Origin of the sequence: Pseudomonas sp. Au-Pse12 (assembly GCF_021341665.1) — a bacterium.
Classification (GTDB): domain Bacteria; phylum Pseudomonadota; class Gammaproteobacteria; order Pseudomonadales; family Pseudomonadaceae; genus Aquipseudomonas.
Map to the genome: position 1 here is coordinate 166697 of NZ_JAJTTH010000009.1, position 55155 is coordinate 221851.

Annotated in this window: 53 protein-coding genes and 1 pseudogene (2 of these 54 only partly in view); 34 read left to right on the top strand and 20 right to left on the bottom strand. The window is 65.8% G+C overall.

All coding sequences use genetic code 11. The annotated features are described in order from the left end of the window. A protein-coding gene (locus LXM55_RS24115) for a sigma-54 interaction domain-containing protein (protein ID WP_233322669.1) crosses the window boundary here: on the top strand, positions 1–244 show its end. 1085 nt of this gene lie to the left of the window's left edge; 244 of the gene's 1329 nt are visible here — the last part of the coding sequence; its start codon lies off the left edge, out of view; the stop codon is at positions 242–244. Between the two features lie 50 nt (positions 245–294). Here the strand turns inward: LXM55_RS24115 and LXM55_RS24120 are convergent, their stop codons facing one another. The 4 genes from LXM55_RS24120 to LXM55_RS24135 form a co-directional block, all read right to left on the bottom strand. Next, positions 295–1197 (bottom strand): tyrosine-protein phosphatase, encoded by a 903-nt coding sequence (locus LXM55_RS24120; RefSeq protein WP_233322670.1) that lies wholly within the window; start codon positions 1195–1197, stop codon positions 295–297. 20 nt (positions 1198–1217) lie between these two features. Then, positions 1218–2600 carry a DUF1329 domain-containing protein gene (locus tag LXM55_RS24125; protein ID WP_233322671.1) on the bottom strand — a complete coding sequence of 461 codons (1383 nt, stop codon included), beginning with the start codon at positions 2598–2600 and terminating at the stop codon, positions 1218–1220. 29 nt (positions 2601–2629) lie between these two features. Next, positions 2630–4183, bottom strand: coding sequence for a DUF1302 domain-containing protein (locus tag LXM55_RS24130; RefSeq protein WP_233322672.1), 1554 nt, complete (start codon positions 4181–4183; stop codon positions 2630–2632). 212 nt (positions 4184–4395) lie between these two features. After that, positions 4396–4923 (bottom strand): GNAT family N-acetyltransferase, encoded by a 528-nt coding sequence (locus LXM55_RS24135; RefSeq protein ID WP_233322673.1) that lies wholly within the window; start codon positions 4921–4923, stop codon positions 4396–4398. 186 nt (positions 4924–5109) lie between these two features. Between LXM55_RS24135 and LXM55_RS24140 the strand changes: the two genes are divergently transcribed. Continuing rightward, a complete protein-coding gene (locus tag LXM55_RS24140; protein ID WP_233322674.1) occupies positions 5110–6603 on the top strand; it encodes a helix-turn-helix transcriptional regulator in 1494 nt (497 codons plus the stop codon). 143 nt (positions 6604–6746) lie between these two features. Further along, the gene (locus tag LXM55_RS24145) at positions 6747–7034 is read left to right on the top strand and encodes a DUF1652 domain-containing protein (protein WP_233322675.1); all 288 of its coding nucleotides are present in this window, start codon (positions 6747–6749) and stop codon (positions 7032–7034) included. A gap of 158 nt (positions 7035–7192) precedes the next feature. On the opposite strand, the gene LXM55_RS24150 is transcribed toward LXM55_RS24145, so the two are convergent. Next, positions 7193–8587, bottom strand: coding sequence for a sensor histidine kinase (locus LXM55_RS24150; RefSeq protein ID WP_233322676.1), 1395 nt, complete (start codon positions 8585–8587; stop codon positions 7193–7195). Further along, on the bottom strand, positions 8565–9248 hold the full coding sequence (locus LXM55_RS24155) for a response regulator transcription factor (protein ID WP_011060869.1): 684 nt from the start codon (positions 9246–9248) through the stop codon (positions 8565–8567). The genes LXM55_RS24150 and LXM55_RS24155 overlap by 23 nt, the downstream gene beginning before the upstream one ends. A gap of 168 nt (positions 9249–9416) precedes the next feature. Between LXM55_RS24155 and LXM55_RS24160 the strand changes: the two genes are divergently transcribed. From LXM55_RS24160 to hcnC, 5 genes are all read left to right on the top strand, one after another. After that, a complete protein-coding gene (locus tag LXM55_RS24160) occupies positions 9417–9758 on the top strand; it encodes a hypothetical protein (RefSeq protein WP_233322677.1) in 342 nt (113 codons plus the stop codon). Between the two features lie 35 nt (positions 9759–9793). Next, complete coding sequence (locus LXM55_RS24165) at positions 9794–10192, top strand: hypothetical protein (RefSeq protein WP_233322678.1); 399 nt, start codon at positions 9794–9796, stop codon at positions 10190–10192. Positions 10193–10622: 430 nt separating this feature from the next. After that, entirely contained in the window at positions 10623–10940 is a 318-nt protein-coding gene (hcnA, locus tag LXM55_RS24170; RefSeq protein WP_233322679.1) for a cyanide-forming glycine dehydrogenase subunit HcnA, read from the top strand. Continuing rightward, positions 10937–12346 carry a cyanide-forming glycine dehydrogenase subunit HcnB gene (hcnB, locus tag LXM55_RS24175; protein ID WP_233322680.1) on the top strand — a complete coding sequence of 470 codons (1410 nt, stop codon included), beginning with the start codon at positions 10937–10939 and terminating at the stop codon, positions 12344–12346. Before hcnA ends, hcnB begins: the two co-directional genes overlap by 4 nt. Continuing rightward, positions 12339–13592: a cyanide-forming glycine dehydrogenase subunit HcnC gene (gene hcnC, locus LXM55_RS24180; protein WP_233322681.1), complete on the top strand. Its 1254-nt coding sequence runs from the start codon at positions 12339–12341 to the stop codon at positions 13590–13592. The genes hcnB and hcnC overlap by 8 nt, the downstream gene beginning before the upstream one ends. A gap of 91 nt (positions 13593–13683) precedes the next feature. Here the strand turns inward: hcnC and LXM55_RS24185 are convergent, their stop codons facing one another. Both LXM55_RS24185 and LXM55_RS24190 read right to left on the bottom strand, forming a co-directional pair. After that, positions 13684–14295, bottom strand: coding sequence for a glutathione S-transferase (locus tag LXM55_RS24185; protein ID WP_233322682.1), 612 nt, complete (start codon positions 14293–14295; stop codon positions 13684–13686). A 333-nt stretch (positions 14296–14628) separates the two neighbouring features. Further along, entirely contained in the window at positions 14629–15852 is a 1224-nt protein-coding gene (locus tag LXM55_RS24190) for a multidrug effflux MFS transporter (RefSeq protein WP_233322683.1), read from the bottom strand. Positions 15853–15944: 92 nt separating this feature from the next. Here LXM55_RS24190 and pdxR point away from each other — a divergent pair, with 92 nt between their 5' ends. From pdxR to LXM55_RS24205, 3 genes are all read left to right on the top strand, one after another. Next, the gene (gene pdxR, locus LXM55_RS24195; protein ID WP_233322684.1) at positions 15945–17414 is read left to right on the top strand and encodes a MocR-like pyridoxine biosynthesis transcription factor PdxR; all 1470 of its coding nucleotides are present in this window, start codon (positions 15945–15947) and stop codon (positions 17412–17414) included. Positions 17415–17496: 82 nt separating this feature from the next. Next, positions 17497–18417 carry a DHH family phosphoesterase gene (locus tag LXM55_RS24200; RefSeq protein ID WP_233322685.1) on the top strand — a complete coding sequence of 307 codons (921 nt, stop codon included), beginning with the start codon at positions 17497–17499 and terminating at the stop codon, positions 18415–18417. Positions 18418–18578: 161 nt separating this feature from the next. Further along, positions 18579–19451: a patatin-like phospholipase family protein gene (locus LXM55_RS24205; protein WP_233322686.1), complete on the top strand. Its 873-nt coding sequence runs from the start codon at positions 18579–18581 to the stop codon at positions 19449–19451. On the opposite strand, the gene LXM55_RS24210 is transcribed toward LXM55_RS24205, so the two are convergent. Continuing rightward, entirely contained in the window at positions 19448–20368 is a 921-nt protein-coding gene (locus LXM55_RS24210) for a MurR/RpiR family transcriptional regulator (RefSeq protein WP_233322687.1), read from the bottom strand. The genes LXM55_RS24205 and LXM55_RS24210 overlap by 4 nt on opposite strands. Before the next feature lie 312 nt (positions 20369–20680). On the opposite strand from LXM55_RS24210, the gene LXM55_RS24215 reads away from it, so the two are divergent. The 14 genes from LXM55_RS24215 (at position 20681) to LXM55_RS24280 (ending at position 37194) form a co-directional block, all read left to right on the top strand. Continuing rightward, positions 20681–22618, top strand: coding sequence for a bifunctional 5-dehydro-2-deoxygluconokinase/5-dehydro-2-deoxyphosphogluconate aldolase (locus LXM55_RS24215; RefSeq protein WP_233322688.1), 1938 nt, complete (start codon positions 20681–20683; stop codon positions 22616–22618). A gap of 207 nt (positions 22619–22825) precedes the next feature. After that, complete coding sequence (gene iolE, locus LXM55_RS24220) at positions 22826–23734, top strand: myo-inosose-2 dehydratase (protein ID WP_060838896.1); 909 nt, start codon at positions 22826–22828, stop codon at positions 23732–23734. Next, positions 23731–24537: a 5-deoxy-glucuronate isomerase gene (iolB, locus tag LXM55_RS24225; RefSeq protein ID WP_233322689.1), complete on the top strand. Its 807-nt coding sequence runs from the start codon at positions 23731–23733 to the stop codon at positions 24535–24537. The genes iolE and iolB overlap by 4 nt, the downstream gene beginning before the upstream one ends. A 34-nt stretch (positions 24538–24571) precedes the next feature. Beyond that, positions 24572–26071 carry a CoA-acylating methylmalonate-semialdehyde dehydrogenase gene (locus LXM55_RS24230; RefSeq protein ID WP_233322690.1) on the top strand — a complete coding sequence of 500 codons (1500 nt, stop codon included), beginning with the start codon at positions 24572–24574 and terminating at the stop codon, positions 26069–26071. A gap of 36 nt (positions 26072–26107) precedes the next feature. Continuing rightward, positions 26108–26929, top strand: a complete 822-nt coding sequence (locus tag LXM55_RS24235) for a TIM barrel protein (RefSeq protein WP_233322691.1) — start codon at positions 26108–26110, stop codon at positions 26927–26929. Between the two features lie 48 nt (positions 26930–26977). Beyond that, a complete protein-coding gene (iolD, locus tag LXM55_RS24240) occupies positions 26978–28915 on the top strand; it encodes a 3D-(3,5/4)-trihydroxycyclohexane-1,2-dione acylhydrolase (decyclizing) (RefSeq protein ID WP_233322692.1) in 1938 nt (645 codons plus the stop codon). Positions 28916–28949: 34 nt separating this feature from the next. After that, positions 28950–29960, top strand: coding sequence for a Gfo/Idh/MocA family protein (locus LXM55_RS24245; RefSeq protein WP_233322693.1), 1011 nt, complete (start codon positions 28950–28952; stop codon positions 29958–29960). A 272-nt stretch (positions 29961–30232) separates the two neighbouring features. Further along, complete coding sequence (locus tag LXM55_RS24250) at positions 30233–30424, top strand: hypothetical protein (RefSeq protein WP_233322694.1); 192 nt, start codon at positions 30233–30235, stop codon at positions 30422–30424. A gap of 53 nt (positions 30425–30477) precedes the next feature. After that, complete coding sequence (locus LXM55_RS24255) at positions 30478–31404, top strand: sugar ABC transporter substrate-binding protein (RefSeq protein WP_233322695.1); 927 nt, start codon at positions 30478–30480, stop codon at positions 31402–31404. Positions 31405–31506: 102 nt separating this feature from the next. Continuing rightward, positions 31507–33072: a sugar ABC transporter ATP-binding protein gene (locus LXM55_RS24260; protein WP_233322696.1), complete on the top strand. Its 1566-nt coding sequence runs from the start codon at positions 31507–31509 to the stop codon at positions 33070–33072. A 69-nt stretch (positions 33073–33141) separates the two neighbouring features. Beyond that, on the top strand, positions 33142–34164 hold the full coding sequence (locus LXM55_RS24265; protein ID WP_060843343.1) for an ABC transporter permease: 1023 nt from the start codon (positions 33142–33144) through the stop codon (positions 34162–34164). A gap of 363 nt (positions 34165–34527) precedes the next feature. Next, a complete protein-coding gene (locus LXM55_RS24270) occupies positions 34528–34932 on the top strand; it encodes a TraR/DksA family transcriptional regulator (RefSeq protein ID WP_011060892.1) in 405 nt (134 codons plus the stop codon). 701 nt (positions 34933–35633) lie between these two features. Then, entirely contained in the window at positions 35634–36866 is a 1233-nt protein-coding gene (locus tag LXM55_RS24275; RefSeq protein ID WP_442799784.1) for a methyl-accepting chemotaxis protein, read from the top strand. 118 nt (positions 36867–36984) lie between these two features. After that, entirely contained in the window at positions 36985–37194 is a 210-nt protein-coding gene (locus LXM55_RS24280; RefSeq protein WP_233322698.1) for a hypothetical protein, read from the top strand. Between the two features lie 16 nt (positions 37195–37210). On the opposite strand, the gene LXM55_RS24285 is transcribed toward LXM55_RS24280, so the two are convergent. After that, positions 37211–37582 carry a hypothetical protein gene (locus LXM55_RS24285; protein ID WP_233322699.1) on the bottom strand — a complete coding sequence of 124 codons (372 nt, stop codon included), beginning with the start codon at positions 37580–37582 and terminating at the stop codon, positions 37211–37213. A 69-nt stretch (positions 37583–37651) separates the two neighbouring features. Beyond that, the gene (locus LXM55_RS24290; RefSeq protein WP_233322700.1) at positions 37652–37882 is read right to left on the bottom strand and encodes a hypothetical protein; all 231 of its coding nucleotides are present in this window, start codon (positions 37880–37882) and stop codon (positions 37652–37654) included. A 599-nt stretch (positions 37883–38481) separates the two neighbouring features. Here LXM55_RS24290 and LXM55_RS24295 point away from each other — a divergent pair. Together LXM55_RS24295 and LXM55_RS24300 are read left to right on the top strand one after the other, a co-directional pair. Continuing rightward, positions 38482–38952, top strand: coding sequence for a hypothetical protein (locus tag LXM55_RS24295; RefSeq protein WP_233322701.1), 471 nt, complete (start codon positions 38482–38484; stop codon positions 38950–38952). Next, positions 38952–39146, top strand: a complete 195-nt coding sequence (locus LXM55_RS24300) for a hypothetical protein (protein ID WP_233322702.1) — start codon at positions 38952–38954, stop codon at positions 39144–39146. Before LXM55_RS24295 ends, LXM55_RS24300 begins: the two co-directional genes overlap by 1 nt. A 104-nt stretch (positions 39147–39250) precedes the next feature. On the opposite strand, the gene LXM55_RS24305 is transcribed toward LXM55_RS24300, so the two are convergent. Beyond that, positions 39251–41386 carry a TonB-dependent receptor gene (locus LXM55_RS24305; RefSeq protein WP_233322703.1) on the bottom strand — a complete coding sequence of 712 codons (2136 nt, stop codon included), beginning with the start codon at positions 41384–41386 and terminating at the stop codon, positions 39251–39253. 87 nt (positions 41387–41473) lie between these two features. Next, the gene (locus LXM55_RS24310; RefSeq protein WP_233322704.1) at positions 41474–41860 is read right to left on the bottom strand and encodes a DUF2946 domain-containing protein; all 387 of its coding nucleotides are present in this window, start codon (positions 41858–41860) and stop codon (positions 41474–41476) included. A gap of 96 nt (positions 41861–41956) precedes the next feature. Between LXM55_RS24310 and LXM55_RS24315 the strand changes: the two genes are divergently transcribed. Beyond that, positions 41957–42394, top strand: a complete 438-nt coding sequence (locus tag LXM55_RS24315) for a DUF3995 domain-containing protein (RefSeq protein WP_233322705.1) — start codon at positions 41957–41959, stop codon at positions 42392–42394. A 92-nt stretch (positions 42395–42486) separates the two neighbouring features. Here the strand turns inward: LXM55_RS24315 and LXM55_RS24320 are convergent, their stop codons facing one another. Genes LXM55_RS24320 through LXM55_RS24345 form a run of 6 tightly spaced genes read right to left on the bottom strand, consistent with a single transcriptional unit; the run spans position 42487 to position 48559 of the window. Next, positions 42487–42855 (bottom strand): Na+/H+ antiporter subunit G, encoded by a 369-nt coding sequence (locus tag LXM55_RS24320; RefSeq protein ID WP_233322706.1) that lies wholly within the window; start codon positions 42853–42855, stop codon positions 42487–42489. Then, the gene (locus tag LXM55_RS24325; protein WP_016962858.1) at positions 42852–43130 is read right to left on the bottom strand and encodes a K+/H+ antiporter subunit F; all 279 of its coding nucleotides are present in this window, start codon (positions 43128–43130) and stop codon (positions 42852–42854) included. Before LXM55_RS24325 ends, LXM55_RS24320 begins: the two co-directional genes overlap by 4 nt. Beyond that, positions 43127–43615 carry a Na+/H+ antiporter subunit E gene (locus tag LXM55_RS24330; RefSeq protein ID WP_233322707.1) on the bottom strand — a complete coding sequence of 163 codons (489 nt, stop codon included), beginning with the start codon at positions 43613–43615 and terminating at the stop codon, positions 43127–43129. The genes LXM55_RS24325 and LXM55_RS24330 overlap by 4 nt, the downstream gene beginning before the upstream one ends. Continuing rightward, the gene (locus LXM55_RS24335; protein WP_233322708.1) at positions 43612–45300 is read right to left on the bottom strand and encodes a monovalent cation/H+ antiporter subunit D; all 1689 of its coding nucleotides are present in this window, start codon (positions 45298–45300) and stop codon (positions 43612–43614) included. Before LXM55_RS24335 ends, LXM55_RS24330 begins: the two co-directional genes overlap by 4 nt. Beyond that, positions 45297–45641, bottom strand: coding sequence for a Na+/H+ antiporter subunit C (locus LXM55_RS24340; protein WP_011060906.1), 345 nt, complete (start codon positions 45639–45641; stop codon positions 45297–45299). The genes LXM55_RS24335 and LXM55_RS24340 overlap by 4 nt, the downstream gene beginning before the upstream one ends. Further along, a complete protein-coding gene (locus tag LXM55_RS24345; RefSeq protein WP_233322709.1) occupies positions 45641–48559 on the bottom strand; it encodes a monovalent cation/H+ antiporter subunit A in 2919 nt (972 codons plus the stop codon). The genes LXM55_RS24340 and LXM55_RS24345 overlap by 1 nt, the downstream gene beginning before the upstream one ends. Before the next feature lie 223 nt (positions 48560–48782). On the opposite strand from LXM55_RS24345, the gene LXM55_RS24350 reads away from it, so the two are divergent. Further along, positions 48783–49124 (top strand): hypothetical protein, encoded by a 342-nt coding sequence (locus LXM55_RS24350; protein ID WP_233322710.1) that lies wholly within the window; start codon positions 48783–48785, stop codon positions 49122–49124. A 38-nt stretch (positions 49125–49162) separates the two neighbouring features. Here the strand turns inward: LXM55_RS24350 and LXM55_RS24355 are convergent. Next, positions 49163–50189 (bottom strand): annotated as a pseudogene (locus LXM55_RS24355) (DMT family transporter). Between LXM55_RS24355 and LXM55_RS24360 the strand changes: the two are divergent. From LXM55_RS24360 to LXM55_RS24380, 5 genes are all read left to right on the top strand, one after another. After that, positions 50184–50747 carry a helix-turn-helix domain-containing protein gene (locus tag LXM55_RS24360; RefSeq protein WP_233322711.1) on the top strand — a complete coding sequence of 188 codons (564 nt, stop codon included), beginning with the start codon at positions 50184–50186 and terminating at the stop codon, positions 50745–50747. The pseudogene LXM55_RS24355 and the gene LXM55_RS24360 sit on opposite strands and share 6 nt — an antisense overlap. A gap of 202 nt (positions 50748–50949) precedes the next feature. Next, positions 50950–52149: an SfnB family sulfur acquisition oxidoreductase gene (locus tag LXM55_RS24365; RefSeq protein WP_233322712.1), complete on the top strand. Its 1200-nt coding sequence runs from the start codon at positions 50950–50952 to the stop codon at positions 52147–52149. Positions 52150–52160: 11 nt separating this feature from the next. Further along, the gene (locus tag LXM55_RS24370) at positions 52161–52625 is read left to right on the top strand and encodes an acyl-CoA dehydrogenase (protein WP_233322713.1); all 465 of its coding nucleotides are present in this window, start codon (positions 52161–52163) and stop codon (positions 52623–52625) included. After that, positions 52625–54028, top strand: a complete 1404-nt coding sequence (locus tag LXM55_RS24375; RefSeq protein ID WP_233322714.1) for an LLM class flavin-dependent oxidoreductase — start codon at positions 52625–52627, stop codon at positions 54026–54028. Before LXM55_RS24370 ends, LXM55_RS24375 begins: the two co-directional genes overlap by 1 nt. Positions 54029–54179: 151 nt before the next feature. Further along, on the top strand, positions 54180–55155 hold the 5' portion of the coding sequence (locus LXM55_RS24380) for an AMP-binding protein (protein WP_233322715.1). 14 nt of this gene lie beyond the right edge of the window; 976 of the gene's 990 nt are visible here — the first part of the coding sequence; the start codon lies at positions 54180–54182; the stop codon falls past the right edge of the window.

A 55155-nucleotide genomic window follows, 5' to 3' on the forward strand; every position in this document is an offset into this window, starting at 1 on the left:
ACGGGCCCGCTTGTTCAGCGATGACGGGGTGATCCGCCTGCAGGACCTGCCAGCGGAACTGCGCAGCCCTCAGGCCCCGGCCCCGGCCCCGGTGACCCGGCGTCGGGCCGGCAAGGACCTGGAGCAGTTGGCCCATGCCCTGGAAGTGTTCGACGGCTCGCGCAGCGAGTTGGCCAAGGCCCTGGGCCTGAGTGAGCGCACGCTGTACCGGCGCCTGAAGAACCTGGGCATTGCCACGCGTTGAGTGCCGCTGGGCGCCCGGGTGACGCTCACCCGGCGCACCTCCGGCGGCCCTCAGGGTGCGGCGGTTTCGAGGAACTTGCTCTGCAGGCGCGAGCGAAACGCGGCATCGACCCCCAGTCCCTCGCGCAGGTAGTTTTCCACTGATCCGTACTGCTCGCGCATGGCCGCAAACGCGGCTTGCAGGTAACGCGGCTCCACGCCCAGCAAGGGCTGCAGGGCTGCCAGATCGGCGCGGCCCTTGGAGTTGACGCGGACCTGTTCGACGATCTGCTGGTTCTTCTGCGCCAGGTAGCGGTTGGACTTCAGGTAATCCTCCATCACCGTGGCTTCCGGCACCCCTAGGGCCAGCAAGACAATGGCCGAGGCGAAGCCGGTGCGGTCCTTGCCGGCGGTACAGTGGTAAAGAATCGGCGTGCCCTGTTCATCGAGCAGGCCATGCAGCCAAGCGCGGAAGATCGGGCTCTGCTCGCGGACGAACTGGGTGTTGACACTGACCAGCATATCGTCCAGTTGCAGATCGGCGGTGTCGCCACTGTGGAGGCGTCGGGTCAGCTCGCGGATATCGAGGTTGCCAGCACTGATCGGCATCTCGACCCGCCGCTTCATCAGCTTCGGCGGCAGTCGGTCGGGGGCGTCGGCGATTTCCTGGAGGCTGCGCAGGTCCACCACACGTTGCAGTTGCAGGCGTTGCAGGCTGTGTTGATCTTCGGCACTGAGTTTGTCCAGGGCTCCACCACGGTACAGCAGGCCCCACTTCACGCTGCGCCCGTCGGTGGTGCGGTAGCCGCCCAGGTCCCGCAGGTTGGGTGCGCTTGCCAGGTCCAGGGCGCGCAGGGTTTGGCGTTCCGCGGCGGGCAGGTCTTGCCGGAGCGCTGGCTGCTCGGCAGGGGCCGCGTTGGTCGCGGCGATGGTGCACAGCAGGGCGGCCCCGAGGACCAGGTCGAATCGGGTCATGTTGCGCTCTCCGTGAGTGTTCATTTGGCACGCTTGCGCACGGCAGCGGGGGTGAAATCACCGGCATCGTGGGTGAAGCCCGCCAGGCGGATCGGCCCATGTTCGTTGGTCAGGCGATCCACCAGATAGGCCCCGGAAATCAGGTCGTGGTACACCGATGGCCCAGGCTGATAGCTCTGGGTGTCATAGGCGTAGAAGGTGGTTTGCAGGTTGGTGCGCCAGAGGTGGTTGCGGGCGTCGTAGCTGTCGGCGATGACCGCGCCCCAGGTGTCTTCGTCGATGTAGAAGCGGCGTTTGGCATACACATGACGGTTGCCGGGCTTGAGGCTGGCCTCCAGTACCCATACCCGGTGCAGTTCATAGCGCAATGTCTCGGGGTTGGGGTGGCCAATGGTTTCGGTGAGCTTAGCCAGGGTGATGGCGGGATCGTTGATCCGGTAGTTGTGGTAGGGGATGAACAGCTCGCGCTTGCCGATGATGGTCCACTGGTAGCGGTCGGTGCCGCCGTTGAACATACGGCTGTCATCGTTGACCCGCAGGCTGCCGCTGGCGCCGCTGGAGGGGTTGTCGTAGCCAACGTTGGGCGCCCGCCGCACCCTGCGGCTGCCTGGGTCGTACTGCCAGCTTTGCTGGGCATTGGCCACCGGGTTGACGAAGCCGTGGCCGAAGGTGATCTTGCCCAGCTCCCGGGCCGGCTCCAGGGTCTTGTGCATGAAGTGGCCGGTAATGGCATCGCTGTCGTTTTGCCGGTGGCTGTCCGGGTTGGTCCAGATGTTGAACGTCTGGTGGTGCTGAACCTGGCGCGCCTGCTTGCCGTTGGTCAGGGTCACGATCAGGCTGTAGATGCCTTCCTCACCGGGTCCGCGTCCTTGCAGAATGTGGTTCTTGATCAGTTGATTGCCGTTTTTCGGGATCGGGAACGGCGATCCGCCCCAGGCCCCGGTCACGCCGTTGCCATCCTCGCTGAGCTGGGCTGTGCGGCCGTTTTCACGGATGTGCGCTTCGATGTTCGCGCTGGGGCGAAAGTCGCGGTGGCTGGGGTAGATGTCCATCCGGTAGCTGCGCGGGTAGCGCTTGAACAGGGCAACCTGGCCGTCGCTGAGGCGGTCCTGGTACTGCTCTAGGTTCTGCGCGGTAATGCTGAACAGCGGGCGCTCGTCGGCGTAGGGGTCAGGATAGAGCGAACCGCTGCCGGCAAAGGCGACATGAGCAGGGGCTCCGCGCCATTGGCCGGACCAGGCCGGAATACTGCCGTCGGCGTTACCGGCGCGCTCGGCGCCGATAGGGGTGAGGTCCTGGTCCAGTCGGTTCAGTTCGGCTTCGCTGAGTCCGGCCAAGGCCACGGGGCTCAAGCCAAGCAGGCAGGCGAGTAACAGGGCGGGTGATTGCAGTTCACGGGGCATGATCGTGCTCTCGTTGTCGGCGGGATGAGTTAGAAGCTGTACTTGGCGTTCAGGGCGATATGGTCGCGGTCGGCCAGGCTGTTGTAGCGCGGGCTGCCCAGGTAGGCGTTGTAGGTGGCCTCCAGGGACAGGTTGCCGAGGTATTCCAGGGTGCCGCCCAGGGACAGGCGGTTTCTGCCCTGGTTGTAACTGCCTAGCGAGGAGTTGCCGTTGACTCCCTGGTTGAACGTCAGGGGAATGGTCAGGTCCCAGCCGGGCATGACCTCGATGTAGCGCGCACTGGCCCTGAGGGTGTAGCCCCAGGCCGAGCGGTCGTTCCACAGTTGGTCGCTGGGCGCGCGTCGCGCCAGGTAGGCCTTGTCGACGCTCAAGACACGGTTGTAGCCGACCTCGCCGGTGAGGCTGAAGGTATCGGAGAAGGGCGTCTGGCCGAAGCCGTGGGTCATCGACAGCAGCACCTGAGCGGTCTTGCCACGGGTGGTATGGCGCGCACCGCCGAGGTTCACCGCCAGGGGCAGGCGGTTCTGGACGCTGAGTTCACCGTTGATGTTGGTGTCGCCGACCACGGTGGCGAAGCTGGCGCCGTAGAGCTGGATATCCTCGTAATAGCGGGCCTGGTAGGCGCCACGCCGGCTCAGGTTGTCCACCACGGGCGTCTTGCTGTGGTAGCGCAGGCGGTAGAGGCCGAACTCGGTGTTGTTCAGGCTCTGGGCCACATAGCGCAGGCCCAGGCCGAATTGCCCACTGTCACGGGGTTTGTCGTCCTTCAGGCGCAGCAGTTGACCGGTGGAGTTGCTGTAGCCGCCTTCGTCGATCAGGTCGCTGGTGGAGAAGTAGCTGCCCACCGCGTTGAGCCGGGTCTTCTTCCACTCGTACTGGTAGTAGAACTGCAGGTCCAGCGCTTCGCTGAGGCCGTAGGAGGCGAACAATTGTCCGGTCGGCAGCGTGCGTTCCTTGACCTCGACCCCGGGTACGTTGGATTTGCTGGCATCCACCGGGTTCATCGCCGAGGCGATGCCGTTGCCGTTGTAGACGCTCTCGCCCCAGTACACCACCTGGCGCCCCAGGCGCAGGTTCAGGGGGCGGCCGCCAACCTGCCAGGTGCCGTAGAGGTAGTTGTCGAGCATTTCCACGGTGCCGCCGTGCATGTCGCGGGTGTCCGAGGAAAACTGGTCGGCGCGCGCGCACTGCCCGGCGGCGAAGCAGTTGGAGGTCCCGCTGCTATTACTGTTGCGCCGGTGGTAGACATCGTCATAGAAGGCGCTGGCGCGCACGAACAGCCCGTAGTCCTGACGGAAGCTGAAATCGGCGTCGCTGACAACGCCCAGGCGATGGCTGATCAGGTTGCCGCGCTTGAAGGCGTTGTTGCCATCGTTGCCGTTGGCATTGTTGCGTCCGCTCAGGGCATGGGCCGGCTTGGCGGTGCGCCAAGCCAGTCCGTAGGACACTACGTTGCTGTTCTGCACCTTGAACTCGTCGTTGAATTCGAATTCCAGGGCCGCCAGCGGTGGGGTGCACAAGAGCAGGGAAACGGAAGTTGCGAGCAGGGCGGTGCGCGAGCAAGGCGTTGTTGTTTTTTTCATTACTGCCTCTGAATGTCCGTTTTGCGTCGAGATACCGTTGGTTGGGGGGAGGAGGGGGAAGTGGACTATGGGAAATCTGACGGGGGGCGGGCATCGTCTATTCGGACTAGTCGGCGCAGGGCCGGTGCCGCGTGTTCGGGCCTTGGCGGGCGGGGCGGACAAGGGAGAGGGCCGGGGCAGCAGAAGGCTACCCCTGGAAGGGCATCGGGCAATCAGGCCGGGCGTGGCAGGTCGCAGGCCATTACCCACATGCCGATCTGTTGCAGGTCGGTGCTGAACGGCACTTCGCTGATCTGCTGCAGCCCGGCGCTTTCATAAAAGCGCCGGGCGCCGCTGTTGCTCTTGAGCACGTCCAGCCACAGGCAGCTCTCGCCGGCGGCAGCGGCGCGCTGCAACACCTGCTCGAGCAGGCGCCGGCCATGGCCCAGGCCAGCCTGGGACTTGAGCAGGTAGATCTTCTGCAGTTCGGCCCCGCGGCGGTCGCTGCCGGGAACCGGCCGGGCCCAGTTGAGCTTGGCGAAGCCGATGGGTTGCTGCTGCGGGTCCAGGGCCAGCAGCCACAGGTGCTGGTCGCGGGCCGCCAGGGAGGCGGCGAGGCGGGCGGGGGAGAAGTCCTGGTCGAGAAACAGTTGCAGGCCGTCAGCCGTCCAGATCGAGGCAAAGTGCTCGCGGTAGGTGGCGCAACCTATGGCTTGCAGCGCGTCGATATCATCACTGTCGGCTTCACGGATGGTGATCATGCTTCACTCCTGGTGGGCGGTCGGACCGGCGCAGCAGCTTAACCCCGGGTGCATGAAGGCTCCAGTGTCCCGCCGCCTGCGCACCAGAAGCCGGGCACCCTGGCGAGCGGCCGTGGTCGTAGTTGCAGTCGCCTTTTTCCGGCGCGTGGCCAGGGCGCCGCGCCGCCGGGTCATTCTGGAGATGCCATGAGCCAGGCCGTACTTGCCACCGAAACCAATCGCCGTCAGTTGCAGCAGATCATCGCCGGCCTGTCCGACGGGGTGATCCTGATCGAAACCGACCAGGCCCGCAGCCTGCTCTGGGCCAACGAGGCGGCGCTGGCCATGCACGGGGTCGCCGCAGTCGAGCAACTGGGCGGCAATGTCGGCGAATACGCCCGACGCTATGCCTTGCGCTACCGCAACAACCACCCGCTGGCCCTGGACAGCTACCCGATCAACCGGGTGGCCGCCGGCGAGCGTTTCAGCGACGTGGTGGTCGAAGTCCAGGCCGAGATCGACGGCGAACCCCGGCAGTGGGTGCACCGGGTGCGCAGCATGATCCTCGAAGATCGCAACGGCGCGCCGGAATCCCTGGTGCTGATCCTCAGTGACGCCACCGACTGGGCCAGCGCCGAGCAGCGCTTTGAAAAGACCTTCAATGCCAATCCGGCGCCCGCGGTGATCTGCCGCCTCAGTGACCTGCGCTACATCAAGGTCAACCAGGGCTTCCTGGAAATGACCGGTTATGCCCGTGACCAGGTGATCGGCCGTTCGGTGTACGAGCTGGATGTGCTGGAAGACGCCGAGCACAAGGACCTGGCCGTCGAGCGCCTGGGGCAGGGCGCGACCATTCCACAGATGCAGGCCGAGCTGCGCTTGCCGGACGGCGGCAGCAAGCTGGTGATCGTCGCCGGCCAGCCCCTGGACATCAGCGACGAGGACTGCATGCTGTTTTCCTTCATGGACCTGGAGCCACGGCGCAAGGCCGAGATCGCCCTGCGCCAGAGTGAGGAACGGTTCGCCAAATCGTTCCGCCTGACCCCGGTGCCGACCCTGGTGTGCAGCGCCGAGCAGCAGATCGTCGATGTCAACGAAGCCTTTCTCGGCACCTGCGGCTACAGCAGCGAAGAATTGCTGGGCAAGACCGTGCAGGACATCGGCTTTATCGCCGAGCCCCGGGCGGCCGAGGCTTTGTTCGGCCGGCTGGAGAAGAGCGGCAACGTCATGGGCCTGGACCTCAGGGTGCGCAAGAAGGGCGCCGAGCAAGTCGACTGCGTGGCCTATGCCGACACCGTGAGCATCCAGGGCCGCCCCTGCTACCTGCTGGTGCTGATGGACATCAGCGAGCGCAAGCGCTCCGAGCAGGAACTGGTGAGCGCCATCGAGGAAGTGATGCGCGACGCCTCCTGGTTCAGCCAGACCCTGATCGAAAAGCTCGCCAACGTGCGCAACACCCGCGGCGCTGAGGCGCCCGCGGTGACTTCCGCCGACCTGACCGCCCGCGAGCGCGAAGTGCTGGGGCTGATCTACCAGGGGCTGGCCGACAAGGAAATCGCCGCGCAACTGCGCCTGGCCCCCAACACCGTGCGCAACCACGTGGCCACCCTTTACTCCAAGCTCGATGTGCACAGCCGCGGCGAAGCGATTGTCTGGGCCCGGGAGCGCGGGCTGTTTGTCGGCACGGCCAGCAGTCGGTGACGCTGGAGCTGGTGCAAATGCACCAGTGCAACCCGTGCAAATGCGCCTTCTGTGCGTGGCGGGTGTTTTTTACCCTGTGATCGGCCCCAGGTTCGTGCAGCGGGTCTGGGGCACCGCTCAACCACAGTACAAGGACAGCCCGCATGGGTGATGAACAGCACAAGGGCAGCATGACCGGCCAGGCGCCGGCGGTGCTGACCCAGGCGCAATGGCGCGCCTGTATCGAACAGCGCCTGGCGCCCCTGGCCTGCAGTTTCAGCCACGCCGGCGACGGCATCCTGACCCTGCGGGTGTTCGAGCCCGACAGCGGCCGGGTCGATCTGGTGGTCAGCGGGCTGCGCATCAAGTCCCTGCAGAGCGAGGCCGAAGTGTTGCGGCTTATCGATGAACTGCTCTACGAGCTGGACAGCAATTCCCTTGGCCAGCTGTAGCCGCTGCCGCAGGCTGCGAACGCTCTGGGCGGCACTGCGTCGCAGGAGACGCGGCGATTTGAAGCCCGCTAGAGGTTCGTCGGGGAATCGCCAGGCAAGGTCCTGCGGACCTTTTCGCAGCTTCGCGGGCTCAGCAGCGGCTACAGGGACGGGGTGGGTCAGTTTTCGGTGATCAGGCTTGGCCGGCAATCCAGGCTCAGGCGCGCGCCGCCGCGTTCGCTGCTGCCCACTTCGAGCTTGAAACCGTGCAGGCTGACAATCGCCGCCACGATCGACAGGCCCAGGCCAAAGCCGCCCTGGGCGTTGTTCTCGTCGACCCGGTAGAAACGCCGGAACACCGCCGCCCGTTCCGCCGGGGGAATGCCGGGACCGCTGTCCAGCACTTCCAGGCGCGGGCTGCCGCCATCGTCGAGGCCACGCAGTATCACTTCGCCGCCCGGCGGGGTGAACTTGATCGAGTTGCTCAGCAGGTTGGCCAGCGCCTCGAACAGCAGGGCGCGGTCGCCGGTCAGGCTGGGCAGGCTCGTGGGCACCTCCAGCACCAGGGTCAGTTGGCCTTCCTCGGCCAGCGGCAGGTAGAAGTCATGCAGCTCATGCAGCAGGGGCAGGGGGTCGAGCACCAGGAAACCCGAGCGCCGTTGCTGGTCCTCCAGTTCGGAAATCCGCAGCAGGCCGCGAAAGCGCGCCATCAGGGTGTCGGCCTCGGCCAGCAACTGGTCCATCTGCAGGGCCTGGGGTGAACCTTCCTCGGCCTGTTGCTGCAGGCGGTAGAGCTGGGCCCGCAGGCGGGTCAGCGGGGTGCGCAGGTCGTGGGCGATGTTGTCGCACACGCCCTTGACCTCATGCATCAGCCGCTCGATGCGTTCGAGCATGGCGTTGACGATGGCCGCCAGCATGTCCAGTTCGTCGCGCCGGTCCGACAGCGGCAGGCGCCGGGTCAGGTCGCCGGCGACGATGGCCTCGGCGCTGGCCTGGATCTGGCGGATACGCCGCAACGGCCGGCGGCGCAGCAGGTGCCAGCCGGCGGCGCCGGGAATGATGGTCAGGGAAATGCCCCACAGCAGCGCGTGGAGAATGATCCGGGTCACCGCGAACAGCGAGCCGTTGTCGCGCACCAGCACCAGCCAGCGGCCGTCGCGGGTGTGGGTGGCCACCGCGTCGCAGCTGTCGCGCGGCAGGTTCGGGTCGTCGGAGTCGATGCAGTTCTTCAATTCGTGGATCGTGCCGTCCAGGGGCAGGTCGTCGGGGATCAGGCGGATCGGCCCGCTCAGCGGCCGGCGCTGTTCGTCGAACAGACCGTAGGCGTCGATGGCGCGCATGTCGAAGGTCATGCTGGTGGCCAGGGCTTCCACCAGCTGCTCGCCCTCGAAGCGTGCGAACAGGTGCTGGCGCTGCATCAGCGAGTGCTTGGCCAGGCTGTCCAGGTAGGTCGAGACTTCGTAGTACAGCACCCCCATGAGGATGCAGCTCCAGGCCACGAACAGCGTGCTGTAGAGCGCCAGCAGGCGGCTGCTGGAGGAACGCCAGCCCTTAGAGGGGTTCAGCAATGACATAACCCGAGCCTCGCACGGTGCGGATCAACGGGGTCATGCCGGGCGGGTCGATCTTCTTGCGCAGGCGGCCGATGTGCACGTCGATCAGGTTGGTCCCCGGGTCGAAGTGATAGCCCCAGACCTCTTCGAAGATCATCATCCGCGAGAGGATCTGCCCGGTGTTGCGCATGAGGAATTCCAGCAGCTTGTATTCGGTGGGCAGCAGGCTCAGCAACTGGTCGGCGCGGGTTGCCTCGCGGCTGATCAGGTTCAGTTCCAGGTCGGCCACCCGCAGGCTGGTATCGAAATCCTTGACCGTGTTCTTGCGCCGCAGCAGCACCTCGACCCGGGCCGCCATCTCGTCGGAGGCGAAGGGCTTGGTCAGGTAGTCGTCGCCACCGGCGCGCAGGCCGCGCACCCGTTCATCGACATCGGAGAGGGCGCTGATCATCAGGATCGGCGTCGACACGCCAATGGTGCGCAGGGTGGTGACGATGGCCAGGCCGTCCAGCTCCGGCAGCATGCGGTCCAGGGTGATCAGGTCGTAGTCGCCGCTCACGGCGCGCACCAGGCCTTCGCGGCCATTGTCCACCCAGTCCACGTCGAGGCCGTGGCTGCTCAGTTCGGCGACGATCTCCCGGGCCGTCACGGCGTCGTCTTCGATGGTCAGAATGCGGGTCATAGGTGTTACCTGCTTAGCGGTTCGTGACACAGGCGGGCATTTTGCCAAGAAACCGCCGGCGGGATTCTAAAAAAACTTTCATCTAGGCGCGGGGCTGGTCGGCGTCCTGCGAGTCAGGGGGGCTGAAGCTTGATATCATCCGGCCACTTTTTGCCAGGAGGCGTCACCATGAGTGCCCTGACCCGGGTCGGCTGGAAGCCCTTTATCGCGGTGTGCCTGATGCTGCTGTGCAGCGCGGCGGCGCAGGCGGCCAATCAACCCTGCTCCGGAAGCAAAGGCGGCATCGCCCGCTGCGATGGCGAGCTGTTCCTGTGCAATGACGGCTCCATCAGCGGCTCGAAGAAAAACTGCGCGCTGATGTTCGGCCAGCGTTCCTCCACTCCCCGCGCCGAGCCACTGCTGCGCGATGCCCAGGGCTGCACCTGCGGCAGCGGCAGTTTCTGCACCGGGCCGCGGGGCGGGGTGTACTGCCTGACCCCCAGTGGCAACAAGAGCTACAAGCGCCGTTAGGCTGTATCGGAAATTTTTTGGACAAGGTTGTCGCGATGAAAAAAACGATTCTTTGCAAGCGCCTGGGGCTGTTGCTGTTGGTGAGTCTGCTGCTCAACAGCGTAGTGCCGATGCTCACCAGCGTGCCTACGGCGATCGCCATGTTCGATGCCAATCCGAAGTACAGCTGGAGCCTGTTGCTGGATATGAGCACCAGGATTACCCAACTCACCCTGGTGACTACGATCATCCCCGGGCTGCTGCTGATAGGCGGCCGGCGTTTCGGTGCCTGGACAAGCCTGCCAATGTGTGTTGTGCCCCTGGCGCTGGAGCTCCCGGCCATCGTTGCAGGGCAATTCCTGTTGGCCTACTGGCTGTTCGCGATGCTGTTCCGCCTGGCCTGGCTCAAGGCCCGGGATCTGTATTACTACCTGCGGGCCAAAGACCAGGGGTGATTCTTACCGAGTGCCCGCCACGAAAGCCTCTGCTCGGTCAATTGCACGATCCAGGATATTTTCCATGCGCTCATTACTGCTGTGGTTCCTCGGTGTGCCGCTCCCGGTGAATATCCTGATCTCCATCTTCATGCGCTGACACCCCGTCTCCGACACCGTTTTCCTGTTGTCCATCCGCCGCTGCCGGTGCCTGCCGACAGCCGTTTTTCGCTTGCCGCTCGGACCCATTCGAGCGTGCCTGGGCACTGCGTTGGTGCGCTCCGGCGTTTTGCTTGGCCCAGATCAATATTCCTGTCGGACAAAAGCACTAGATTGGCCCGCGCTCGGTTCTGACAGAGTTTTCGGAACCGCGGTGTTACCACGTCCTTGCCCCAGGACTCTGGACGGCAGGATGCCGGCAACCCCACTTACTTCTCACGGATGAACCGCAATGCGTCAGATAGACCGCAACTTCGATATTCAGCCGCTGCAGCATGCGGACATGACCATCAGCCTCAACGGCCAGCCGGTCACTGCCGCCCTGGGTGAAACAGTTCTCAGCGTGATCCAGGCCACCGGCCTGCGCCAAGTGGCGCGCAACGATCACGGGCAACTGGTCGGTGCCTACTGCGGCATGGGCGTGTGCCATTGCTGCCTGGTGCAGATCGACGGCCGGCACAAGCGCCGTGCCTGCCAGACCCTGGTCAAACCGGGGATGCAGGTGCAGACCCTGAGCAACCGCATCAGCGAGACGGAGCCCACGTTATGAGCCATCACCCGGTGATCGTCGGCGGTGGGCCGGCGGGCATGGCCGCGGCCATCGAACTGGCCGCGCACGGGGTGCGCAGCACCCTGATCGAAGAAGCTTCGCGCCTGGGCGGCGTGGTCTATCGCGGGCCGCTGCGCGATGGCGTGCAACTGGATTACCTGGGGCCGCGCTACTGCGAAATGCTGGCCAAGCTGCACGGCGATTTTTCCGATCACGAACAAATGATCGACGTGCGCCTCAACAGCCGCGTGGTCGGGGCCGAGGGCACCCACAGCCTGGTGCTGCTCGATGGCGAGGAGCAGGTGCAACAGGTCAGCTACGGGCAGCTGCTGCTGGCCGCCGGTTGCCATGAACGCAGCGTGCCGTTCCCGGGCTGGACCCTGCCCGGGGTCAAGTTGCTGGGCGGCCTGCAATTGCAGATCAAGAGCGGGGTGGTCAAGCCCCAGAGCCCGGTGGTGATTGCCGGAACCGGCCCGTTGCTGCCGCTGGTGGCGTGCCAGCTGCATGCCTCCGGCGTGCGCGTGGCGGGGGTCTACGAGGCCTGCGCGCTGGGCAAGATCGCCAAGCAGAGCCTGGCCATGCTCAACAAGCCGCAGCTGTTTCTCGACGGCCTGAGCATGCTCGCCTACCTCAAGCTGCACGGCATCACGCTGCGTTATGGCTGGGGCGTGGTTGAGGCCCAGGGCCAGGACGCCTTGAGCGTGGTCACCGTGGCGCCTTATTCCAGCGACTGGCAGCCGGACATGGCCAAGGCCGAGCGCATTGCCGCCCAGACCCTGGCGGTCGGCTATGGCTTCATTCCACGCACCCAGTTGAGCCAGCAGATGGGCCTGGACCACAACTTCAGCGATGACGGCTACCTGCGCGCCAACGCCAACGCCTGGCAGCAGAGCAGCGAGCCACACATTCACCTGGCCGGTGACATGGGCGGCATCCGTGGTGGCGAAGCGGCCATGCTCAGCGGGCGCATCGCTGCGCTGTCGATCCTCATGCAGCGCGGCGTGCTGAGCAACGAAGCGGCCCTGCAACGGCGTCAGGGCTACGAGCGCAAGCTGGCGTCGATCCTGCGTTTTCGCGGCGCGGTGGACCGCTACACCGCGCGTGGCGCCGGGCAGGTAGAGCTGCCCAAGGGCGACACGGTGATCTGCCGTTGCGAGCACACCACCCGCAACGACATCGAGCGCGCCCTGAGCCAGGGGGTGCAGGACATGGCCAGCCTGAAAATGCGCACCCGGGTGAGCATGGGCGACTGCCAGGGGCGCATGTGCGTGGGGTATTGCAGCGACCGCCTGCGCCAGGCCACCGGCCGCAAGGACGTGGGCTGGATCCGCCCGCGCTTCCCCCTCGACCCGATTCCGTTTTCCGCGTTCCCGCCATCTGACCAGGAGGTCTCCCAGCATGAGTAAGTATTACGACGTGGTCATTGCCGGTGGCGGTGTGATCGGCGCGTCCTGCGCCTACCAGTTGTCCAAGCGCAAGCACCTCAAGGTCGCGCTGATCGACGCCAAGCGCCCCGGCAACGCCAGCCGCGCCTCGGCTGGCGGCCTGTGGGCCATCGGCGAGTCGGTGGGCCTGGGCTGCGGGGTGATCTTCTTTCGCATGATGTCGGCCAACCGCAAGCGCGAGGCCCAGGGTTCGGCGGTGGTGGTGGACTCCAGCACCCCGCACATCCTGCCGCAGTCGTTCTTCGACTTCGCCCTGCAATCCAACGAGCTGTACCCACGCCTGCACCGCGAGCTGATGGGCCTGCACGGCATGGACTTCAAGTTCGAACAGACCGGGCTCAAGTTCGTCATCTATGACGAGGAAGACCGGCTGTACGCCGAGCACATCGTCGGCTGCATCCCGCACTTGTCGGCCCAGGTGCGCTGGCTCGACCAGGCGGCCCTGCGCGCCGCGGAGCCCAATGTCAGTCATGAAGCCCAGGGGGCCCTGGAGTTCCTCTGCGACCACCAGGTCAACCCGTTCCGCCTGACGGATGCCTACACCGAGGGCGCACGGCAGAACGGCGTGGATGTGTACTTCAACACCAACGTCACCGGGGTGCTGCACCAGGGCAGCCGGGTCAGCGGCGTGCAGACCGCCGAGGCCGGGCTGTTCCACTGCTCGACCTTGATCAACGCCACCGGCGCCTGGGCCGCCGACCTCAGCCTGCAGGCCACCGGGATCGAGATTCCGGTGAAACCGGTGAAGGGCCAGATCCTGCTCACCGAGCGCATGCCCAAGCTGCTCAACGGCTGCCTGACCACCAGCGACTGCTACATGGCGCAGAAGGACAACGGCGAAATCCTGATTGGCAGCACCACCGAGGACAAGGGCTTCGACGTCAGCACTACCTACCCGGAGATCAACGGCCTGGTGCAGGGCGCGGTGCGCTGCGTACCGGAGCTGGCGAACGTCAACCTCAAGCGGTGCTGGGCGGGGTTGCGCCCGGGTTCTCCGGACGAGCTGCCGATCCTTGGGCCGATGGACGGGGTCGAGGGTTACCTCAATGCTTGCGGGCACTTCCGCACCGGCATCCTGACCTCGGCGATCACCGGCGTGCTGCTGGACAAACTGGTGAACGATGAAGCCCTGCCACTGGACATCACCCCGTTCCTGGCCCAGCGTTTCGCCACCGCCCCGGTGAAAAAACAGCCCGAACCGGCCTGATCGCCCGCACCAGGGCCCGGCTTGTCGTGGGCGCTGGCGTTTTCAATGGCGCCACAAGGCTTGCGGGCGGCGGTGGTATCGGGTTGCGCGGTCAGGTGGCGGGGGTGTCGAGGAATACCGGCAGCTGTTCGGCGTACTCGGCAAAACCGCGCACCGCCGGGAACTGCTCGGGGGTGAACTGGTCCGCCACCATCATCTGGCTGAAACTCCAGGCCACCGCCAGGCTGATGCCGGCCTGGCTCAGGGTTCCATCCCGGGGCAGCGGCCGCTGCTGCAACTCGCGCTCCAACTCGGCATAGGCGGCCTGCAATTGGCCGCCGATCCGCTCCAGCCAGGGGCCGTGCTGTTTTTCGGCCGGACGCAGGTTTCTTTCGTAGACGATCTGCACCGATTTCTCGCAGGCCGCCAGGGCCAGGCCGATCAAGCGCAACTCATGCAAACGCTCCGGCAGGGCCGCGGGCATCAGGCTCCGTTGCGGGCCGGCCAGGGTTTCCAGGTAGTCGAGGATCAGGCTCGAATCCATCAGCACTTCACCTCCGTCGCAGACCAGGCTTGGCGCCTTGACCACCGGGTTGATGGCCTTGAACTGCTCAAAGGTGCTGAACACCGAGATCGAGTGGTGCTCGAAGGGCAGGCCCAGGCTCTTGAGGCTGATGGCGACGCGGCGCACATAGGGTGAATCGAGCATTCCAATAAGCTTCATCACGTATTTCCTTGTCTTGAACGGCACAACGGATGGGAACGGCGCGGCTAATGTAGCGGCATTGAATCGGCCTTGCACAGCTCCTTGCCATGGCTCGGCAGCGGCTACGGGCCAATGCCGATCGGGAATAGGTGTAGCCGCTGCCGCAGGCTGCGAACGGGCTGGGCGGCACTCCGTCGAAGGGCCGCAGCGCTCTTGAGGCCGCTGCGAGTTTGGCTGGAGATCGTCAAGCAAGGTCCTGCGGACCTTTGCGCAGCTTCGCGGGCTCAGCAGCGGCTACAGCCATGCAGGTAATCGGCGACCGGCAGGTTGCGCGTCGCGTTATCACAGGTGCTAGGGCTGCCGTGGCCGCAGGCACCACCAGACCAGGCCCAGGGCGAGGCTGGACAGGCCGGTCAGGGCCTGCAGCGAGCCGGCCGGGTGGTCCGCCAGCCGGCTGGCGAGCAAGCCGCAGCCGGCGGTCAGGGCCATCTGGATAAAGAAGAACAGCCCCGAAGCGGTGCCCGCCACCGCCGCATAGGGTTGCAGGATCGCCAGCTGGCAGGCGGGTATCGCCAGGCCCACCGAGCACATCAGCGGCAGCATCGGCAGGACGATCGCCCACAGGCTGTCGGGCCACAGGCTGCGAGCGAGCAGCAGCAGGCCGGCGCCCGCCAGGTTCAACAGGCAGGCCCGGGCTATCAGGCGGTCGGCGCCGTGGCGCGCGCCCAGGCGCTGGAACAGCCGCGAACCCAGCAGGTAGCCGGCCACGGTGGCGGCGAATACCAGGGCGTAGGCCGTGGGCGACAGCCCCAGCTGGCGTTGCAACAGCGCCGACGATTGCAGGATGAAGGGGAAGTAGGTGCAGTACAGGCAGCCGATGGCCAGGGAATAGCGCATGAAATAGCGCTCGCCCAACAGGCGCAGGTACAGGCGCGGCAAGTGTTTGCCAGGCACCGGGGCGAGCTGCGGCGGGCGGGTTTCGGCAAGCCGTTTGTACATCAGCAACCAGGCCGCCGCGGCCACCAGGCTCAGGCACAGGAACAACCCGCGCCAGCCCAGCAGGTGGTCGATCAGGCTGCCCAGCGGCGGCGCCAGCATCGGCGACAGGGCAATGCCCATGGACAGCAGCCCGAGCAGGCGCGGCTGCTCTTCGGGCGCGCAGCGGTCGCGGACCATGACCCGGCCGATCAGGGTGCCGCAGCAACCGCCCAACGCCTGCAGCAGGCGCGCGGCCATCAGCATTTCGACGCAGGTGGCGAGCATGCAGGCCAGGCTGGCCAGCAGGAACAGCGCGGTGCCCGCCAGCAGCACCGGGCGCCGGCCATAGCGGTCGCACAGCGGCCCGCCCAGCAGCATCGACAGGGCGTAGCCGAGCATGTACAGGCTCAGGGTCAGTTGCAGCTGCGCATCGCTGGCCCGCAGTTGGTCGGCCATGGCCGGCAGCGCTGGCAGGTACAGGTCGATGCTGATGCGCGGCAGGCAGACCACCACCAGCAGCAACAGGGTCCAGAGCCAGGGGGCGAGGGGGCGTGCAACAGCGATGGAGCGGGGCGGGGCGTCGGCAACCGGGGGCATGGCGGGCTCGGGGCAAGTGGGTACGGCGCTGAAATTAAGGTCTTTATGGTTTAATGCCGAGCACCGTTTAGAGCCCGTTTGACTGGACCACTATGAGCCGTGGAAAACACCCCGTGCCCCTCGACCTGCCACTGCCCATGGAGGGCGCTCAGGGCAAGCAGGACAGTGCCTACGCCGCGTTGCGCCAGGCGATCCTGGAAAAACGCCTGCCGGCCGGCTGCCGCTTGCCTTCGACCCGCACCCTGGCCCAGCGCTGGGGCCTGTCCCGGGGCACCCTGGAAGTGGTCTTCGACCGCCTGCGCAGCGAAGGCTACGTGAGCCGCACCAGCGGTTCCGGGACCCGGGTCTGCGCGGTGGTGCCGGATCTTTACCTGAGCGCCCCGGCGGCGGTTGCGGCGCCCGCCGCCCGTGACCTTGAACCGCCGTACCCGCCGCTGGGCGTGCGTGCCGGCCAGCCCTTTGTTGCGCGGCTGGCTGACCCGGCGCTGTTTCCCCTGCAGCACTGGACCCGCTCCCTGACCCGGGCCCTGGGCAGTGCCTCGGCGCAGTCGCTGTGCGACGCCGACCCCGGCGGGCTGCCGGCGCTGCGCCAGCAGATCGCCGAGTACCTGGGGCAGCACCGGGGCATCGCCTGCCATGCCGGGCAAGTGATGATCACCACCGGCATCCGCCATGGCCTCGACCTGCTGGCCCGCAGCCTGCTGCGCCCGGGTGACAAGGTGTGCCTCGAAGACCCCGGCTACCTCTCGGCCAAGGATCTGTTTGCCCTGGCCGGGGCGCGCCTGGTGCCGATCCCGCTGCAGGAGGAGGGCATCGACACCGAGCGCCTGCAAGAGCACCGCGATGCACGCCTGGTCTACGTGACCCCGGCCCACCAGGCGCCTTTGGGCATGACCCTGCCGGTGTCGCGGCGCCTGGCCCTGCTGGAATGGGCGCGGCACAGCCAGGCCTGGGTGGTGGAGGACGACTACGACAGCGAATTCAACTACCAGAGCGCGCCGCTGGCAGCCCTCAAGTCGCTGGACCGGGACGACCGGGTGATCTACTGCGGCAGCTTCAACAAGACCCTGTTCGCCGGCTTGCGGGTGGGCTTTATGCTGCTGCCCGAAAGCCTGCGCCCGCGCTTGCTGGCGACCTTGCAGAGCACCGGGCGCTCGGTCGGGGTGATCGAGCAACTGGCCCTGGCCGACTACATCGCCAGCGGCGCCTTCCTGCGTAACCTGCGGGCGGCGCGTCAGGCCTATCAGGAACGCCGCGACCTGCTGCTGGCGATCCTCGCTCGGGAGGCGCCGGGCTGCTACCGCATCAGCGGCCAGCAGGCCGGGCTGCATCTGCTCCTGGAGCTGCCACCGGGCAGCGACGAGACGCGCTTTCGCCAGCACGCTGCCGAGCAGGGCCTGCTGCTGCAGGGGCTGGCCGAGCACTGCCAGGCGGCGCGCCGGCCGGCGGCGGTGATCATCGGCTACGCGGCCCTGAGCCTGGCGCAGATCCGTTTCAGCGGATCGCAGCTGGCGGCGCTGCTGGTGGCCGCGGCGCGGCAGGCGCAAGAGCAAGCGCGCTGAGCATGGGCTGTCATCTGCCTGTCATGTGGCTCGGGCACCCTCGACGCTCCGGCCTCGGGCCTTTGTGGATTACACGGACGTCATGATCATTGTCACCGCCGGCGCGGCCTATCTGGATATCGACGCCTACGCCGGCTGCATCGCCTACGCCGAATTGCTCAACCTCAGCGGCCGCCCGGCCCGGGCCCTGGGCAGCGCGCCGCTCAACGAGAGCATTCCCCAAGGCTTCAGAGACCGCCTCAAGGGCCTGGACAGCCACGTCCCCGAGAGCGCCGATCAGTTCGTCCTGGTGGACATTTCCAACCACCTGCACCTGGACCCGCTGGTGGACCTCGCGCGGGTGGTGGAGGTCATCGACCATCACCCGGGGTTCGAGGCGTTCTGGGACGAGCGCCTGGGCAAATACGCGGATATCCGCCCGATCGGCGCCGCCTGCACCCAGGTCTATGAGCGCTGGCGCGACGCCGGCCTGCTGCCGCGGATCAGCCGCGACAGCGCGCAATTGCTGGCGGCGGGCATCCTCGACAACACCCTGAACTTCAGCGGCCGCAGCTGTACCACGGCCGACCGCCAGGCCTATGCCGCCCTGGCCGCGCATGCCGGCCTGGGGCCCTGGTGGCCCGAAGCGTATTTCCAGCAATGCCAGCAGCAGATCGAAGCGCAGTTGCCCCAGGCCCTGCTCAAGGATTTGAAGGTGCTCGAAGCGTCCAGCAACCTGCCGCGGCGCTTTGCCCAGCTCACGCTGTGGCAGGGCGAGGGTCTGCTGGCGCGCCAGCGCCGCCTGATCGAGCAGGTGCTGGGGCAGTGGGGCGATGACTGGTTGCTGAACCTGATCAGCCTCAGCGAGGGCAGAAGCTACCTGCTGACCGGCAGCCCGGGCAGTGCCCGCAAGCTTGAGCGGCTGCTAGAGTGCAGCGCCCAGGACGGCGTGCATTGCCTGGCCCGGCCGATCCTGCGCAAGGAGCTGCTGCGCAAGGGCCTGGCTTTGCAGGCGGTGCCCTGAATCAACCCAGGGGGTGGCGCAGGCCTCGCCCTGGCGGCGTTCGCGGTGTTCCTGTACTGCGCAAGATCTACGAGTAGAGCCGCTGGGGCGGTTGCTGCCGGTGGTTGACGGGCGACTATGCTGAGCTTCTAGAGCGTCGACAACGGCGCGGGAGGTCGGTCATGGGTCAGGACAGAACCGCGCTGGTGCTTTCCGGGGGCGGCAGCCTCGGGGCGGTCCAGGTCGGCATGCTGCAAGCCCTGGTGGAACTGGGGCAGGAGTTCGATCTGGTGGTGGGGGCCTCGGTGGGCGCCATCAACGGCGCTTACTTTGCCGCGCGGCCCGATGCCCGGGGCGTGGCCGAGCTGGCGGACTTCTGGCGCGGCTTGCGCAAGGGCGACGTGTTTCCGTTTTCCTGGTTCGACAGCCTGATCGGCCTGCTACGCCATCGCGGTTGCCTGCTGCCGTCCACGGCCCTGTCCCGGCTGGTGCAGCGGGCGTTGCCGGTCGCGCGTATCGAAGACAGCCGGCTGGCGCTGCATATCGTCACCACCAACCTGCTGACGGGGGCCCAGGAAGTGCTTTCCAGTGGCGACACCGAGCAGGCGCTGCTGGCCAGCGCGGCGATTCCCCTGGTGTTTCCCTGGGTGCGCATCGGCGACAAGCTGCTGGTGGATGGCGGGGTCGCGAGCAATACGCCGATTGCCGCCGCGGTGGGCCTGGGGGCCACTCGAGTGATTGTCTTGCCCACCGGTTTTGGCTGCGCCTGCCCGGCGCCGCCGGCGGGGATGCTGGCCCTGGCCCTGCACACCTTGAACCTGTTGAGCATGCGCCAGCTGGTGCGCGACATCGAACTCTATGCGCCGCGGGTGGCGATCCATGTGGTCGACCCGCTGTGCCCGCTGGGGGTATCGGTGTTCGACTTCAACCAGACCGAGACGCTGCTGCAACGGGCGTACCGCCAGACCCTGGGCTGGGTCGAGCAGGGCGGCCTGCAACGCCGGGGCGTGCCCGGTGCCCTGCAGGCCCATAGCCATGGGCCGGCCCCGGGCTAGTCGTCGAAGCCGCCCTGTTCGTGAATCTCGTCCATCTTCAGTTCCAGGCGATAGGCCACGGCGATGAACAGCGCCTGGCACAGGCACAAGGTGGCGCTCAGCGAGCGGAAGGCGAAGGAGCTGCCTTCGTTGACCAGCAGCACGCTGTTGGCGCGCTTGGCCAGGGGTGACAGGGTGCTGTCGGTGATGATCAGGGTCTGGGCCTGGTTGTGCTGGGCAATGCGCAGGCAGTGCTGGGTTTCCTTGGCGTAGGGGGTGAAGCTGATGGCGATCACCAGGTCGTTGGGGCGGATGCTGCGCATCTGCTCGCGGTAGCTGCCGCCCAGGCCCGACACCAGGTGGATGCGCTTGTTGGTGTGCTGCAGGTTGTACACCAGGTAGTCGGCCACGGCGAAGGAACGGCGCACCCCCACCACATAGATGTTGTCGGCATTGACCACCAGGTCCACCGCCTGCTCGAAGGCCGCGTCGTCCAGTTCCAGGCCCAGGCGCTCGATCCCCGACAGGGTGGCATTGATGCATTCGCGCGCCAGGTCGCCGTCGCTGGCCTTTTGCGACTTGTTGGCGATCATGCTGCGGATGCGCTGCTGGTAGTTCTGCACCGGCGTGGCCTTGTGAGTGTAGGCCTGGCGGAACAGCGCCTGCATTTCACTGAAGCCGCTGAAGCCGAAACGCTGCGAGAAACGCACGATGGCTGAAGGGTGGACCTCGCATTCCCGGGCGATGTCGCTGATGCGGTCGACCATGATCCGGTCGCTCTGCTGGCTCATGTAGCTGGCGATGCGCTTGAGCTGGCGCGGCAGGCCTTCGTATTCCTCGGTGATCAACTGCAGCAGCCGCTCGGCATTCGCCGGAGGGCTGGCGAGGTCGCTCTCGGGCGTGCTCTCGGACAAGGCCGGCTGATCGGTGCGGGACATAGAAAATCCTTCTGGCTTGTACTGATGGGGAAGGCTGTGGGTCCGTCCCCTGACAATAGGTGGGCAGCCGGCAGTCTACAGGGTAGGGGCCCATAAAATCTTCGGGCGGGTGCCGGCCGGGGCATTGCTGAAACGATGCAGGGCGTCTGGCTCAGGCTTGAAAAAAGTTTAATGGAAAATATATTCCATGTAAAAAATATATAGAAAAAATATTGATTGAGGCTGGGAGACGTTTTAGTCTGCGCTGACCAAGAGTGCTCGGCACCTGACAACGGCGGCGAGCGCAGGCTGATAAAAATAACAGGAGCCAGCATGGGCCAGACTCGTTTTGCCAGTGGGCGTCAATTGGATCTGATTTGCCTCGGACGCCTGGGCGTCGACCTCTATGCGCAGCAGGTCGGGGCGCGGCTGGAGGACGTCAGCAGCTTTGCCAAATACCTCGGCGGCTCGTCGGCGAACATCGCCTTCGGCACCGCGCGCCTGGGCCTCAAGTCGGCGATGCTGAGCCGGGTCGGCGACGATCACATGGGGCGCTTCCTGCTGGAGTCGCTGGTGCGCGAAGGCTGTGACGTCAGCGCGGTCAAGGTCGATCCGCAGCGCCTCACCGCCCTGGTCCTGCTGGGCCTCAAGGACCGCGAAACCTTCCCCCTGGTGTTCTACCGCGAGAACTGCGCGGACATGGCGCTGTGCGCCGCCGACATCGACGAAGCCTTCATTGCCTCCAGCAAGGCCCTGCTGATCACCGGCACCCATTTCTCCACCGACGGCGTCTACCAGGCCAGCCTCCAGGCCCTGGACTACGCCGAGAAGCACGGGGTCAAGCGGGTCCTGGACATCGACTACCGGCCGGTGCTCTGGGGCCTGGCGGGCAAGGCCGATGGCGAGACCCGGTTCGTTGCCGACCAGCAGGTCAGCCAGCATGTGCAGGGCATCCTGGGGCGTTTCGACCTGATCGTCGGCACCGAAGAGGAGTTCCTGATTGCCGGTGGCAGCGACGACCTGCTGACGGCGTTGCGCACCGTGCGTTCCCTGAGCACCGCGACCCTGGTGGTCAAGCTCGGCCCGCAGGGCTGCACGGTGATCCACGGCGCGATTCCCCCGAGTCTTGGCGACGCGGCGGTCTACCCCGGCGTGCGCGTGGAAGTGCTCAACGTGCTGGGCGCCGGCGATGCCTTCATGTCCGGTTTCCTCAGTGGCTGGCTGGAAGAGGCCAGCGATGAGCGCTGCTGCCAGCTGGCCAACGCCTGCGGCGGCCTGGTGGTGTCGCGCCATGCCTGCGCCCCGGCGATGCCGACCCGGGCCGAACTGGACTACCTGTTCAGCAGCCCGGTGCCGATCACCCGTCCTGATCAGGACCCGGTCCTGCAACGCCTGCATCAGGTCAGCGTGCCGCGCAAGGCCTGGAAGCCCCTGTTCGTCTTCGCCTTCGACCACCGTGGGCAACTGGTGGAACTGGCGCAGCGCAGTGGTCGCGAGCTCAAGGCCATCGGTCAGCTCAAGCAACTCTTCATAGAAGCGGTGCAACGGGTCGAAGCCGACCTGCGGCGCCGGGGCATCGAGGCCGATGTCGGCCTGCTGGCCGACCAGCGCTTCGGCCAGGAGGCGCTGAACGCCGCCACCGGGCGCGGCTGGTGGGTGGCGCGGCCGGTGGAAGTCCAGGGCTCGCGGCCCCTGGCCTTCGAGCACGGGCGCTCGGTGGGCAGCAACCTGATCGCCTGGCCCCAGGAGCAGATCATCAAATGCCTGGTGCAATTCCACCCGGACGACGAACCCCTGCTGCGCCTGGAGCAGGAAGCGCAGATCCGCGGCCTGTACCAGGCGTCCCAGGTCAGCGGGCATGAACTGCTGCTGGAAATCATCCCGCCCAAGGACCTGCCCGGCGCCCATCCCGAGGTGCTCTACCGCAGCCTCAAGCGCCTGTACAACCTGGGCATCTACCCCGCGTGGTGGAAGATCGAGGCGCAGTCGGCCGAGGAATGGAAAAAGCTCGACGAGCTGATCCAGGAACGCGACCCGTATTGCCGTGGCGTGGTGCTGCTGGGCCTGAATGCCTCGGCCGAAGCCCTCGCCGAGGGCTTCCGGCAAGCCGCCGACAGCCGCACCTGCCGCGGGTTCGCCGTGGGCCGCACGATCTTCCAGGAGCCCAGCCGTGCCTGGCTGGCGGGGGAGATCGACGACGCCACCCTGATCCGCCAAGTGCAGGGCACCTTCGAACAACTGATCAACGCCTGGCGCAGCGCCCGTGGGTGATTGGCGCCCGCTGTGTGGCGAGGGAGCGTGCTCCCGCTGGGTCGCGCAGCGGCCCCAACCCGGCCAACCCACTGCAACGGATACACCGCGCCAGCCGATTTGCGGGGGCTGAGCCCCCGAACGGGAGCACGCTCCCTCGCCACGGGAAGCCCCTGCAGGCAGGGGCCGTTTTCACCCTTGATTCGAACAACAACAAAAGGTGCAGCCATGCCCGCGATCCGAATTGGCATCAACCCGATCTCCTGGAGCAACGACGACCTGCCGGCCCTGGGCGGTGAAACACCCCTGAGCACCGCCCTCAGCGAAGGCCGCGACATCGGTTACCAAGGCTTTGAACTCAACGGCAAATTCCCCAAAGACGCCCAGGGCGTGGCCGCGGTGTTGCGCCCCTATGACCTGGCGCTGGTGTCGGGCTGGTATTCCGGGCGCCTGGCCCGGCGTTCGGCGGCCGAGGAAATCGACGCCATCGCCGGCCACGTCGAGCTGCTCAAGCACAACGGCGCCTCGGTGCTGGTCTACGGCGAAGTGGCCGACTCGATCCAGGGCTCGCCGGTGCGTCTGGTCGAGCGCCCGCGGTTCCACAGCGCCCAGGCCTGGCAGGACTACGCCGACAAACTCACGACGCTGGCGCGTTTCACCCTGTCCCAGGGTGTGCGCCTGGCTTATCACCACCACATGGGCGCCTACGTCGAATCGCCGGCGGACATCGACCAGCTGATGCGCCTGAGCGGCGAGGAAGTCGGCCTGCTGTTCGATTCGGGCCATTGCTACATGGGCGGCGGCGAACCCCTGGAGGTGCTGCGCAAGCATGTGCGCCGGGTCTGCCACGTGCATTTCAAGGACGTGCGCAAAGCGGTGGTGCAACTGGCGCGCAACAACCTGTGGAGCTTTCCGGACTGCATCGTCAACGGCACCTTCACCGTGCCCGGCGATGGCGACATCGACTTCGCCGCCTTGCTCGACGTGCTGCTGCAGGCGGGCTACCAGGGCTGGCTGGTGGTGGAAGCCGAGCAGGACCCGGCCGTGGCGCCGAGCTACGTCTACGCGAAAAAAGGCTACGACACCCTGCGGGCGCTGCTGGACGCCGCGGTGCCATCTACGAGGACAGGCCAATGAATCTGCTGGTTAAAAGCGCGGCCCAAGGCCGGACCCTGGTCCAGCTGCCGGAAGGCGCCCTGGAGTACGTGGGGTTCAGTGCCTACCGCCTGAGCCTGGGGGACAGCCAGCCGCTCAGCGCCGGAGACCAGGAGCTGTGCCTGGTGCTGCTCAGCGGCCGCATCGATGTGCAGGGCGAGTCGTCCCAGGGCGCCTTCCAGTGGTCCAACCTGGGCGACCGGCAATCGGTGTTCGAGGACAAGTCGCCCTTTGCCGTCTATCTGCCGCCGGGCAGCCAGGCCCAGGTCACGGCCTTGAGCGACGTGCAGATCGCGGTCTGCGCCGCCCCGGGCGCCCTTGAGGGCAGCCCCGGCGCGCGGTTGATCCGCCCGGAACAGTGCAAGCGCAGCGTGCGCGGCAAGGGCGCCAATACCCGTTATGTGTGCGACATCCTGCCCGACAGCGAGCCGGCCCATTCCCTGCTGGTGGTGGAGGTGCGCACGCCGTCCGGGCATTCCTCCAGCTACCCGCCGCACAAGCACGACACCGATGACCTGCCGCACCAGAGCTTTCTGGAGGAAACCTACTACCACCAGGTCAACCCGCCCCAGGGCTTCGTGTTCCAGCGGGTCTACACCGACGACCGCAGCATTGACCAGGCCATGGCCGTGGAAAACAGCGATCTGGTGGTGGTGCCCAAGGGCTATCACCCAGTCAGCGTGCCTTACGGCTACGAGTCCTATTACCTGAACGTCATGGCCGGGCCGAAGCGCGTCTGGCAGTTCCATAACGACCCGCAGCACAGCTGGCTGCTGGATCTTTGAACCCCGACTGGACCCTTCACGGAGAACAAGAACAATGAGCGACACCCCGGTAATCGGCCATTACATCGACGGCCAGGTGCAGGCCGCCAGCGAGCGTTTCAGCCCGGTGTTCAACCCGGCCACGGGCGCGGTCCAGGCGCGCGTGGCGCTGGCCAGCCAGCAGACCGTGGACGCGGCCGTGGCGTCGGCGCTGAAGGCGTTCCCGGCCTGGTCCGAACAGTCCTCCCTGCGCCGCGCGCGGGTGATGTTCAAGTTCAAGGAGCTGCTGGACCGGCACCACCAGGAGCTGGCGCAGATCATCACCCGCGAGCACGGCAAGGTGCTGGCCGACGCCATGGGCGAAGTGACCCGCGGCATCGAGATCGTCGAATACGCCTGTGGCGCGCCGAGCCTGCTGAAAACCGACTTCAGCGACAACATCGGCGGTGGCATCGACAACTGGAACCTGCGCCAGCCGCTGGGGGTGTGCGCCGGGGTGACGCCGTTCAACTTCCCGGTGATGGTGCCGCTGTGGATGATCCCCCTCGCCCTGATCGCCGGTAACTGCTTCATCCTCAAACCGTCCGAGCGCGACCCGTCCGCCAGCCTGCTGATGGCGCGCCTGCTGAGCGAGGCCGGCTTGCCCGAGGGCGTGTTCAACGTGGTCCAGGGCGACAAGAGCGCGGTCGACGGCTTGCTCCAGCATCCGCACATCGAGGCGATTTCCTTTGTCGGTTCGACGCCGATCGCCGAGTACATCCACCAGCAGGCCAGCGCCCGGGGCAAGCGCGTGCAGGCCCTGGGCGGGGCCAAGAACCACATGATCGTGATGCCCGACGCCGACCTGGAGCAGGCCGCCGATGCGCTGATCGGCGCGGCCTACGGCTCGGCCGGCGAGCGCTGCATGGCGATCTCCATCGCCGTGGCGGTGGGCGAGGTGGCCGATGAATTGATCGCCAGGCTGCTGCCGCGCATCGACCGGCTCAAGGTCGGCAACGGCCTGCACAGCGACAGCGACATGGGGCCGCTGGTGACCGCCGAACACCAGGCCCGGGTCGAAGGCTTTATCGACCAGGGCGTGGCCCAGGGCGCGCAGTTGCTGGTGGACGGACGCGGCTTCAAGGTGCCGGGGGCGGAGCAGGGCTTTTTTGTCGGCGCCACCCTGTTCGACCAGGTCACTCCCGAGATGAGCATCTACCAGCAGGAAATCTTCGGGCCGGTGCTGGGCATTGTGCGGGTGCCCGACTTCGCCAGCGCGGTGGCGCTGATCAACGCCCACGAGTTCGGCAACGGCGTGTCCTGCTTCACCCGTGACGGCGGCGTGGCCCGGGCCTTTGCCCGCAGCATCAAGGTCGGCATGGTCGGCATCAACGTGCCGATTCCGGTGCCCATGGCTTGGCATTCCTTCGGTGGCTGGAAGCGTTCGCTGTTCGGCGACCACCATGCCTACGGCGAGGAAGGCCTGCGTTTCTACAGCCGCTACAAGAGCGTGATGCAGCGCTGGCCCGAGAGCATCGCCAAGGGGCCGGAGTTCAGCATGCCGACCGCCAAGTAACTGCCTCGACGCGATGGATTTTGGAGAACCACAAGCATGAGCCAGCCCCTGCGTTTCGCCCTGAATCGTATGGTTGCACCGGGTTTGTCACTGCCGCAGTTCATCGACCTGGCGCTGACGCTGAAGGTCGATGCCATTGAGATCCGCAATGACCTTGCGGGCGTGGAAATCGAGGACGGCACGCCGCCCGAACGGGTCCGCCAGTTGTGCGCGGCCGAAGGGCTCAAGGTGTTGTCGATCAACGCCCTGTACCCCTTCGATGTGTGGAACGACGAGCGTCGCCGGCAGGCCCTGAAACTGGCCGCCTATGCCCGTGGCTGTGGCGCCGAGGGGCTGGTGCTGTGCCCGCTCAATGATCCTGCCGACCCGCGCAGCGAGGCCCAGCGCAGCAGCGCTTTGCGCACGGCCCTGAGCGAACTGGCGCCGATCCTGCGCGAGCACGGCCTGCTGGGGTTGATCGAGCCCCTGGGCTTTGAGGAATGCGCACTGCGCCACAAGCGCACGGCGGTGGCGGCGATCCGCGCCATCGGCGGCCTGGATGTGTTGCGCCTGGTGCACGACACCTTCCACCACCACCTGGCCGGCGAGCATGAGTTCTTCCCCGAGCTGACCGGGCTGGTGCACATCTCCGGGGTCGAGGATCGCCAGGTGCCGCTTGGCAGCATGCGCGACGGCCACCGGGTGCTGGTGGGCGAGGCGGACCTCCTCGGCAATGCGGCGCAGATCGATACCTTGCGCAGCGCTGGCTACAGCGGCTACTTGTCCTTCGAACCCTTTGCCGAGGGCGTGCACGGGCTGGCAGACATCCGCCAGGCGCTCGGCGCGAGCATTGCCCACTTGCAGCAAGCCCTGGCCTGAACAACAGATCGGGCGTGTGGGCGACACATCAACATTAAGGTGCAAACCATGAGTACGACACGACTGACCATGGCCCAGGCCCTGGTGAAATTCCTCGATAACCAATACGTCGAGGTGGATGGGGTCCAGAGCAAGTTCATCGCCGGGGTCTTCACCATTTTCGGCCACGGCAACGTGCTTGGCCTGGGCCAGGCCCTGGAGCAGGACAGTGGCGAGCTGCTGGTGCACCAGGGCCGCAATGAGCAGGGCATGGCCCACGCCGCCATCGGTTTCGCCAAGCAGCACCTGCGGCGCAAGATCTACGCCTGCACCTCGTCGGTGGGCCCCGGCGCGGCGAACATGCTGACCGCGGCGGCCACCGCCAGCGCCAACCGCATCCCGCTGTTGCTGCTGCCGGGGGACGTCTACGCCAGCCGCCAGCCGGACCCGGTGTTGCAGCAGATCGAGCAGTTCCATGACCTGAGCATCAGCACCAACGATGCCTTCAAGGCCGTGAGCCAATACTGGGACCGGATCAACCGGCCCGAGCAACTGATGAGCGCGGCGATCCACGCCATGCGCGTGCTCACCGACCCGGCGCAGACCGGCGCCGTGACCCTGGCGCTGCCCCAGGATGTGCAGGGCGAAGCCTACGATTACCCGGACGCCTTTCTCGTCCGGCGCGTGCACCGCATCGACCGCCGTCCGGCCACCGAGGCCATGCTCGGCGATGCCCTGGCGCTGTTCGAGGGCAAGCGCAAGCCGCTGATCATCTGCGGCGGCGGGGTCAAGTATTCCGGGGCCAACCGGGCCTTGCAGGCCTTTGCCGAACGCTTTGGCATTCCCTTCGCGGAAACCCAGGCGGGCAAGAGCGCGGTGGTCTCCGAGCACCCGCTGAACGTCGGCGGGATCGGCGAAACCGGCTGCCTGGCGGCCAACCTGCTGGCCCAGGAAGCCGACCTGATCATTGGCGTCGGCACCCGCTACAGCGACTTCACCACCTCGTCGAAATGGCTGTTCCAGCACCCCGGGGTGCAGTTTCTCAACCTCAATGTCTGCCCTGGCGACAGCCTCAAGATGGAGGGCGTGCAGCTGCTGGCCGATGCCCAGGCCGGCTTGCAGGCCCTGGGCGAAACGCTGGGCCGCAGCGGTTACCGGGCGGCCTGGGGCGAGCAGGTCAGCGAGGCCAAGGCGCAGTTGCAGGCCGAGGTCGAGCGGCTCTACCAGCTGCAATACCAGGACCAGGACTTCGTGCCGGAAATCAACGACCACCTGGACCCGGCGGTGCTGCGTGAATTCATCGAGCTGACCGGCTCCTGCCTGACCCAGAGCCGAGTGCTCGGGCTGCTTAACCAGGCGCTGCCCGCGGACGGCATCATCGTCGCCGCCGCCGGCAGCCTGCCCGGCGACCTGCAGCGCAGCTGGCGCAGCAAGGCGGTCAACAGCTACCACGTGGAATACGGCTATTCGTGCATGGGCTATGAGGTCAACGCGGCCCTGGGGGTCAAGCTCGCCGAGCCGGATCGCGAGGTGTACGCCCTGGTGGGCGACGGTTCCTACCTGATGCTGCATTCGGAGCTGGTCACCTCGATCCAGGAGCGGCGCAAGATCAACGTGGTGCTGCTGGACAACATGACCTTCGGCTGCATCAACAACCTGCAGATGGGCCATGGCATGGACAGCTTCGGCACCGAGTTCCGCTACCGCAACCCTTCGAGCGGCAAGCTCGACGGCGGCTTTGTGCCGGTGGACTTCGCCATGAGTGCCGCGGCCTACGGCTGCAAGACCTACAAGGTCAGCAACGAGGAGCAGTTGCTGGCGGCCCTGGCCGATGCCCGGACCCAGACGGTATCGACCCTGATCGACATCAAGGTCCTGCCCAAGACCATGATCCACAGCTACCTGTCCTGGTGGCGTGTGGGCGTGGCCCAGGTGTCCACCAGCGCGCGCACCGAGGCGGCGGCCAAGGCCCTGAATGAACGCCTGGCCCAGGCCCGGCCGTACTGATCGCTCTGCAACGAACAACAACAGGAGTATCTGCATGTCTTTGAAACTTGGCGTTATCGGGACCGGGGCCATCGGCCAAGATCATATCCGTCGTTGCAGCCAGACCTTGCTGGGCAGCCAGGTGGTGGCGGTCACCGACATCAACCTGGCGTCGGCGGCCAAGGTGGTCAGCGACTACAAGCTTGGCGCCGAGGTCTACCCGGATGGCCACGCGCTGATCAAGGCGGCGGACGTCGAGGCGCTGCTGGTCACCTCCTGGGGGCCGAGCCACGAGGAGTTCGTGCTGGCGGCGATTGCCGCGGGCAAGCCGGTGTTCTGTGAAAAGCCCCTGGCGGTGACCGCCGCCGGTTGCCGGCGCATCGTCGAGGCCGAGATCGCCCACGGCAAGCGCCTGGTGCAGGTGGGCTTCATGCGCCCCTACGATGCCGGCTACCAGGCCTTGAAGGCGGTGATCGACAGCGGCCAGATCGGCGAGCCGCTGATGCTGCACTGCGCCCACCGCAACCCGCGGGTGGGGGAGAACTACAAGACCGACATGGCCATCACCGACACCCTGATCCACGAACTGGACGTGCTGCGCTGGCTGCTGGCCGACGACTATGTGTCGGTGCAGGTGGTGTTCCCGCGCAAGACCAGCAAGGCCCTGGCCCATTTGCGCGACCCGCAGGTGGTGCTGTTGGAAACCGCCCGTGGCACGCGGATCGACGTCGAGGTCTTCGTCAACTGCCAGTACGGCTACGACATTCAGTGCGAAGTGGTCGGGGAGAGCGGCATCGCCAGATTGCCGGAGCCGTCCCAGGTGCAGTTGCGCAGCGAAGCCAAGCTGTCCAACGCCATCCTGATGGACTGGAAGGAGCGCTTTATCGCCGCCTATGACGTCGAGCTGCAGGCCTTTATCGACGGCGTGCGCGCCGGTCGGGTGGGCGGGCCTTCGGCCTGGGACGGCTTTGCCGCCGCCGTGGCGGCCGACGCCTGTATCCAAGCGCAAAACAGCGGCCAGATCGTCAAGATCGAGCTGCCAGAGCGTCCCGGCTTCTACGCCTGAGCTCCAGCCTTGCCGGCGAAGGAGCCCTTGGAGGGGGGCTTTCGCTGGCCAGCCTGCTCCTGCAGGGCCGTGGTAGGCAGCACGAGGCCAGGGTGCGCAGCAGCGGTTTTCAGGGGGAAAACCGATTTAGAATAAAATTCTAAAATGAGTTGATATAGAAATTATTTTCCAATAAAGTCGTTTTCAGGTTGCCGACTAGCTAGGTTGCAAACCCCTCAAGCAGGCTTTGAGCGCGGTGAGCACCGACCCACAAAAACAAACAGGTACCGTCGATGAAAACCTTCAACTGCGTTGTTCACGCTGTACGTTCGCTGTTGCGCCTTCCACCCGCGCCAAGCGCCGCTGCGCCTCGGCCCAGCCGTTCTGCCATCTTCCTGACCTGCCTCGGCTTTCTCTGCGTAGAGCGCAACGATGCGCTGCTGTGCTGCGTTCCCGGCGCACCCGTGGTGCGCCTGCCGCTCTGAGTCGTCCTGCGCTTTATCCATAAAACCTACAAGAATGTGGAGAAAGACCTGTTATGAACACCAAGATCCGTTTTGCCTCGCTCGCGCTGTCGCTGTTGCTGACCAGCGGGGCGGCGCTGGCCGACATCAAGATCGGCGTGAGCATGTCGCAGTTCGATGACACCTGGCTGACCTACCTGCGCGAGTCGATGGACCAGAAAGCCAAGTCGCTGCCCGACGGGGTCAAGCTGCAGTTCGAGGACGCCCGCAGCGACGTGGTCAAGCAATTGAGCCAGGTCGAGAACTTCATCAGCCAGAAAGTCGACGCCATCGTGGTCAACCCGGTGGACACCGCGGCCACCCGGAAAATCACCGAGGCCGCGGTCAAGGCCGGCATCCCCCTGGTGTACGTCAACCGTCGCCCGGATGACCTGAACCTGCCCAAGGGCGTGGTCACCGTGGCTTCCAACGACCTGGAAGCCGGGCAAATGCAGATGCAGTACCTGGCCAAGAAAATGGGCGGCAAGGGCGACATCGTGATCCTGCTCGGCGATCTGGCGAACAACTCCACCACCAACCGCACCAAGGGGGTCAAGGAGGTGCTGGCGCAGTACCCGGGGATCAAGGTCGACCAGGAGCAGACCGGGGTCTGGCTGCGGGACAAGGGCATGACCCTGGTCAACGACTGGCTGACCCAGGGCCGCAAGTTCGACGCGGTGGTGTCCAACAACGATGAAATGGCCATTGGCGCCGCCATGGCGCTGAAGCAGGCCGGGGTCGAGAAGGGCAGTGTGCTGATCGCCGGGGTCGACGGCACCCCCGATGGCCTGCGCGCGGTGAAGAAGGGCGAGTTGGCGCTCTCGGTGTTCCAGGACGCCAAGGGCCAGGCGGACGGTTCCATCGATACCGCGGTGAAGATGATCAAGCATGAGCCGGTGGAGCCGGCCGTGTGGGTGCCGTATCGCCTGATCACCCCGGAAAACGTCGACCAGTTCAAGTAATGCCGCGCACCTGAGCCAGCGGTTTCATAACAACAAGCGGTTCCATAACAACAATAAGTGGCGAGGCGGCCTTGGGCGGCCTGGCCGATGGAGTACCTGATCATGTTCTCTTGCGCGACTGCCACGAGCACCCCGCTGGCGGCTATCCAGCCTGCCACGCCGTCGACTGAAGAACCTTACCTGCTGGAGGTGATCAACGTCAGCAAGGGCTTTCCCGGTGTGGTGGCCCTGTCCGATGTGCAATTGCGGGTACGCCCGGGAACGGTGCTGGCGCTGATGGGCGAGAACGGCGCCGGCAAGTCGACGCTGATGAAGATCATCGCCGGCATCTATCAGCCGGATGCCGGTGAACTGCGCCTCAAGGGCCGGCCGGTGGTCTTCGACACGCCCCTGCAGGCCCTGCAATCGGGCATTGCCATGATCCATCAGGAACTCAACCTGATGCCGCACATGAGCATTGCCGAGAACATCTGGATCGGTCGCGAGCAGCTCAATGGCCTGCGCCTGATCGATCACCGCGCCATGCACCGCTGCACCGCGCAGTTGCTGGCGCGCCTGCGCATCGAACTGGACCCCGAGGAGCAGGTGGGCAACCTGAGCATCGCCGAGCGGCAGATGGTGGAGATCGCCAAGGCAGTGTCCTACGACTCCGACGTGCTGATCATGGATGAGCCGACCTCGGCCATCACCGACAAGGAGGTGGCGCACCTGTTCTCGATCATTGCCGACCTCAAGGCTCAGGGTAAGGGCATCATCTACATCACCCACAAGATGAACGAAGTGTTCGCCATCGCCGATGAGGTGGCGGTGTTCCGCGATGGCGCCTACATCGGCCTGCAACGGGCCGACAGCCTGGACGGCGACAGCTTGATCTCGATGATGGTGGGGCGCGAGCTGAGCCAGCTGTTTCCCCAGCGCGAGAAACCCATTGGCGACCTGCTGCTCAAGGTCCGCGACCTGCGCCTGGACGGGGTGTTCGACGGCGTGTCCTTCGACCTGCACGCCGGGGAGATCCTCGGCATCGCCGGGCTGATGGGCTCGGGGCGGACCAATGTCGCCGAAACCCTGTTCGGCATCACCCCCAGTGACGCCGGCGAGATTCACCTCGACGGCCAGCCCCTGCGCATCAGCGACCCGCACCGGGCGATCCAGAAGGGCTTTGCCCTGTTGACCGAGGATCGCAAGCTCAGCGGCCTGTTCCCCTGCCTGTCGGTCCTGGAAAACATGGAAGTGGCGGTGCTGCCGCATTACGCCGGCGGCGGTTTTGTCCAGCAGAAGGCCTTGCGCGCCTTGTGCGAGGACATGTGCAAGAAACTGCGGGTCAAGACCCCGTCCCTGGAGCAATGCATCGACACCTTGTCCGGGGGCAATCAGCAGAAGGCGTTGCTGGCGCGCTGGCTGATGACCAACCCGCGGATCCTGATTCTCGACGAGCCGACCCGGGGCATCGACGTCGGGGCCAAGGCCGAGATCTATCGGCTGATCGCCTTCCTCGCCAGCGAAGGCATGGCGGTGATCATGATTTCTTCGGAGCTGCCGGAAGTCCTGGGCATGAGCGACCGGGTCATGGTCATGCATGAAGGTGAACTCATGGGCACCCTCGACCGCAGCGAGGCGACCCAGGAACGGGTCATGCAGCTGGCGTCGGGGATGTCGGCGGTGCATTGATTCTTCAACCGATGGCGGCCGCCGGCACAGTGATCTGCCGCGGCCAGGCAATAACAAAGGTGAGTGGTTATGAACGTGATGTCTGAAAACAAACCGGCCGTGGCGCCCGCCAGAACGCGCCGGCGCTTTCCCACCGAGCTGAGTATCTTCCTGGTACTGATCGGCATCGGCCTGGTGTTCGAGCTGTTCGGCTGGATCGTTCGTGACCAGAGCTTCCTGCTGAACTCCCAGCGCCTGGTGCTGATGATCCTGCAGGTTTCGATCATCGGCCTGCTGGCCATCGGCGTGACCCAGGTGATCATCACCACCGGTATCGACCTGTCCTCGGGCTCGGTGCTGGCGCTGTCGGCGATGATCGCCGCCAGCCTGGCGCAGACCTCGGACTTTGCCCGGGCGGTGTTCCCGTCCCTGACCGACCTGCCGGTGTGGATACCGGTGGTGGCCGGGCTGGGGGTGGGTCTGCTGGCGGGGGCGATCAACGGCAGCATCATCGCCATCACCGGCATTCCGCCCTTCATTGCCACCCTGGGCATGATGGTTTCGGCCCGTGGCCTGGCCCGTTACTACACCGAAGGCCAGCCGGTGAGCATGCTCTCGGATTCCTACACCGCCATCGGTCATGGGGCCATGCCGGTGATTATCTTCCTGGTGGTGGCGGTGATCTTCCACATCGCCCTGCGCTACACCAAATACGGCAAGTACACCTACGCCATCGGCGGCAACATGCAGGCGGCGCGCACCTCGGGGATCAACGTCAAGCGGCATTTGGTGATCGTCTACAGCATCGCCGGGCTGCTGGCCGGGCTGGCCGGGGTGGTGGCCTCGGCGCGGGCCGCCACCGGGCAGGCGGGGATGGGCATGTCCTATGAACTGGACGCGATCGCCGCCGCGGTGATCGGTGGCACCAGCCTGGCCGGCGGGGTGGGGCGCATCACCGGCACGGTGATTGGCGCGCTGATCCTCGGGGTCATGGCCAGCGGCTTCACCTTCGTTGGCGTGGATGCCTACATCCAGGACATCATCAAGGGCCTGATCATCGTGGTGGCGGTGGTCATCGACCAGTACCGCAACAAGCGTAAGCTCAAGCGCTGATCCAGCGGCCTGTTCGCCGGCAAGCCGGCTCCAACCGGGGGGAAGAAAGGGGGAAAAAGGCTCGAATCCGCTGTTCGGCACTGCCGTTTGTCTTCTAACAGACTCGCTTGTATGGAATTTTTTGTTATAAACACACTCCGATAAGCACCACCAAAGCCCGCAATTGCGGGCTTTGCGCGGTTTGTCGGACAGATTCGCTGTCATTTCAGTTGCTGCGCCCTCAAACCGGCCTTAGACTGCCGCCCCTCGTAAATTGAGTGCCGGGTGGCGCTTGGAAGGTATGGCGCCTTTCTGATGACCTGACGGGTCAACCGGAAACAGTTTGAATTCGCCTTAATGCACGTATTTTTTATAGAGAAATCAATGACCAAGGAAAAGTTGCTGGCCATGCCGGCGGATGACTACATGAATGCCGAGCAGCACGCTTTTTTCAGCGACCTGTTGCAAGCCATGAAGGTGGAAACCCACGAGCGCATCGAACAGAACCGGATCGCCATTGAAAGCCTGGATACCCCGGCTGACCCGGCCGACGCCGCTTCCGTTGAAGAAGAGCGCACCTGGCTGGTCAACGCCATTGATCGCGACCAACGCATGCTGCCGCAACTGGAGCAGGCCCTGGGCCGGATCAGCGACGACAGCTTCGGCTGGTGCGACGACAGCGGCGAGCCGATCGGCCTCAAGCGCCTGCTGATCAGCCCGACCACCAAGTACTGCATCGAAGCCCAAGAGCGCCACGAGCAGATCGACAAGCACCAGCGTCAGGCTTAAAAGCAGCCGCAAGCTTGCAGCTTCAAGCCGCAAGCGTTTCAAGTGCATCCTTGCCTCCGGGTGCGCAGCCTAGCCAGCGCTGCGCACTGGGGCGCGAGCCAGCGCCCCCGCCACACTGCCCCTGCCTCCACTTCCCTTGATCTACTGCAATATCCCCCTCTGCAGACTCTGAATAATGCCTCGCACATGCCGCTTGCGGCTTGAAGCTTGCTGCTTGCCGCTTGCCGCTGCTCTTCTTCCTACTAAGGGACCATGGTTAATGGCCTTATAGTGGCGTCTAATGCCGCAAACAATTAGAACGATGTGGGGTGCTAAACATGTCAAGAGATGGATCTCTAGCGGCGCCGCTCGCGCAGCCGCTGGCCACACCCGAAACCGCCGCCCGCTGGTGGCTACCGTCGTTGCAAAGCGCGGCGCTGATGCTGCTGTTCGCGGGCCAGGCCCTGGGCGGCTGGCCGCTGTACCTGTGCCTGCCGCTGGCGGTGCTGGTGGTCTGGCTGCCGCGCTTGCGCTCGCGCAAGGTGGCCGAGGCGCCGGCGACAACTGACAATGAGCTGGCGACGCTGACCCGCGACCTGTCCTACAGCACCACCCATAACGCATTGTCCGCCGCTGGCGTGGCTTACTCGGTGACCCAGTTGGCCGGCAAGCTGCAATCGCAGCTGGACGCGGCGGCGCGCATCGTCGGCAACGCCGAGGTGATGATCAAGACCGAGCAGGTCACCTCGCAACTCAGCCAGCAGGCCCTGGGCGCCGCCAGCGAGGCCCATGCCAGCAGCGCCGAGGGGCGCACGGTGCTGGGGGAATCGATCAGCCGCATGCACCTGCTCAGCCAGCGCGCCAATGGCAGTCGCGAGCTGATCGAAGCCCTGAGCCAGCGCAGCGAGGAGATCCAGCGGGTGACCCTGGTGATCCAGTCCATCGCCAGCCAGACCAACCTGCTGGCGCTGAATGCGGCCATCGAGGCGGCCCGGGCCGGGGAACACGGGCGTGGCTTTGCCGTGGTCGCCGACGAAGTCCGCGGGCTGGCCGGGCGCACCGCCGCGGCCACCGATGAAGTCGGGGTGATGGTGGCGGATATCCAGCAGCGCACCAGCGACGTGGTGGAACAGATCCGCCAGCTGTCCGACGACCTCAACCTGGGGGTCGAGCAGGTGGAGCACACCGGCCGTCACCTGGAGAACATCGCGCGCCTGGCGGCCGGGGTGGAAGGGCAGGTCAGCGAGATTGCCCGGGGCGCCGAGACCAACCGTGAACAATTGGACAGCCTGTTTCATGCCGTGGAGCAGATGCGCAGCGACCTGGCAGTCAGCGACCAGCAGACCCGCAGCCTGGCCCAGGCAGCGGTGCAGATGGAGGGGCAGGCGGAAACCATCAGCGAGCGCCTGGCGGCAGTGGGCCTGGATGACTATCACCAGCGCATCTATGACCTGGCCCGCGAGGGCGCGCGGCGCATTGCCGAGCAGTTCGAGGCCGACCTGGAGCAGAACCGCATCAGCCTCGACGACCTGTTCGACCGCCAGTATCAGTTGATTGCCAATACCGAGCCGGCCAAGTACCAGACCCGGTTCGACCGCTACACCGACCAGGTGCTACCGCCGATCCAGGAGTCCCTGCTGCCGCGCCACGATGGCCTGGTGTTCGCCATTGCCTGTACCCAGGAAGGCTATGTGCCGACCCACAACAAGATTTTCTCCCAGCCGCTGACCGGCGATCCCCAGGTGGACAACCTGCACAACCGCAGCAAGCGCAAGTTCGCCGACCGCACCGGGATCCGCTGCGGCAGCCACCAGCAGCCGCTGCTCTTGCAGACCTACACCCGCGATACTGGCGAGCTGATGCACGACCTTTCGGTGCCGATCATGGTCCGCGGCCGGCATTGGGGCGGGCTGCGCCTGGGCTACAAGCCGGAACGGGCGCCGAGCAAGGGCTGACGCCGATTGTTGCGCGAGCGGTAACGCTGCACTGCAGGAACAGGCTGTTCCAGACGCCGGGAAGCTATTAGTATGCCAACATCGTTAGGCAGCTAACTAGTTTCCTGGAGGTCGCGCCATGTACAGCAAAGTCGATGTAGCGGTGATGATTGGCAGCGGCGTGCCGGCCGGCCTGCGGGCTCTGGGCCGTCGCGCCTGCTGGGTGGTACTGGTCAATGGCGAACGGCGCGGCACGGCGTTTGCCAGTCGCACAGAGGCCGAGGAGTGCCGGCTGGCCTGGCAGCAACAACTGCAGGTGCTGCCACCCGCTTTGCGGCATTCGGCTTAACCGGCCTGGCGCAGGCTCAGGCCAGGGTTCCGCTCTGGGCCTGGAACAACGCACTCTGGGCCATGGACAGGGAGGTGCTGTACGCCATGACCTGGGCGCGGGCGGACGACAGGGCCATGGCCTGGCCGGTGTCGGAGCCGGAATGGCCACCCTTGATCGAGGCCAGCCGGACCGTGGCCCGCCGCAGTTTCTGTTGCAGCAGCTCGATCTGCTTTTTCAGTTGGCGGATGCGTTTTCTCTGCGCCAGCAACAGCGCCTCTTCCGGGGTTTGTGCGCTGGAACGGCTCAAGACCAGGGTTTCGCCGTCGTCCGAGGCTTCCAGCACCGCGGTGCCTGGCGTCGGCGTGAGGAGGTCGGCAAGGCGAGTCGCAGGATTCAAGTTGATCATCATGATGCTCTTAAACGGAACTCGCCTTTGTATCGGTCGCGCTGTCGGATCCTTGACTGGCGCTGTCTGTCAGGCGTTCAGTGCGCCCTGGTCGATGGCCAGCTTGAGGGCCTTGGCCGATGCCCTGGCTGCCGCTGCGGCGTCTTCCGAGGTCTTGAACCAGCGGTCGCGTTCCACCTGGTGGAAGGTGATCTGGGTCAGTGGAGGTTTGGCGCGCATGGCAATCACGGCCTGGAACTCGCCTTCGACTTCTCTGCACTCGCCACGAATGAAAAACTCGCCAATATCTAGTTCGGTCACTTCCAGTCTTCCCTTGGAGATGTGTGAGAGGTTGAACGCCCCCGGGAGGGCATTCAATCAGTGGCGGAGTATGGCAGTTGTTGCGTTGCGGCGGGCTGAGTTATGTCATTTGCATTCACGCAGGGATTATTCTCACGTTCTAATCTGAAACTTCCGGCTTCTTGTGTTGGGTAACATTGCCGCCGATATTCAACGGCGGCCTTGTTCAGAAGGGGATGGGCACGCGGTGAGCGTGCGCTTTAAATAGTCGAAACGCACAAAGTTGCTCTAGAATTGCCTCTGCAACCCGAAGTGGCTGCCGACCGGGGGAATCGTGACCCGGGTGTATCCGGCCCGCAGGCCTGTTTCAGCACCCACCCCCGAACACGCGCCGCCACGCTTTGCGGGTGCCAGAGCCCACTCCTCAAGCCTTCGACATGTGCCTGATGCCTCGGCGAAATGCCCGATGCTCGGTGCCGGCGCCAGCGCCGTGGCCAGGAGTGCCAGCTTCACTTGTCTGTATTGGGTAACTGATTGAGGTGACTACGCCGTCATGGCGGTTTTTTTGTGCTGCGCGTTTTTTTCCGGGCAGCATCATTTTGAGTATCGGGGAGCGTTCCTTGGCAGTAAGTAATCTTGAAATGCACGCGTTGTTCGTGTTGGGTGATTTGCGCGCAAAGTTGGTCAAGCAGTTCCAATCTCGTTTCGTCTACATCACTGAACAGTCCGCCGAAGGCATCTACATCGCCGAGATCGACACCGAGACGGCCCTGGTGGTGGACGACAAGCCGCGCCTGGAACTCAAGGTCGGCGATCATTTTCGCGCCGCCGTGCTGCCCAGCCGCGAGGGCGGCAAGCTGGAGATCCGCTTTCGCGAGATCAAGCTGACGGTGTATGGCCTGGGCGACTACGCCTTTGTCAGCAGCCCCCTGGGGCAGGGCATCGTGTTCAAGGAAGGGCACTCGACGGTGACGGTGTTTGCCGCCCACGAGCAGTTGCAGGACGGTTTGACCAAGACCCTGAAGGCGGTCACCGCCAAGGCCGCCAAATGGCGCAAGGGCGAACTGGTGAGCTTCAAGGCCAGCGAGTGATGAGCCAGAGCCGCGCCGAGTTCCACCAACAGCATCAACAGGCCGCGAGCGCCGAAGCCCAGCGCCTGTTCGCGCAAAAGAGCGTGCTCCAGGGCGCCTGGCTGAACTGGGTGGCTGCCCAGTTGTACCACCTGCAACCGGCGGCCTACGCCAGCATGGTGCGCCGCGAACTGCAGCGCCTGCAGGCGCCTTGAGACAGCATCCCCTTGCAGGACCGGCTTGCCGACGAACCGGCCCGTGAGCCGTTGCCACATCGACTGACGCCTTCGCAGGCAAGCCAGCGCCTACAGGGCGGGGGCTAGAAGCGGGTCTGCACGGCGACCTCGAAGGTTCGCGGCTGGCCCAGGTAATAGGCTGGCGAGACATGGGCAAACTGGCCATAGACCTCGTTGGTCAGGTTGCGCACCCGGCCGGTCACGCTGGTGTGGCTGTCGACCTTGTAGCGCAGGAAACTGCCGTACAGGGTGTAGGCCGGCATCCGCAAGGTGTTGGCGTTGTCGGCGTACACCGAGGCCACGTAGCGCGCGTCGACCCCGGTCTGCCAGCTGGGCGACAGGTCATAGGTCAGCCACAGGTTGGCCAGCCGGTCGGGGACGTTGGTCGGGGTGTTGCCCCGGCGCGAGACCACCGCGCCGCTGGCGATCTTCTCGTTGAACTCGTCATATTCGGCAGCCACCCAGGCGAAGTTGGCTTCCGCCAGCAGCTTGGGCGTCACCCGTAGCGAGCTGGCCAGTTCGAGGCCTCTGGAGGTCTGCTGGCCCACCGGAATGCTGTTGGCCGGATCCAGTGGGTCGGTCACGGCAAAGTCCTTGCGCTCGATGCGATAGGCGGCGACGGTCGCCGAGCCGCGGCCGTCCAGGTAGTCGAACTTGCTGCCCACTTCCCATTGCTTGCCGGTGGACACCTCGAAGTTCTGGGTGCCGCTGGGCTGTTCGGCGGCGGTGCTGTATTGCACGTAGACGTTGGCGCTGGGCAGGAACTGCCAGGTCAAGCCCAGGCGCCCGGTGACCGGCTCCCAGCTGCGCTTGAGGTGGCGCGGGTTGCTGGCGGTGATTGCCCGGTGGTTGGTCACGTCCAGGTCGATGGCGTCGTAGCGCAGGCCGCTGAGCAGGGACAGCTTGTCGGTCAGGGCCAGGCGGTTTTCGACGAACAGGGCGCGGGTGGTGACCTGGTTGGTCTTGTCCTTGGCCCAGCCCTGGCGGGTGCCCTTCAGGTCATAGAAATACCCCGGCTGGAAATTGCCGGGATCGACGCTGTTGCTGGCCGGCACGTTCCACGGTGAGTTGGTGGTGCTGTTGACCTTGTATTCGAAGCCCCCGGACCAGGTGGTGTCGAGGCCGAACAGCTGATCGTCATGGCGCAGCTCGAACTGGTTGCCGTCCTGCTGGCCCTGGTGCCGCACCAGGTAGGCGGTGGAACGGTTCACCTGGCTGTTGCTGGCGTTGTACTGGTAGGTTTCCAGGTTGCGGTAGTCGCGCTGGCTGTCCAGGTGATAGAGGGTGTTGCGCAGGGAGGTGCTGGGGTTGATCCGGTAGTCGATGATCGAGCGCAGCCACACCGTGCGCTGTTCATACAGGCCATCGGCGACGTTGTAGTTATTGAAGCGGTTGTGCTTGTCGATCTTCAACTCGCCGGCCTTGGGGTTGCGCACCGGGGTGCCCCAGTAGGGGCTGTCTTCGTGCTCGTCCTGGTACTCCACGGCCAGGGTGTGGGACAAGTCCGGGGTCAGGTCGCTGAGCAGCGAGAAGGCCAGGCTCCAGGCGTCCCTTTCCTGGCGGTCGATGTAGCCGTTGCTGGTGTTGTGACTGACGTCGAAGCGCGCGTAGTGCTGCACCTGGGCGCCGGCCGGGCTGAGGGCGTGATTGACCCCGAAGGCGGTTTGCGTGGTGTCGTAGCTGCCGTAGCCGAGCACGCCTTCGACCGCCTGTTCGCGACGCTCCGCGAGCTTGGTTACATAGTTCAACGAGCCGCCCACGGAGCCGGCGCCATTGATCAGCGACGAGGGCCCGCCCACCAGTTCCACCCGGTCATAGATCCAGGCGTCCACCGGCCGCGCCAGGCCGGTGGCGACATTGATGCCGTTGAACATCTGGGTGATCTGGCTGCTGGTAAAGCCGCGGTAGGAGACGAAGCCGCCGAACCCCGGCGGTGCGCTGGCGTTGACCCCGGGCAGGGCGTTGGCCGCCTCCTGGAAGGTCCGCGCGCCGCGCCGCTCAAGGTCCTGGCGGCTGGCCACGGCCACCGAGGCGGGGGTCTCGCGCAGGCTCAGGCCCAGGCGCGAGGCCATGCCGCTGGACTGCTCCAGGTTCAGGCCCGGCTCGGCCTCGGTTTCATCGGCGCCAATGGTGGTGGGGGCCAGTTCGAGGTCCGGCTGGCCCCAGGCGTTGATGGACAGGCAGCCCAGCAGGCTCGCCAGCAAAGGAAGGTGTTTCATCGGTGCATCCTGAATTCTTGGCTAGGAAAAGGCCCACGAACGCGCGCCGCGCGACAGCGCAGTGGGCAGGTTGAGCACGAGCAAGAATCAGGCGAGAGGCGGTGCCCGGGGATGGGCCGCGGGCCAGGTGGAGCGGGCGGGGAGGTCGGTCTTGGCCAGGGCGCGGGCGGGCGGTGCCTGGGGCTGTGGCAGCAGGGCCAGGGTCAGGCTGGAGTTGAGCGCCGGGCCCATGCCGCCAGTGGAGCACAGTGGGCAGCCGAAGGCCTTGGCCAGGGTCGGCAGCGAGTCCTGCTCGGCTGGCTGCGGCAGCGAAGCCTGGGTCGCGGGGTTGACGCTGCAGAATTGCCCGCCGACACCGTTGAGCTGCAGGCCAACCATCTGTCCGTGGCCGATGCTGCAGGCAAACACGTTGAACAGGACGCAGCAATACAGCATCCAGGCAACGAGCGAGCGATCGGAACGGGCAAATTTCATGGGGCGGCACTTTATCACCGAAGGCGACGAGCGTACTTACAAAAGTGCTGATTCGGGTCCATTCTCTTTACGAATTTTTTACAAGGACGTCTGAACATGAATCTTCTGCTCGCACAGGGGGTGGCTGGCAGCTTCCTGTTGATCAGTCTGATCCATCTGTATTGGGCCGCCGGGGGCAAGCGCGGCAGCGCTGCGGTGATCCCCGAAGTGCCGGGGCCGCTGCCCGGAATGACCCAGCCGGCGTTTCGCCCGCCGGCCCTGGCGACGATGCTGGTGGCGGTGGGCCTGTTGCTGGTGGCGATGCTGGTGTGCCTGCGGGTCGGGCTTTACTTGCCGACGGTGAGCCATCCGTCCCTGCAGTGGGTGATCAGCGCCATTGCCCTGCTGATGTTCGCCCGGGCCATTGGCGACTCGGAGCTGGTGGGGTTTTTCAAGGAGGTCCGGGATTCGAGATTCGCCCGCCTCGACACCCTGTTCTACTCCCCTCTATGCGTGGTGCTGGGGGCCGGGCTGCTGGTCCTGGCCTGGGCCTGAAGCGCGGCCTGTTCACAGCAGGCGCCAGCCGATGGGGGCAAGGCGCCAAGGCCTCTTCGCCGACCCGCCGGCTCCTGCGTCCAGGGTGATGCTCAGTTGCCGGTTTCGCTGCGCTTGCTGCTGATTTCCGCCGGCACGTCGTCACCGGCCATGCGCTTGCGAAACAGCGCCGCGCGGGCCAGCAGCAGCGTGGTCACCGGCACCGTGATCGACATCAGCACCGGGATCAGCCAGGCGTGCAGCACCGGCCCGGATTTGAGCGTGGAAAAGTACAGGATCGATGCCAGCGCCACGGCCCAGGAGCCCATGGTCGACGCCAGGGCCGGCGGGTGCATGCGCTGGAAGTAGCTTTTCATGCGCAGGATGCCCAGGGCGCCAATCAGCGCAAACAGGCTGCTGATCACCAGCAGCAGGGCCACCAGCACTTCCACCCAGAGGGGCAGTTGTTCCAGGCTGTTCATTCGATCACCTCGCCGCGCAGGAGGAATTTGGCCAGGGCGAAGGAGCCGACAAAGCCGAACAGGGCAATCAGCAGCGCCGCCTCGAAGTAGGTATCACTGGCGTAGCGGATGCCCAGCACCAGCATCATCAGCATCGCCAGGATGTACAGGTAATCCAGGGCCAGGACTCGGTCCTGGGCCGAAGGGCCCTTGAACAGGCGTACCAGGGTCAGGACCATGGCCAGGGAAAACAGGAACAGGCTCAGCAGGATCGCGTTGGTCAAGAGGACGCTCATTCGAAAATCTCCATCAGCGGGCGCTCGTACGTGGCCTTGAAGTGCTGGATGAATTGCGCCTCGTCCTTCAGGTCGAAGACGTGCAGCAAGAGCAGGCTGCGGTCCAGGGACAGCTCGGACCAGACCGTGCCCGGCACCACCGTGGTGATGGTGGACAGCGCCGCCAGGCCGTTGGGGTCACGCAGGTCGAGGGGGATCTTGACGAAGGCCGAGCGCACCGGGCGCCGGCCGTTATTGAGCACGCCCCAGGCCACCAGCAGGTTCGACACCAGCACATCGCGGCCCACCAGCAGGAACAGGCGCAGGACGGTGCCGGGGCGGCGGATACGGATCGGCAGCGGCCGCAGTGGCCGCATCAGCAGCGGCGCGAGGAAGCCCAGCAGGGCTCCCAGCAGCAGGTTGCCGGGGCTGACGGACAGGTTCAGCACCAGCCACAGTAGCCACAGCGCCAGGGACAGGAAGGGCGCGGGAAACAGGCGCTTCATGGTTGCACCTCCGCCGCCGCGGCGGCCTTGGACTCAGGGCTGAGCACGGTACGGGTGCCGAGTACCGCCATCACATAATGCTCCGGGTGGTTGAGGCTGTCGGCGGTGGCCTGGGTGAAGCGCAGCAGCGGCTCGGCCTTGAAGCTGAGCAGCACGCAGAGCCCCAGCAGCACCACGATCGGCACGCACTCCAGGCGCCGCAGCACCGGTGAAGGGCGCTCCTCCGGGCTCCAGAAACGCTGGATGCCCAGGCGCGCAAAGGCGATCAGCGAGGCCAGGCCGGAGAGAATCAACAGCGCCAGGAAGCACCAGGCCGCCACCGTGATCGGCGCCCCGTCGCTGGCACCCAGGCCCAGGGGATTGAGCAGGGCGGCGATCAGGTTGAGCTTGCCGATAAAGCCCGACAGCGGCGGCATGCCGATGATCAGCAGGGCGCAGGCAATGAAGCTCAGGCCGAGGAAGGCCATGGTCCAGGGGATCACCTGGCCTACCACCACTTGCTGTTCATCGTCGAGGTTGCTGCCCCGGGGAGGGGGAAGCGCTTCCATGGGCCGTGGGAGGATTTCACCTTCGTCCTCCAGGGGCACTTCAACCGCCGAACGCGAACGCTCGATCAGTTCCGCCAGCAGGAACAGCGCGCACAGGGCCAGGGTCGAGCTGAACAGGTAGAACAGCGCCGCGCCGGTGAGCGCTGGCTGGGCGAAACCGATCACCGAGATCAGGATACCCGCCGACACCAGGATGCTCAGGGCGGCCATGCGCTCCAGGCGCTGGGCCGGGAGGATCGCCAAGGCCGCGCAGAAGATCGTCGCCATGCCGCCGTACACCAGCCACTGGTTGCCGAAGTGGGCCGAGGCCCCGGCCTGCCCGGAAAACAGCAGGGTCCACAGGCGCAGCACGGTATAGATCCCGACCTTGGTCATGATGGCGAACAGCGCCGCCACCGGGGCGCTGGCCGAGGAGTAGGCCGGCACCAGCCAGAAGTTCAGCGGCCACATGCCGGCCTTGGCCAGGAAGGCGATGGCCAGGATCGCCGTGCCGGCGTGCAGCAGGCCGCGGTCGGCTTCCGGCACCAGCGGGATCTTCATCGCCAGGTCGGCCATGTTCAGGGTCCCGGTGACCCCGTAGATCATCGCCGTGCCGATCAGGAACAGCGACGAGGCCAGCAGGTTGATGGTGATGTAGTGCAGCCCCGAGGACACCCGCGCGCGCCCCGAGCCGTGCAGCATCAGGCCGTAGGAAGCCGCCAGCAGCACCTCGAAGAACACGAACAGGTTGAACAGGTCGGCGGTCAGGAAGGCCCCGTAGAGGCCCATCAGCTGGATCTGGAACAGCGCGTGGAAGCTGGCCCCGGCGCCGTCCCAGCGGGCCATGGCGAACAGCAGCGCGCTGACCCCGATGATCCCGGTGAGCACCAGCATCAGCGCCGACAGGCGATCCACCACCAGGGCGATGCCGAACGGCACCTGCCAGTTACTGGGCAGGTACACACCGAACGAGCCGGTGGCGCCCTGGGCCTGGGTCCAGTACAGCAGGTACACCGCCAGGGCCAGGCCCAGCAGGGTCGAGAACAGGTTGATGCGGGCCTTCAGCGGGCGGTGCTTTTCCCCCAGCAGCAACATCACCGCAGCCGTCAGCAGTGGCAGGAGGATGGGGGCGACGATCAGGTGCGACAACGAACTCATTCCTTGGGCTCCCGGCCGTCGACGTGGTCAGTGCCGGTCAGGCCCCGCGAGGCCAGGAGCACCACCAGAAACAGCGCGGTCATGGCGAAGCTGATGACGATGGCGGTGAGCACCAGCGCCTGGGGCAGCGGGTCGGTGTAGTGCAGCAGGTCCTGGGGCACGCCGTCCTTGACGATCGGCTCCTTGCCGATGAACAGGCTGCCCATGCTGAAAATGAACAGGTTGACCGCGTAGGACAGCAGGCACAGGCCCATCACCACCTGGAAGGTCCGCGGGCGCAGCACCAGCCAGACGCCGGACGCGGCGAGGACCCCAATGGCGATTGCGATGACTTCTTCCATCAGGCGGCTCCGTTGTGGATCGTGGTTTTTGACTGGCTGGCCGGCTTGTGGGCCCGCACCGATTGGTGCGCCAGGGCCGTGAGGATCAGCAGGGTTGCGCCCACCACCACCGCGTACACGCCAATGTCGAAGAACAGCGCACTGGCGATATGGATGTCACCGAACAGCGGCAGGTCCACATGCACCGTGTGCGTGGTCAGGAACGGGTAGCCCCAGGCCAGGGCGCCAAGGCCGGTGGCCAGGGCGAACAGCAGGCCGGTACCCATCCAGCGCAGCGGCCGCAGGCTCATCTGGGCCTCGACCCACTGGGTGCCGGCCACCATGTACTGGAGGATGAACGCCACCGACATCACCAGCCCGGCGACGAAGCCGCCGCCCGGCAGGTTGTGCCCGCGCATGAACAGGTAGAAGGACACTACCAGGGCGATCGGCAGCAGCAGGCGCACCAGCACCGCCGGCACCATCATGAAGCCCAGGGCGGTATCGCTGGCCTGGCGCGGGTTGACCAGGTCGGTGACCACGTCCGGGGCCAGCAGGCGCTGTTGCGCCGGCAATTGCATGCTTTCCTTGGGCGGGCGGAAGCGGCGCAGCAGGGCGAACACGGTCAGCGCCACCGCCGCCAGCACGGTGATCTCGCCCAGGGTGTCGAAGCTGCGGAAGTCCACCAGGGTCACGTTGACCACGTTGGTGCCGCCGCCTTCAGGCAGCGCACGGCTGAGGTAGAACGAGGAAATGTGGTTGGGCGTGGGGCGGGTCAGCATGGCGTAGGACAGCACCGCCATGCCCAGGCCCACGGCCACCGACAGGCTCAGGTCGCGCAGGCGGCGAATGCGCGCCTTGGGCACGCTGCTGGGCAGCGGCGAGACATCCTCGATCCGCCGTGGCAACCAGCGCAGGCCGAGGAGGATCAGCACCGTGGTCACCACTTCCACCACCAGCTGGGTCAGGGCCAGGTCCGGCGCCGAGAACCAGACGAAGGTCACGCAGGTCATCAGGCCGCAGACGCTGACCATGGTCAGGGCCGCCAGACGGTGGTACTTGGCTTGCCAGGCGGCGCCCAGGGCGCAGGCGATGGCCAGCAGCCAGAAGGTCACGAAGACGATCGAGCCGGGGATCTTCGGCCGGTCGCCCCAGCTCAGCTGGCTGTAGAGCATGGGGATCAGCCCGGCGATCACCGCCGCGAGGATCAGCACGAACAGCTGGGTCTGCAGGCGCTTGGTGCTCAACCGGCGTTCCAGGCGCCGGGCCAGGCGGGTCATGCCCACCAGGCTGCGTTCGAACAACAGCTTGCCGTTGAGGCGGCCGACGCCCGGCGGATAGGCGAAACGCCCGGCCACCAGCGGCTTGTGCAGCAGCAGGTAGAGCACGATACCGCCGCACATGGCGATCAGGCTCATGATCATCGGTGCATTGAGGCCGTGCCAGATCGCCAGGCTGTATTCGGGCAGGGTGCCGCCCACCACGGGCAGCGCCGCCGCGGCGAGCAGCGGGCCGATGATCTGCGCCGGGAAGATGCCCACCAGCAGGCAGGTGAACACCAGCAGCTCCACGGGCGCGCGCATCCAGCGTGGTGGCTCGTGGGGCGTGTGCGGCAGGTCGGTGGCCGGTTCGCCGAAGAACACGTCGACGGTGAAGCGCAGGGCGTAGGCGACACTGAAGGTCCCGGCGATGGTGGCGATCACCGGCAGGGCGGTTTCCACCCAGGCGCTGGAGTTGATGAACACCGTCTCGGCGAAGAACATCTCCTTGGACAGGAAACCGTTGAGCAGCGGCACCCCGGCCATGGAAGCACTGGCCACCATGGCCAGGGTGGCGGTGAACGGCATCAGCTTGATCAGGCCGTTGAGCTTGCGGATGTCGCGGCTGCCGCTTTCGTGGTCGATGATCCCGGCGGCCATGAACAGCGAGGCCTTGAAGGTGGCGTGGTTGAGGATGTGGAACACCGCCGCCACCGCCGCCAGCGGGCTGTTCAGGCCCAGCAGCAGGGTGATCAGCCCCAGGTGGCTGATGGTGGAGTAGGCCAGCAGGCCCTTCAGGTCGTTCTGGAACATCGCGCAGTAGGCGCCCAGCACCAGGGTGCAGGCCCCGGCGCCGCTGACGATGTAGAACCATTCTTCGGTGCCGGACAACGACGGCCACAGGCGGGCCAGGAGAAACACCCCGGCCTTGACCATGGTCGCGGAGTGCAGGTAGGCCGAGACCGGCGTCGGCGCGGCCATGGCATGGGGCAGCCAGAAGTGGAAGGGGAACTGTGCGCTCTTGCTCAGGGCGCCCAGCAGGATCAGGGGCAACAGGATTGGGTAGAGGGCATGAGCCCGAATCTTGTCTCCGGCAGCTAGCACCTGATCCAGGTCGTAGCTGCCGACCACATGGCCGAGCAGCATGACCCCCGCCAGCAGGCACAAGCCCCCGGCGCCAGTGACCATCAAGGCCATGTAGGCGCCGCGGCGGGCATCGGAGCGATGGTGCCAGTAGCCGATCAGCAGGAACGAGAACAGGCTGGTGAGCTCCCAGAAGAACACCATCTGGATCAGGTTGCCGGAGATCACCAAGCCGAGCATGGCGCCCATGAAGGCCAGGAAGAAGGCAAAGAAGCGCGGCACCGGATCCTGCGGCGACATGTAATAACGCGCGTAGAGCGCCACCAGGCTGCCGATGCCCAGCACCAGCAGCGAGAACAGCCAGGCAAAGCCGTCCAGGCGCAGCACGAAGTTCAGCCCCAGGCTTGGCAGCCAGGCATACTCCTCGCGAATCACCCCGCCGTCGGCGATCTGCGGGTACAGCAAAGCCACCTGGAGGGTGCCAATGAGCGCCACCAGGCCAGCCAGCAGAGATTCGGTGTTACGTGCGTTGTGCGGCAACAGGGCCGCCAGACAGCTGCCTATGAACGGCAGAAGCAGTAGAACTATCAGGGACATAGGCTTCTAATCTGCGGAAAAGTATGACGCATAATACGTGCCAGGCCCCCGATCACCAACCGCCATGCGCGGCCCGGCCCCCCAAAGAAATGTTACATGCGCTTTCAAAGGTAGGAGACAAACGCCCGATGCGCCCATTCACTGGGCGCTGTGGGGCCAATGCCCTGCCCAGGCCAACCGGCTGCAAGGATCGACAACGATGCACCTCATTCAAGGAACGACCATGGGTCGGATGATTCGACGCGGATGTTTCGCTTTACTGTTCACCGCCTTCGGCGCGGCGCTGGGCATTGGCCTGGAGCATTATCTCGACCGTCCCGACATGCTCCAGACCCGCCAGGCGCTGATCATCGAAGGCCCCTTGGGCGATGAGCACAGCTACCAGCTGCCGCCGGGCACGGTGCTTTACTTCGACCACGCGCTGGCCGAGGGGCATGCGCTCTACCACGCCTATTTCTATTTCCGCGGCACGCCCGAGCATGACCCGGTGCGGCTGGAGCCCAAGCACCAGGGCTCGCTGATCGCCCCGACCTGGCTCTACGCCCCCGGGGACCCCGCGCTGTAAGAGCCGGCTTGCCAGCGCAGGGGCCGGCAAGCCGGCTCCTACAGTCCGTTCGCGGCCTGGTCGGCCATTGCCGGTTGATCGGCATCCGCGGCCCGGCCCTTGGGCTTCCATTCGCTGATGATCACCGCCAGCACGATCAACACCCCACCCAGCAGCGCCAGCCCCGGTAACCGCTCCCCGGCGATCCGCCCGACAATCCCGGCCCACACCGGCTCACCGGCATAGATCAGGGTGGCGCGGGTCGGCGAAACGCTTTTCTGCGCCCAGTTCATCGCCAGCTGGATCGCCGCGCTGGCAGCCCCCAGGCCCAGGGCGCTGGCCAGCAGCAGCCAGGAAAACCCCGGCAGGGTTTCGCCGGTCGGCAGCACCATGGCAAACGCCAGCAGCGAGGTGACCGCCAGTTGCACCACGGTGACCCGGCGCACATCGACCCGCCCGCCGAAGCTGCTGATCAGGATGATCTCCGCGGCAATGGCCACGGTACTGATCAGGGTGGCGATCTCCCCGGGGCTGAAATCCAGCGACGCGCCGCTGGGCCCGGACAGCAGCATCAGCCCGCTGAACGCCAGCATGATGCCGATGCTCGGCAGCAGCCCCGGGCGCTTGCCCATGAACAGCCATTGCAGCAGGGGCACGAAGGGCACGTACAGGGCGGTGATGAACGCCGACTGGCTGCTGGGAATGCTTTGCAGGCCCACGGTCTGCAGGCCGTAGCCGAGCATGATGGCGGTGCCGATGAAGCTGCCGGCGCACAGTTCGAACAGGGTCAGGCCGCGCAAGTGGCGCACGGAAAACAAGCCGACGATGCACGCCGCCGCGGCAAAGCGCAGGCCGACGAAGAACATCGGCCCGCTGACGCTCATGGCTGTTTGCACCAGCAGGAAGGTGCCGCCCCAGATCATGGTGATCAGCACCAGCACGGCTTCGGCCTTGCTCAATTTGAACTGGAATCCGCGGGAGGGCGTCGGTGTCATGGCCTTGCGTGCTACCTGAGGGGGGACGCACAATGCGCCGGAAGTTGGGCAGTATACTGCGCAGGCCCCGGGAGTGAGCAATATAGTGCACAAAGATAACGTCCAGCGGGCCTCGGTCCTGCAACATGTCAGCCTCAATGTCCGGCGCCTGCGCCATGCCGCGGGGCTGAGCCAGAGCGCTTTGGCGGAAAAGTCCGACGTCAGCCGGCGGATGCTGGTGGCCATCGAGGCGGGGGAGAAGAACGTCAGCCTCGGCACCCTGGACCGGGTGGCCGAAGCCTTGAACGTGGCCTTCAGCGACCTGATCCAGGCCCCGGATTCCCGGGACCCGAGCCGCATCAACGAGCTGGCCTGGGCCGGTGCCATTCCCGGCAGCAAGGCGGTGTTGCTGGCCAAGGCCGAGGCCTGCCGGGAAGTGGAACTCTGGGAATGGAGCCTGGAGCCCGGCGAGGTCTACCACTCGGAGTGCGACGCGGTGGGCTGGAGCGAGCAGATCTATGTCTTCGAAGGTTGCCTGACGGTGTTTTTCGGCGACCACCAGCGGCGCCTGGAAAGCGGTGACTTCTTCATGTTCGCCAGCCATGTGCCCCACGGCTATCGCAACGACGGCAGCCGGGCCACGCGCTTCGTGCGCAACGTGGTGATCTGACTGCCAGGGCCTGGCCACGGCTGTTCGCCCAGCAACAGCAGTTGGACAATTTGCCTGTTTTCAGTTGATGTTGTTTGGCTGAATTCAATCTTAACTATCTGATATACAAGAAATTTATATTTAGGCACGACTCCTGCAATTGTCCTGGCAGGAACTCCCGCGACGGGCGTTCATGTTGATTTTCAGGAAGCGGAGTCGGCCCATGACAGCCACAGCCCAACCCCCCAGTGCCCAGATCATCCAGAGCGATGCGCAAGCCATCAGCGTGGCCCGCGCCCTGGCGCGGCGCTTTGCCGTGGAAGCGGCGCAGCGTGATCGCGAACGGCGTTTGCCGCGAGCCGAGCTCGACGAATTTTCCGCCAGTGGCCTGTGGGGTATCACCATCCCCCGGGAGTACGGCGGTGCCGGGGTGTCCTACGCCACCCTGGTGGAGGTGATCAAGATCATCTCTGGCGCCGATCCGTCTCTTGGCCAGTTGCCGCAGAACCACCTCGGCGTGGTGGACATCCTGCTGCAGACCGCCAGCGAAGAGCAGAAGCGCTATTACTTCGCCAAGGTGCTGCAGGGCTACCGTTTCGGCAATGCGTTTTCCGAAGCCGGCAGCAAACACGTCGGAGCCTTTGAAACGCAGATCCGCTTTACCGGCGAGCAGGCGCAGATCGACGGCGAGAAGTTCTACTGCACCGGCGCCTTGTTCGCCCACATCGTCCCGACGGTGGCGGTGGATGAGCACAACCAGGCGCACATTGCCTTTATCGAGCGCGACAACCCCGGCCTCACGGTCATCGACAGCTGGGACGGCTTCGGCCAGCGCACCACCGCCAGCGGCGGGGTCAGCCTCAAGGCGGTGCAGGTGCCGCGCAGCGCGGTGATCCCGGCCCACCGGGCCTTCGACCAACCCACCGCCGACGGTCCCATCTCGCAGATCATCCAGGCCGCGGTGGACACCGGCATCGCCGTCGCCGCCCTGGAAGACGCCAAGCAGCATGCCCGGCAATCGCGGCCGTGGATCGACAGCGGCCTGGATCACGGCTGGCAGGACCCGTTCACCATCGCCGCCATCGGCGACCTGGAATGGCGCGTGCACGGCACCGAGGCGATCCTGGTCAAGGCCGCCGAGGCCGTCGACCAGGCCCTGGCCAGCCCCAGTGAAGACAGCGTCGCCCAGGCTTCGTTGGTGGTGGCCCAGGCCAAGGTGCTGTCGGCGGAAAACGCCTTGCTCGCCGCCAGCAAACTCTTCGAGCTGGCCGGCACCCGCTCGGTGTCGGCCAAGTACAACCTCGACCGTCACTGGCGCAACGCCCGGACCCACACCCTGCACGACCCGGCCCGCTGGAAATACCACCTGATCGGCAACCACCTGCTCAACGGCGTCAAGCCGGCCCGCCACGCCTGGAACTGAAGGACTGCGCCATGAATGCATTGACCCGCCCCGACACCCCGCAAGCGGCCCTGGAGCACAGCGCCGAAACCCTGCAGCGAGCCCGCGCGCTGTTGCAGCAGACCCTGGACTTCGTCCGCGAGCAGGCCCGGCCCTGGAGCGGCAGCGGCCTGGCCAGGGCCAGCGACGACCCCTATGTGATCAGCCGCTTTGGCGATCTGAAGATCCGCATCGAAGTTGCCGCGGCCCTGCAGGAGCGCGCCCAGCGTCAGCTGCAGGAACACCAGGACCCGGCGGAGATCAGCGTGGCCCTGGCCGAAGCCGCGATTGCCGCCAGCCAGGCGCTGCTGGCCACCAGTGATGCCGAGTTCGAACTCAGCGGCCAGCGCAGCCCGCTGCCGCAGGCCCTGGATGACCCGCTGCGCTGGAAATACCAACTGATCGGCAACTACCGCCTCAACGGCGTGCCACCCCAAGGTTTCAGGAGTGCTGTGTGATGTCCCGTGAAATCCGCCTCAATGCCTTCGACATGAACTGCGTCGGCCACCAGTCGCCGGGCCTCTGGGCCCACCCCCGGGACCGTTCCTGGCAGTACAAGGACCTGGAGTACTGGACCGACCTGGCCAGGATTCTCGAAAAGGGCAAGTTCGACGGGCTGTTCATCGCCGATGTGCTGGGCATCTATGACGTCTACAACGGCAATGGCGAGGCGGCGATCCGCCAGGCGACCCAGGTGCCGGTGAACGACCCGCTGCAACTGATTCCGCCCATGGCGCTGGTTACCGAGCACCTGGGCTTTGGCCTGACCGCGTCGCTGTCGTTCGAGCACCCGTACCCCTTCGCCCGGCGCCTGTCGACCCTGGATCACCTGACCCGTGGCCGCGCCGGCTGGAACATCGTCACCTCCTACCTGGAGAGCGGGGCCAAGAACCTCGGGCAACAGGCCCAGACCGAACATGACGCCCGTTATGACTACGCCGAGGAATACCTGGAGGTTTGCTACAAACTCTGGGAGGGCAGCTGGGAAGACGGCGCGATCCTGCGTGATCGCGAGCGGCGGATTTTCAGCGACCCGAGCAAGATCCACGAGATCCGCCACGTCGGCAAACACTTCCAGGTGCCGGGCATCCACCTGTGCGAGCCGTCGCCGCAACGCACCCCGGTGCTCTACCAGGCCGGGGCATCCAGCCGCGGCAAACAGTTCGCCGCCGAGCACGCCGAATGCGTGTTCGTCGCCGCGCCGTCCAAGGTGCTGCTGAAGAAAACCGTGGCTGACATCCGCCGCCGCGCGGCCGAGGCCGGGCGCGACCCGTCGAAGATCCTGATCTTCAACCTGCAGACGGTGATCCTCGGCGAGACCGACGCCCTGGCCAAGGCCAAGTTCGAGGAATACAAGTCCTGGGTCAGCTATGAAGGCGCCATGGCGCTGATTTCCGGCTGGACCGGCATCGATTTCAGCCGCTTCAAGCCCGACGAGCCCCTCAAGCACGTGCACACCAACGCCATCCAGTCGGCGGTGGAAGCCTTCTCCACGGCGGACCCGAACAAGGTCTGGACGCCCCACGAACTGGCCGACTGGGTCGGCATCGGCGGCTTCGGCCCGTTGTTCGTCGGCAGCCCGGAAACCGTCGCCGACCTGCTTCAGGAATGGGTGGAGGAGACCGATGTCGACGGTTTCAACCTGGCGTACGCACTGACCCACGAAAGCTTTGTCGATGCCGTGGAACTGCTGGTGCCGGAGCTGCAAAAGCGTGGCGTGTACAAGACCGAATACGCCCCGGGCACCCTGCGGGAAAAGCTCTTTGGCGCCGGCCCCCGCCTGCCCGACAGCCACCCGGGCAGCGCCTGGCGCGACCTTGGCGGCCAACCCCAGGAAGCGGCGCAACGCGCCCGCGCCTGAAGCCGGTCCAACCCTGCCTGCCGATCAGTTAAGGGAGGGGATTTTTTTTTCGCTCGCGCTTTCGCTTGAACGGCCAGCAGTGGCCAGCAGGCCCATTAACGTCCAGCCAGCGGACCACCGCACGCGTTTGCCAAGTTGTCGAGGTCAATTCATGAGCGTGCATGAACTCAAGCGTCCGCCCACCGCGGATGCGTCAGCCCCCAAGGACCGCTTGCAGTTGAGCGGTGCCCTGGAGCAGTTGCGCCATTGGGCCCAGGCCCGCCCGTTGCACAACGCGTTGCGCCACAAGCGCCACGGCCATTGGTACGCCTGGCGCTGGATCGACGCGCTGCGGGCTGTCGAGCGTCTGGCCGATGGCCTGCGCCAGCAGGGCTTGAGCGCCGACTCGCGGCTGGTGGTCAGTGCCCTGTTCGAGCCGGATCTGCTCCTGCTGGCCCTGGCCGCCCACAGCATCGGCGCCGAGGTGCTGAGCCTGGACCCCGAGCTGGCGCCAGAAGCACTGCGCCAGCGCTTGTGGCGCCTGCAGCCGAGCCACGCCTTCGTGCATTCCCGCCAGCAGGTGCTGGATTGGGTCGCCGCCGGTGAAAACGCGCTGGCCCCACGCTTGCTGATTGTCGGGCAAGCCTTGCCGCGTTTGCCGCAAGGCGCGCATCAGCCCTTGCTGGAGTTCAGCCAGTTGCTCGGTCGTGGCGAACCGCCCCGGCGCCAGGCCTATTGGCGAGCGCCGGTCAGCGCGGGCCAGTTGTGGAGCGAGGAGGGCACGCAGTGGCAAGGCGGCCTGACGGTGCTGCTGGAGCAGTGGCTGGACAGCGGCCAGTGCCTGGCCTTTGCCGAAAGCCGTGGCTCGGCCCACCACGACCGGCGCGAGGTGGCCCCCAGCGGGCTGTTGCTGTCGCCCCAGCGCCTGCAACGCCTGGCAGACGACATCGAAAGCCGCCTGGCGCCGCCCGGCAGCTGGCGCCGTCGCCTGTGCGAATGGGCCTTGGCCCATCCGCAGCAGCTGCTGCCTCGGCTGCTCAAGCAGCGTGTACGGCACCTGCTGGGCTTTTCCCGCCTGCAGTTCATCTGGCAGGCCCCGCAGGCCACGCCGCAACCGGCAACCCCGGCCTGGATCGCCGAATTCACAC

What these genes read in the sequence shown, in the direction of transcription:
- LXM55_RS24120 (WP_233322670.1), bottom strand. Translation starts at nt 1,197, where the DNA reads ATGACCCGATTCGACCTGGTCCTCGGGGCCGCCCTGCTGTGCACCATC.
- LXM55_RS24125 (WP_233322671.1), bottom strand. Translation starts at nt 2,600, where the DNA reads ATGCCCCGTGAACTGCAATCACCCGCCCTGTTACTCGCCTGCCTGCTT.
- LXM55_RS24130 (WP_233322672.1), bottom strand. Translation starts at nt 4,183, where the DNA reads ATGAAAAAAACAACAACGCCTTGCTCGCGCACCGCCCTGCTCGCAACT.
- LXM55_RS24135 (WP_233322673.1), bottom strand. Translation starts at nt 4,923, where the DNA reads ATGATCACCATCCGTGAAGCCGACAGTGATGATATCGACGCGCTGCAA.
- LXM55_RS24140 (WP_233322674.1), top strand. Translation starts at nt 5,110, where the DNA reads ATGAGCCAGGCCGTACTTGCCACCGAAACCAATCGCCGTCAGTTGCAG.
- LXM55_RS24145 (WP_233322675.1), top strand. Translation starts at nt 6,747, where the DNA reads ATGGGTGATGAACAGCACAAGGGCAGCATGACCGGCCAGGCGCCGGCG.
- LXM55_RS24150 (WP_233322676.1), bottom strand. Translation starts at nt 8,587, where the DNA reads ATGTCATTGCTGAACCCCTCTAAGGGCTGGCGTTCCTCCAGCAGCCGC.
- LXM55_RS24155 (WP_011060869.1), bottom strand. Translation starts at nt 9,248, where the DNA reads ATGACCCGCATTCTGACCATCGAAGACGACGCCGTGACGGCCCGGGAG.
- LXM55_RS24160 (WP_233322677.1), top strand. Translation starts at nt 9,417, where the DNA reads ATGAGTGCCCTGACCCGGGTCGGCTGGAAGCCCTTTATCGCGGTGTGC.
- LXM55_RS24165 (WP_233322678.1), top strand. Translation starts at nt 9,794, where the DNA reads ATGAAAAAAACGATTCTTTGCAAGCGCCTGGGGCTGTTGCTGTTGGTG.
- hcnA (WP_233322679.1), top strand. Translation starts at nt 10,623, where the DNA reads ATGCGTCAGATAGACCGCAACTTCGATATTCAGCCGCTGCAGCATGCG.
- hcnB (WP_233322680.1), top strand. Translation starts at nt 10,937, where the DNA reads ATGAGCCATCACCCGGTGATCGTCGGCGGTGGGCCGGCGGGCATGGCC.
- hcnC (WP_233322681.1), top strand. Translation starts at nt 12,339, where the DNA reads ATGAGTAAGTATTACGACGTGGTCATTGCCGGTGGCGGTGTGATCGGC.
- LXM55_RS24185 (WP_233322682.1), bottom strand. Translation starts at nt 14,295, where the DNA reads ATGAAGCTTATTGGAATGCTCGATTCACCCTATGTGCGCCGCGTCGCC.
- LXM55_RS24190 (WP_233322683.1), bottom strand. Translation starts at nt 15,852, where the DNA reads ATGCCCCCGGTTGCCGACGCCCCGCCCCGCTCCATCGCTGTTGCACGC.
- pdxR (WP_233322684.1), top strand. Translation starts at nt 15,945, where the DNA reads ATGAGCCGTGGAAAACACCCCGTGCCCCTCGACCTGCCACTGCCCATG.
- LXM55_RS24200 (WP_233322685.1), top strand. Translation starts at nt 17,497, where the DNA reads ATGATCATTGTCACCGCCGGCGCGGCCTATCTGGATATCGACGCCTAC.
- LXM55_RS24205 (WP_233322686.1), top strand. Translation starts at nt 18,579, where the DNA reads ATGGGTCAGGACAGAACCGCGCTGGTGCTTTCCGGGGGCGGCAGCCTC.
- LXM55_RS24210 (WP_233322687.1), bottom strand. Translation starts at nt 20,368, where the DNA reads ATGTCCCGCACCGATCAGCCGGCCTTGTCCGAGAGCACGCCCGAGAGC.
- LXM55_RS24215 (WP_233322688.1), top strand. Translation starts at nt 20,681, where the DNA reads ATGGGCCAGACTCGTTTTGCCAGTGGGCGTCAATTGGATCTGATTTGC.
- iolE (WP_060838896.1), top strand. Translation starts at nt 22,826, where the DNA reads ATGCCCGCGATCCGAATTGGCATCAACCCGATCTCCTGGAGCAACGAC.
- iolB (WP_233322689.1), top strand. Translation starts at nt 23,731, where the DNA reads ATGAATCTGCTGGTTAAAAGCGCGGCCCAAGGCCGGACCCTGGTCCAG.
- LXM55_RS24230 (WP_233322690.1), top strand. Translation starts at nt 24,572, where the DNA reads ATGAGCGACACCCCGGTAATCGGCCATTACATCGACGGCCAGGTGCAG.
- LXM55_RS24235 (WP_233322691.1), top strand. Translation starts at nt 26,108, where the DNA reads ATGAGCCAGCCCCTGCGTTTCGCCCTGAATCGTATGGTTGCACCGGGT.
- iolD (WP_233322692.1), top strand. Translation starts at nt 26,978, where the DNA reads ATGAGTACGACACGACTGACCATGGCCCAGGCCCTGGTGAAATTCCTC.
- LXM55_RS24245 (WP_233322693.1), top strand. Translation starts at nt 28,950, where the DNA reads ATGTCTTTGAAACTTGGCGTTATCGGGACCGGGGCCATCGGCCAAGAT.
- LXM55_RS24250 (WP_233322694.1), top strand. Translation starts at nt 30,233, where the DNA reads ATGAAAACCTTCAACTGCGTTGTTCACGCTGTACGTTCGCTGTTGCGC.
- LXM55_RS24255 (WP_233322695.1), top strand. Translation starts at nt 30,478, where the DNA reads ATGAACACCAAGATCCGTTTTGCCTCGCTCGCGCTGTCGCTGTTGCTG.
- LXM55_RS24260 (WP_233322696.1), top strand. Translation starts at nt 31,507, where the DNA reads ATGTTCTCTTGCGCGACTGCCACGAGCACCCCGCTGGCGGCTATCCAG.
- LXM55_RS24265 (WP_060843343.1), top strand. Translation starts at nt 33,142, where the DNA reads ATGAACGTGATGTCTGAAAACAAACCGGCCGTGGCGCCCGCCAGAACG.
- LXM55_RS24270 (WP_011060892.1), top strand. Translation starts at nt 34,528, where the DNA reads ATGACCAAGGAAAAGTTGCTGGCCATGCCGGCGGATGACTACATGAAT.
- LXM55_RS24275 (WP_442799784.1), top strand. Translation starts at nt 35,634, where the DNA reads ATGATCAAGACCGAGCAGGTCACCTCGCAACTCAGCCAGCAGGCCCTG.
- LXM55_RS24280 (WP_233322698.1), top strand. Translation starts at nt 36,985, where the DNA reads ATGTACAGCAAAGTCGATGTAGCGGTGATGATTGGCAGCGGCGTGCCG.
- LXM55_RS24285 (WP_233322699.1), bottom strand. Translation starts at nt 37,582, where the DNA reads ATGATCAACTTGAATCCTGCGACTCGCCTTGCCGACCTCCTCACGCCG.
- LXM55_RS24300 (WP_233322702.1), top strand. Translation starts at nt 38,952, where the DNA reads ATGAGCCAGAGCCGCGCCGAGTTCCACCAACAGCATCAACAGGCCGCG.
- LXM55_RS24305 (WP_233322703.1), bottom strand. Translation starts at nt 41,386, where the DNA reads ATGAAACACCTTCCTTTGCTGGCGAGCCTGCTGGGCTGCCTGTCCATC.
- LXM55_RS24310 (WP_233322704.1), bottom strand. Translation starts at nt 41,860, where the DNA reads ATGAAATTTGCCCGTTCCGATCGCTCGCTCGTTGCCTGGATGCTGTAT.
- LXM55_RS24315 (WP_233322705.1), top strand. Translation starts at nt 41,957, where the DNA reads ATGAATCTTCTGCTCGCACAGGGGGTGGCTGGCAGCTTCCTGTTGATC.
- LXM55_RS24320 (WP_233322706.1), bottom strand. Translation starts at nt 42,855, where the DNA reads ATGAACAGCCTGGAACAACTGCCCCTCTGGGTGGAAGTGCTGGTGGCC.
- LXM55_RS24325 (WP_016962858.1), bottom strand. Translation starts at nt 43,130, where the DNA reads ATGAGCGTCCTCTTGACCAACGCGATCCTGCTGAGCCTGTTCCTGTTT.
- LXM55_RS24330 (WP_233322707.1), bottom strand. Translation starts at nt 43,615, where the DNA reads ATGAAGCGCCTGTTTCCCGCGCCCTTCCTGTCCCTGGCGCTGTGGCTA.
- LXM55_RS24335 (WP_233322708.1), bottom strand. Translation starts at nt 45,300, where the DNA reads ATGAGTTCGTTGTCGCACCTGATCGTCGCCCCCATCCTCCTGCCACTG.
- LXM55_RS24340 (WP_011060906.1), bottom strand. Translation starts at nt 45,641, where the DNA reads ATGGAAGAAGTCATCGCAATCGCCATTGGGGTCCTCGCCGCGTCCGGC.
- LXM55_RS24345 (WP_233322709.1), bottom strand. Translation starts at nt 48,559, where the DNA reads ATGTCCCTGATAGTTCTACTGCTTCTGCCGTTCATAGGCAGCTGTCTG.
- LXM55_RS24350 (WP_233322710.1), top strand. Translation starts at nt 48,783, where the DNA reads ATGGGTCGGATGATTCGACGCGGATGTTTCGCTTTACTGTTCACCGCC.
- LXM55_RS24365 (WP_233322712.1), top strand. Translation starts at nt 50,950, where the DNA reads ATGACAGCCACAGCCCAACCCCCCAGTGCCCAGATCATCCAGAGCGAT.
- LXM55_RS24370 (WP_233322713.1), top strand. Translation starts at nt 52,161, where the DNA reads ATGAATGCATTGACCCGCCCCGACACCCCGCAAGCGGCCCTGGAGCAC.
- LXM55_RS24375 (WP_233322714.1), top strand. Translation starts at nt 52,625, where the DNA reads ATGTCCCGTGAAATCCGCCTCAATGCCTTCGACATGAACTGCGTCGGC.